66 protein-coding genes and 2 tRNA genes (2 of these 68 cut by a window edge) are annotated in these 53,730 nt (G+C 60.2%); 20 read left to right on the top strand and 48 right to left on the bottom strand.

What is annotated here, in order from left to right; translation table 11 throughout:
• The 3 genes from ASD52_RS14430 to ASD52_RS14420 all read right to left on the bottom strand — a co-directional run.
• On the bottom strand, window positions 1–162 hold the 5' portion of the coding sequence (locus tag ASD52_RS14430; protein WP_025425889.1) for a sugar ABC transporter ATP-binding protein. 1,335 nt of this gene lie to the left of the window's left edge; the window shows 162 of its 1,497 coding nt (coding positions 1–162); its start codon is at window positions 160–162; the stop codon falls past the left edge of the window.
• Window positions 163–415: 253 nt separating this feature from the next.
• The gene (rhaS, locus tag ASD52_RS14425; RefSeq protein WP_025425888.1) at window positions 416–1,405 is read right to left on the bottom strand and encodes a rhamnose ABC transporter substrate-binding protein; all 990 of its coding nucleotides are present in this window, start codon (window positions 1,403–1,405) and stop codon (window positions 416–418) included.
• A 126-nt stretch (window positions 1,406–1,531) separates the two neighbouring features.
• On the bottom strand, window positions 1,532–2,344 hold the full coding sequence (locus ASD52_RS14420) for a DeoR/GlpR family DNA-binding transcription regulator (RefSeq protein WP_025425887.1): 813 nt from the start codon (window positions 2,342–2,344) through the stop codon (window positions 1,532–1,534).
• A gap of 203 nt (window positions 2,345–2,547) precedes the next feature.
• Here ASD52_RS14420 and ASD52_RS14415 point away from each other — a divergent pair, with 203 nt between their 5' ends.
• The 6 genes from ASD52_RS14415 (at window position 2,548) to ASD52_RS14390 (ending at window position 7,819) form a co-directional block, all read left to right on the top strand.
• Window positions 2,548–4,647 carry a bifunctional rhamnulose-1-phosphate aldolase/short-chain dehydrogenase gene (locus ASD52_RS14415; protein ID WP_025425886.1) on the top strand — a complete coding sequence of 700 codons (2,100 nt, stop codon included), beginning with the start codon at window positions 2,548–2,550 and terminating at the stop codon, window positions 4,645–4,647.
• Between the two features lie 13 nt (window positions 4,648–4,660).
• Window positions 4,661–5,956, top strand: a complete 1,296-nt coding sequence (rhaI, locus tag ASD52_RS14410; RefSeq protein WP_025425885.1) for an L-rhamnose catabolism isomerase — start codon at window positions 4,661–4,663, stop codon at window positions 5,954–5,956.
• A gap of 287 nt (window positions 5,957–6,243) precedes the next feature.
• The gene (locus tag ASD52_RS14405; RefSeq protein ID WP_025425884.1) at window positions 6,244–6,498 is read left to right on the top strand and encodes a GlsB/YeaQ/YmgE family stress response membrane protein; all 255 of its coding nucleotides are present in this window, start codon (window positions 6,244–6,246) and stop codon (window positions 6,496–6,498) included.
• 77 nt (window positions 6,499–6,575) lie between these two features.
• A complete protein-coding gene (locus tag ASD52_RS14400) occupies window positions 6,576–6,764 on the top strand; it encodes a hypothetical protein (protein ID WP_025425883.1) in 189 nt (62 codons plus the stop codon).
• Window positions 6,765–6,868: 104 nt separating this feature from the next.
• Entirely contained in the window at window positions 6,869–7,330 is a 462-nt protein-coding gene (locus ASD52_RS14395) for a YbaK/EbsC family protein (protein ID WP_025425882.1), read from the top strand.
• Between the two features lie 102 nt (window positions 7,331–7,432).
• The gene (locus tag ASD52_RS14390) at window positions 7,433–7,819 is read left to right on the top strand and encodes a DUF930 domain-containing protein (RefSeq protein ID WP_025425881.1); all 387 of its coding nucleotides are present in this window, start codon (window positions 7,433–7,435) and stop codon (window positions 7,817–7,819) included.
• 911 nt (window positions 7,820–8,730) lie between these two features.
• Here the strand turns inward: ASD52_RS14390 and ASD52_RS14385 are convergent.
• The 10 genes from ASD52_RS14385 to ASD52_RS14340 all read right to left on the bottom strand — a co-directional run bounded on the left by ASD52_RS14385 (window position 8,731) and on the right by ASD52_RS14340 (window position 15,087).
• Window positions 8,731–8,806: transfer RNA gene (locus ASD52_RS14385), tRNA-Phe, on the bottom strand.
• Between the two features lie 181 nt (window positions 8,807–8,987).
• A complete protein-coding gene (gene yacG, locus ASD52_RS14380; protein ID WP_025425879.1) occupies window positions 8,988–9,197 on the bottom strand; it encodes a DNA gyrase inhibitor YacG in 210 nt (69 codons plus the stop codon).
• A 5-nt stretch (window positions 9,198–9,202) separates the two neighbouring features.
• On the bottom strand, window positions 9,203–9,823 hold the full coding sequence (locus tag ASD52_RS14375) for a Maf-like protein (RefSeq protein ID WP_025425878.1): 621 nt from the start codon (window positions 9,821–9,823) through the stop codon (window positions 9,203–9,205).
• A 50-nt stretch (window positions 9,824–9,873) separates the two neighbouring features.
• Window positions 9,874–10,092 (bottom strand): translation initiation factor IF-1, encoded by a 219-nt coding sequence (infA, locus tag ASD52_RS14370; RefSeq protein WP_004435948.1) that lies wholly within the window; start codon window positions 10,090–10,092, stop codon window positions 9,874–9,876.
• 395 nt (window positions 10,093–10,487) lie between these two features.
• On the bottom strand, window positions 10,488–10,955 hold the full coding sequence (locus ASD52_RS14365) for a low molecular weight phosphatase family protein (protein WP_025425877.1): 468 nt from the start codon (window positions 10,953–10,955) through the stop codon (window positions 10,488–10,490).
• Window positions 10,956–10,969: 14 nt separating this feature from the next.
• Window positions 10,970–11,446, bottom strand: coding sequence for a UPF0262 family protein (locus ASD52_RS14360; protein ID WP_025425876.1), 477 nt, complete (start codon window positions 11,444–11,446; stop codon window positions 10,970–10,972).
• Complete coding sequence (gene hisD / locus ASD52_RS14355) at window positions 11,443–12,747, bottom strand: histidinol dehydrogenase (protein WP_025425875.1); 1,305 nt, start codon at window positions 12,745–12,747, stop codon at window positions 11,443–11,445. The genes ASD52_RS14360 and hisD overlap by 4 nt, the downstream gene beginning before the upstream one ends.
• A 37-nt stretch (window positions 12,748–12,784) precedes the next feature.
• Window positions 12,785–13,225 carry a DUF2948 family protein gene (locus ASD52_RS14350; protein WP_025425874.1) on the bottom strand — a complete coding sequence of 147 codons (441 nt, stop codon included), beginning with the start codon at window positions 13,223–13,225 and terminating at the stop codon, window positions 12,785–12,787.
• Window positions 13,226–13,331: 106 nt separating this feature from the next.
• Entirely contained in the window at window positions 13,332–14,624 is a 1,293-nt protein-coding gene (gene murA, locus ASD52_RS14345; protein WP_025425873.1) for a UDP-N-acetylglucosamine 1-carboxyvinyltransferase, read from the bottom strand.
• A 160-nt stretch (window positions 14,625–14,784) separates the two neighbouring features.
• Window positions 14,785–15,087, bottom strand: a complete 303-nt coding sequence (locus ASD52_RS14340; RefSeq protein WP_225906202.1) for a hypothetical protein — start codon at window positions 15,085–15,087, stop codon at window positions 14,785–14,787.
• A 95-nt stretch (window positions 15,088–15,182) separates the two neighbouring features.
• On the opposite strand from ASD52_RS14340, the gene ASD52_RS14335 reads away from it, so the two are divergent.
• A tRNA-Thr gene (locus ASD52_RS14335) sits at window positions 15,183–15,257 on the top strand.
• Window positions 15,258–15,541: 284 nt separating this feature from the next.
• Window positions 15,542–16,519, top strand: a complete 978-nt coding sequence (locus ASD52_RS14330; protein ID WP_057224744.1) for a DUF2971 domain-containing protein — start codon at window positions 15,542–15,544, stop codon at window positions 16,517–16,519.
• Between the two features lie 177 nt (window positions 16,520–16,696).
• Here the strand turns inward: ASD52_RS14330 and ASD52_RS14325 are convergent, their stop codons facing one another.
• From ASD52_RS14325 to ASD52_RS14310, 5 genes are all read right to left on the bottom strand, one after another.
• Entirely contained in the window at window positions 16,697–17,482 is a 786-nt protein-coding gene (locus ASD52_RS14325) for a toll/interleukin-1 receptor domain-containing protein (protein ID WP_057224742.1), read from the bottom strand.
• A 557-nt stretch (window positions 17,483–18,039) separates the two neighbouring features.
• The gene (locus ASD52_RS14320; protein WP_057224740.1) at window positions 18,040–18,435 is read right to left on the bottom strand and encodes a hypothetical protein; all 396 of its coding nucleotides are present in this window, start codon (window positions 18,433–18,435) and stop codon (window positions 18,040–18,042) included.
• 41 nt (window positions 18,436–18,476) lie between these two features.
• Window positions 18,477–18,698, bottom strand: coding sequence for a hypothetical protein (locus tag ASD52_RS40000; protein ID WP_244497469.1), 222 nt, complete (start codon window positions 18,696–18,698; stop codon window positions 18,477–18,479).
• On the bottom strand, window positions 18,601–18,843 hold the full coding sequence (locus ASD52_RS39995) for a hypothetical protein (protein WP_057224738.1): 243 nt from the start codon (window positions 18,841–18,843) through the stop codon (window positions 18,601–18,603). Before ASD52_RS39995 ends, ASD52_RS40000 begins: the two co-directional genes overlap by 98 nt.
• Entirely contained in the window at window positions 18,840–19,814 is a 975-nt protein-coding gene (locus ASD52_RS14310) for a hypothetical protein (RefSeq protein WP_057224736.1), read from the bottom strand. The genes ASD52_RS39995 and ASD52_RS14310 overlap by 4 nt, the downstream gene beginning before the upstream one ends.
• Window positions 19,815–20,015: 201 nt before the next feature.
• On the opposite strand from ASD52_RS14310, the gene ASD52_RS14305 reads away from it, so the two are divergent.
• The gene (locus tag ASD52_RS14305; RefSeq protein ID WP_057224734.1) at window positions 20,016–20,285 is read left to right on the top strand and encodes a hypothetical protein; all 270 of its coding nucleotides are present in this window, start codon (window positions 20,016–20,018) and stop codon (window positions 20,283–20,285) included.
• 36 nt (window positions 20,286–20,321) lie between these two features.
• Here the strand turns inward: ASD52_RS14305 and ASD52_RS14300 are convergent, their stop codons facing one another.
• A complete protein-coding gene (locus ASD52_RS14300; RefSeq protein ID WP_057224732.1) occupies window positions 20,322–21,275 on the bottom strand; it encodes a TylF/MycF/NovP-related O-methyltransferase in 954 nt (317 codons plus the stop codon).
• 110 nt (window positions 21,276–21,385) lie between these two features.
• Between ASD52_RS14300 and ASD52_RS14295 the strand changes: the two genes are divergently transcribed.
• Window positions 21,386–22,036 carry a methyltransferase domain-containing protein gene (locus tag ASD52_RS14295; RefSeq protein ID WP_057224730.1) on the top strand — a complete coding sequence of 217 codons (651 nt, stop codon included), beginning with the start codon at window positions 21,386–21,388 and terminating at the stop codon, window positions 22,034–22,036.
• Between the two features lie 36 nt (window positions 22,037–22,072).
• Window positions 22,073–22,897 (top strand): FkbM family methyltransferase, encoded by an 825-nt coding sequence (locus ASD52_RS14290; RefSeq protein WP_057224727.1) that lies wholly within the window; start codon window positions 22,073–22,075, stop codon window positions 22,895–22,897.
• A gap of 60 nt (window positions 22,898–22,957) precedes the next feature.
• On the opposite strand, the gene ASD52_RS14285 is transcribed toward ASD52_RS14290, so the two are convergent.
• From ASD52_RS14285 to ASD52_RS14150, 28 genes are all read right to left on the bottom strand, one after another.
• Window positions 22,958–23,320 carry a hypothetical protein gene (locus tag ASD52_RS14285; RefSeq protein WP_057224725.1) on the bottom strand — a complete coding sequence of 121 codons (363 nt, stop codon included), beginning with the start codon at window positions 23,318–23,320 and terminating at the stop codon, window positions 22,958–22,960.
• Window positions 23,321–23,337: 17 nt separating this feature from the next.
• Window positions 23,338–25,536, bottom strand: coding sequence for a hypothetical protein (locus tag ASD52_RS39105; RefSeq protein WP_057224723.1), 2,199 nt, complete (start codon window positions 25,534–25,536; stop codon window positions 23,338–23,340).
• A 43-nt stretch (window positions 25,537–25,579) separates the two neighbouring features.
• Window positions 25,580–27,763: a hypothetical protein gene (locus ASD52_RS14275; protein ID WP_057224721.1), complete on the bottom strand. Its 2,184-nt coding sequence runs from the start codon at window positions 27,761–27,763 to the stop codon at window positions 25,580–25,582.
• A complete protein-coding gene (locus ASD52_RS14270) occupies window positions 27,760–28,158 on the bottom strand; it encodes a hypothetical protein (protein ID WP_057224719.1) in 399 nt (132 codons plus the stop codon). The genes ASD52_RS14275 and ASD52_RS14270 overlap by 4 nt, the downstream gene beginning before the upstream one ends.
• Window positions 28,151–28,732 carry a hypothetical protein gene (locus tag ASD52_RS14265; protein WP_057224717.1) on the bottom strand — a complete coding sequence of 194 codons (582 nt, stop codon included), beginning with the start codon at window positions 28,730–28,732 and terminating at the stop codon, window positions 28,151–28,153. Before ASD52_RS14265 ends, ASD52_RS14270 begins: the two co-directional genes overlap by 8 nt.
• A 2-nt stretch (window positions 28,733–28,734) precedes the next feature.
• Complete coding sequence (locus ASD52_RS14260) at window positions 28,735–29,412, bottom strand: hypothetical protein (protein ID WP_244497468.1); 678 nt, start codon at window positions 29,410–29,412, stop codon at window positions 28,735–28,737.
• A 44-nt stretch (window positions 29,413–29,456) separates the two neighbouring features.
• On the bottom strand, window positions 29,457–31,244 hold the full coding sequence (locus tag ASD52_RS14255; RefSeq protein WP_057224713.1) for a phage tail length tape measure family protein: 1,788 nt from the start codon (window positions 31,242–31,244) through the stop codon (window positions 29,457–29,459).
• 159 nt (window positions 31,245–31,403) lie between these two features.
• Window positions 31,404–31,775: a hypothetical protein gene (locus ASD52_RS14250; protein WP_057224710.1), complete on the bottom strand. Its 372-nt coding sequence runs from the start codon at window positions 31,773–31,775 to the stop codon at window positions 31,404–31,406.
• Entirely contained in the window at window positions 31,772–32,167 is a 396-nt protein-coding gene (locus ASD52_RS14245) for a phage tail tube protein (RefSeq protein ID WP_057224708.1), read from the bottom strand. The genes ASD52_RS14250 and ASD52_RS14245 overlap by 4 nt, the downstream gene beginning before the upstream one ends.
• Window positions 32,168–32,176: 9 nt before the next feature.
• Window positions 32,177–32,617, bottom strand: a complete 441-nt coding sequence (locus ASD52_RS14240) for a hypothetical protein (RefSeq protein WP_057224705.1) — start codon at window positions 32,615–32,617, stop codon at window positions 32,177–32,179.
• 2 nt (window positions 32,618–32,619) lie between these two features.
• On the bottom strand, window positions 32,620–32,952 hold the full coding sequence (locus ASD52_RS14235; RefSeq protein WP_057224703.1) for a hypothetical protein: 333 nt from the start codon (window positions 32,950–32,952) through the stop codon (window positions 32,620–32,622).
• Window positions 32,953–32,954: 2 nt separating this feature from the next.
• Window positions 32,955–33,440 (bottom strand): hypothetical protein, encoded by a 486-nt coding sequence (locus tag ASD52_RS14230; protein WP_057224701.1) that lies wholly within the window; start codon window positions 33,438–33,440, stop codon window positions 32,955–32,957.
• A 68-nt stretch (window positions 33,441–33,508) separates the two neighbouring features.
• Window positions 33,509–34,447, bottom strand: coding sequence for a Mu-like prophage major head subunit gpT family protein (locus tag ASD52_RS14225; protein WP_057224698.1), 939 nt, complete (start codon window positions 34,445–34,447; stop codon window positions 33,509–33,511).
• Window positions 34,448–34,515: 68 nt separating this feature from the next.
• Complete coding sequence (locus ASD52_RS14220; RefSeq protein WP_200954043.1) at window positions 34,516–35,064, bottom strand: hypothetical protein; 549 nt, start codon at window positions 35,062–35,064, stop codon at window positions 34,516–34,518.
• Window positions 35,065–35,124: 60 nt separating this feature from the next.
• Window positions 35,125–36,486, bottom strand: a complete 1,362-nt coding sequence (locus tag ASD52_RS14215; RefSeq protein WP_082571815.1) for a S49 family peptidase — start codon at window positions 36,484–36,486, stop codon at window positions 35,125–35,127.
• Window positions 36,483–38,081, bottom strand: a complete 1,599-nt coding sequence (locus ASD52_RS14210) for a phage portal protein (RefSeq protein ID WP_082571814.1) — start codon at window positions 38,079–38,081, stop codon at window positions 36,483–36,485. Before ASD52_RS14210 ends, ASD52_RS14215 begins: the two co-directional genes overlap by 4 nt.
• Entirely contained in the window at window positions 38,078–38,302 is a 225-nt protein-coding gene (locus ASD52_RS14205; protein WP_057224819.1) for a DUF6148 family protein, read from the bottom strand. Before ASD52_RS14205 ends, ASD52_RS14210 begins: the two co-directional genes overlap by 4 nt.
• Window positions 38,302–40,422 (bottom strand): terminase gpA endonuclease subunit, encoded by a 2,121-nt coding sequence (locus ASD52_RS14200; protein ID WP_057224692.1) that lies wholly within the window; start codon window positions 40,420–40,422, stop codon window positions 38,302–38,304. Before ASD52_RS14200 ends, ASD52_RS14205 begins: the two co-directional genes overlap by 1 nt.
• A complete protein-coding gene (locus ASD52_RS14195; protein WP_057224691.1) occupies window positions 40,415–41,071 on the bottom strand; it encodes a hypothetical protein in 657 nt (218 codons plus the stop codon). The genes ASD52_RS14200 and ASD52_RS14195 overlap by 8 nt, the downstream gene beginning before the upstream one ends.
• Before the next feature lie 163 nt (window positions 41,072–41,234).
• Complete coding sequence (locus tag ASD52_RS14190; protein ID WP_057224690.1) at window positions 41,235–42,011, bottom strand: hypothetical protein; 777 nt, start codon at window positions 42,009–42,011, stop codon at window positions 41,235–41,237.
• A gap of 212 nt (window positions 42,012–42,223) precedes the next feature.
• Complete coding sequence (locus ASD52_RS39990; protein ID WP_057224688.1) at window positions 42,224–42,889, bottom strand: transcription termination/antitermination protein NusG; 666 nt, start codon at window positions 42,887–42,889, stop codon at window positions 42,224–42,226.
• Window positions 42,873–44,219: a helix-turn-helix domain-containing protein gene (locus ASD52_RS39325; protein ID WP_200954042.1), complete on the bottom strand. Its 1,347-nt coding sequence runs from the start codon at window positions 44,217–44,219 to the stop codon at window positions 42,873–42,875. Before ASD52_RS39325 ends, ASD52_RS39990 begins: the two co-directional genes overlap by 17 nt.
• Before the next feature lie 40 nt (window positions 44,220–44,259).
• Entirely contained in the window at window positions 44,260–46,587 is a 2,328-nt protein-coding gene (locus ASD52_RS14175) for a DNA cytosine methyltransferase (RefSeq protein ID WP_057224687.1), read from the bottom strand.
• The gene (locus ASD52_RS14170) at window positions 46,574–46,888 is read right to left on the bottom strand and encodes a hypothetical protein (protein ID WP_057224686.1); all 315 of its coding nucleotides are present in this window, start codon (window positions 46,886–46,888) and stop codon (window positions 46,574–46,576) included. The genes ASD52_RS14175 and ASD52_RS14170 overlap by 14 nt, the downstream gene beginning before the upstream one ends.
• Complete coding sequence (locus ASD52_RS14165) at window positions 46,885–47,070, bottom strand: hypothetical protein (RefSeq protein ID WP_057224685.1); 186 nt, start codon at window positions 47,068–47,070, stop codon at window positions 46,885–46,887. The genes ASD52_RS14170 and ASD52_RS14165 overlap by 4 nt, the downstream gene beginning before the upstream one ends.
• Window positions 47,067–48,632 carry an MT-A70 family methyltransferase gene (locus ASD52_RS14160; protein WP_057224678.1) on the bottom strand — a complete coding sequence of 522 codons (1,566 nt, stop codon included), beginning with the start codon at window positions 48,630–48,632 and terminating at the stop codon, window positions 47,067–47,069. The genes ASD52_RS14165 and ASD52_RS14160 overlap by 4 nt, the downstream gene beginning before the upstream one ends.
• Window positions 48,629–49,117, bottom strand: a complete 489-nt coding sequence (locus tag ASD52_RS14155) for a hypothetical protein (RefSeq protein ID WP_057224676.1) — start codon at window positions 49,115–49,117, stop codon at window positions 48,629–48,631. The genes ASD52_RS14160 and ASD52_RS14155 overlap by 4 nt, the downstream gene beginning before the upstream one ends.
• A gap of 216 nt (window positions 49,118–49,333) precedes the next feature.
• Window positions 49,334–49,570, bottom strand: coding sequence for a hypothetical protein (locus tag ASD52_RS14150; RefSeq protein WP_057224674.1), 237 nt, complete (start codon window positions 49,568–49,570; stop codon window positions 49,334–49,336).
• Window positions 49,571–49,664: 94 nt separating this feature from the next.
• Here ASD52_RS14150 and ASD52_RS14145 point away from each other — a divergent pair, with 94 nt between their 5' ends.
• A complete protein-coding gene (locus tag ASD52_RS14145; protein ID WP_025424605.1) occupies window positions 49,665–50,465 on the top strand; it encodes a LexA family transcriptional regulator in 801 nt (266 codons plus the stop codon).
• Here the strand turns inward: ASD52_RS14145 and ASD52_RS14140 are convergent, their stop codons facing one another.
• Window positions 50,466–50,645, bottom strand: coding sequence for a hypothetical protein (locus ASD52_RS14140; RefSeq protein WP_025424606.1), 180 nt, complete (start codon window positions 50,643–50,645; stop codon window positions 50,466–50,468).
• Window positions 50,646–50,832: 187 nt separating this feature from the next.
• Here ASD52_RS14140 and ASD52_RS14135 point away from each other — a divergent pair, with 187 nt between their 5' ends.
• The 8 genes from ASD52_RS14135 to ASD52_RS14105 all read left to right on the top strand — a co-directional run.
• Window positions 50,833–51,045 (top strand): hypothetical protein, encoded by a 213-nt coding sequence (locus ASD52_RS14135; RefSeq protein WP_057224672.1) that lies wholly within the window; start codon window positions 50,833–50,835, stop codon window positions 51,043–51,045.
• Between the two features lie 78 nt (window positions 51,046–51,123).
• Window positions 51,124–51,297, top strand: coding sequence for a hypothetical protein (locus ASD52_RS39320; protein WP_200954041.1), 174 nt, complete (start codon window positions 51,124–51,126; stop codon window positions 51,295–51,297).
• On the top strand, window positions 51,297–51,572 hold the full coding sequence (locus ASD52_RS14130) for a hypothetical protein (protein WP_057224670.1): 276 nt from the start codon (window positions 51,297–51,299) through the stop codon (window positions 51,570–51,572). Before ASD52_RS39320 ends, ASD52_RS14130 begins: the two co-directional genes overlap by 1 nt.
• Entirely contained in the window at window positions 51,572–51,901 is a 330-nt protein-coding gene (locus tag ASD52_RS14125; RefSeq protein WP_057224668.1) for a hypothetical protein, read from the top strand. Before ASD52_RS14130 ends, ASD52_RS14125 begins: the two co-directional genes overlap by 1 nt.
• The gene (locus ASD52_RS39315) at window positions 51,898–52,434 is read left to right on the top strand and encodes a hypothetical protein (protein WP_063991840.1); all 537 of its coding nucleotides are present in this window, start codon (window positions 51,898–51,900) and stop codon (window positions 52,432–52,434) included. The genes ASD52_RS14125 and ASD52_RS39315 overlap by 4 nt, the downstream gene beginning before the upstream one ends.
• Window positions 52,427–52,924, top strand: coding sequence for a hypothetical protein (locus ASD52_RS14115; protein WP_057224666.1), 498 nt, complete (start codon window positions 52,427–52,429; stop codon window positions 52,922–52,924). The genes ASD52_RS39315 and ASD52_RS14115 overlap by 8 nt, the downstream gene beginning before the upstream one ends.
• Window positions 52,921–53,562, top strand: coding sequence for a hypothetical protein (locus tag ASD52_RS14110; RefSeq protein WP_057224664.1), 642 nt, complete (start codon window positions 52,921–52,923; stop codon window positions 53,560–53,562). The genes ASD52_RS14115 and ASD52_RS14110 overlap by 4 nt, the downstream gene beginning before the upstream one ends.
• Window positions 53,552–53,730, top strand: partial view of a hypothetical protein gene (locus ASD52_RS14105; protein WP_057224662.1) — the 5' end (the start) only. It continues 187 nt past the right edge of the window; only the first 179 of its 366 coding nucleotides appear in the window; the start codon lies at window positions 53,552–53,554; the stop codon falls past the right edge of the window. Before ASD52_RS14110 ends, ASD52_RS14105 begins: the two co-directional genes overlap by 11 nt.

Here is a 53,730-nt window from a genome sequence, read left to right as displayed (position 1 = left end):
ATAGATGCCCGTCAATATCTTGACGAGGGTCGACTTGCCCGCACCGTTCTCACCGACGAGTGCCGTCACGGAGCCCGGATAGAGCGACAGCGAAACGTCGGACAATGCCTTGACGCCGGGAAAGGACTTGGAGATGCCTTCAAGCGCAATGGCGGGCTTCATCCGCGATTTGATCGTATCCTGCAACACATTCCATCCGCCTGATTTGTGGGCCTGACATCCAAGGCGCCACGTCTGCAAAATTGCCCCTCACCCTAACCCTCTCCTCGCTCGCGGGGAGAGGGGACCCGTTGGCGTGTCGCCGCTTACGCCGACGCCCATTAGGAGCGGAGCATCGCCGCATGTTTCCCTTCTCCCCGTCAAACGGGGAGAAGGTGGCCGGCAGGCCGGGTGAGAGGTAACCGCCCCTCGCCGATCAGAAGATCTTTGCGAACTCTTCGACGTTCGAGGCGTCGTAGACGAACGGGTCGGCCATGGCGCCTTCGTTGTTGTCGTCGAGCTTCACAGCGCCCATGCGGCCCATCTTCAATTCCGCGCCGGGCTTGGCTTCGGCACCGTTGACGAGATCATAGGCGATCATCGTTGCGGAATAGCCGAGATCGATCGGGTTCCAGATCGCGAAGGACTTGGATGCGCCCGACTTCACGTGACCGGCCATCTCCGAGGGAAGGCCGAGGCCCGTGACATTGATCTGGCCGATCTTGCCGGCATCGGTGACGGCCTGTGCCGCAGCAACGATACCGACCGAGGTCGGCGCGATGATCGCCTTCAGGTTGGGATAGGACTGAATGAGCCCTTGCGTTTCGCGGTAAGACTTGTCGGCAAGGTCATCGCCGTAGACGGTCGCGACGACATTGATGCCCTTGTAGTTGCCCTGAACCTTCTTCATTTCCTCGATCCAGGTGTTCTGGTTCGTGGCTGTCGCCGAAGCCGAGAGCACGGCGACATCGCCGCCATCCGGCAGGTTGTCGGCGGCGAGCTTGATGATCATGTTGCCGATCAATGGATTTGACGACGGGTTGAGGTGCATCTGGCGGCCGTCCTTGGCGACCCCGGAATCCCAGGAGATCACCTTGATGCCACGATCCATCGCCTTCTTCAGCGCCGGAACGAGAGCATCGGTGTCGTTGGCGGAAACAGCGATGGCATCGACCTTCTGGGCGATCAGCGAGTTGATCACCTCGATCTGGCCTTCAGCGGTCGTCGTCGTTGGACCGGTGTAGATCACCTCGACGTCGCCCAGTTCCTTTGCGGCTTCCTGCGCGCCCTTGTTGGCAGCCTCGAAGAAGCCGATGCCGAGCGCCTTGACGACCAGGGCGATCTTCTTGTTTTCCGCATGTGCGGCATTGGCCATCAGCGCCAACGACACGGCGGCCGTGACCATCAATGATTTCAGGATCTTCATTTCCACTCCTCCCATGGACCGGAACGCGATCGGGATGACCGCATCGTCCGGTACTAACCTTCTCGAATTCGCAACCGGCCCGGTCTTTTCCGACCGGTGCCGATCCTTCCCCTCCCCTCGGCCGTCTCAAGCGGTCGAGGATGCATTCTCCGCGTCAGCGCCGGACCTGGCGTTGGCGATCACCAATCGCACGCCGGCATTTTCGAGCATCGCAGCATGCCTGTCCTCGATGCCCGAATCCGTGATCACAGTGGCGATCCGCTTCAATCCGCACAGGATGAGGCTGGAGCGCTTGTGAAATTTCGACGAGTCGACGAGCACGACGAGCTCGTCGGCCTGATCGATCAGTTTCTGCTCGGCCTGGATCAGCAGCGGATCCGCCTCCATCAGACCGAGCGGACCAAGCCCCTGGGCGCCCATGAACATGCGGCGCGCATAGAAATTGCGCGTCACGTCATTGTCGAACGGACTGAGGATGATGTTCTGCTCGCGGTAGATCGTGCCGCCCGACAGCATCACCGTGTTTTTCGAGTGCTTGAGCAGATGCTCGGCGATCGGAAACGAGTTGGTGAAGACCTGCATCCGGCGATTGGTGAGAAAGTGCACCATCTGGAAGGTCGTCGTGCCGCCATTGATGATGATCGGCTCGCCATCTTCGCACAGCGCCACCGCCTCCTTGGCGATCGCCTGCTTCTCCCGCGCATGCAGGCTTTCATTGACCTTGAAGGGTCGCCCGGCCAGCCCGACGAACTGCGGCGGATTGATCGCTTCCGCCCCGCCGCGCACGCGCCGCAACCGCTTCTGCACGTGGAGCGCCGCGATATCGCGCCGGATCGTCGCCTCGGAACTGTCGGTCAGATCGACCAGTTCCGGCACCGTGACCACGGGCTTTTCCTGAACCGCCGACAGAATGATCCGATGTCTTTCTTTCTCGTGCATTCGCTCCTCCGATAATTTGCATGCTTCCATCACGACCAAACATTGTCAATCACAATCAATCATATTTTTTCATTGTGCAGTGCGACATGCGCGAATTTGATCGTTTTTGATTGACAATGACTCTCGGGCCATGTGATCTGATGCCAACCACATCTCCACGCGGCCGCCAAGCCGCGTGGCAACGGACCGGGAGGATTTTCGAGATGCTCGACAAGCAACAGGGCGCGCGGCTTGCCAATCTATGGGATGAGACGAAGGCGGCCGGCATGAGCGAGGCCGAACGTCTTCTCTATCGTTCGAACCTGCTCGGCTCCGACAAGCGCATCACCAACTACGGCGGCGGCAATACCTCGGCCAAGGTGATGGAGAAGGACCCGCTCGGCGGCGGCACGGTCGAAGTCCTCTGGGTCAAGGGCTCTGGCGGCGACGTCGGCACGATCAAGATGGACGGCTTCGCCACGCTTTGCATGGACAAGCTGAATGCCCTGAAAGGCATCTATCGCGGCGTCGCCTTCGAAGACGAGATGGTCGGCTATCTTCCGCATTGCACGTTCAACCTCAACCCGCGCGCCGCCTCGATCGACACGCCGCTGCACGCCTATGTTCCGAAAAAGCACGTCGATCACATGCATCCCGATGCGATCATCGCGATAGCGGCCTCCAAAAACAGCAGGGAATTGACGGCAAAAATCTTCGGCAACGACATCGGCTGGCTGCCCTGGAAGCGCCCGGGCTACGAACTCGGCCTCTGGCTGGAAAAGTTCTGCCTGGAGAATCCGTCCGCCCGCGGCGTCGTGCTTGAAAGCCATGGCCTCTTCACCTGGGGCGACACGGCCAGAGAAGCTTACGAGACCACCGTCGAAATCATCAACAAGGCGATCGCCTGGTTCGAGACGGAAAACACCAGGCCGGCCTTCGGCGGCGTGGCCAAGCCGACGCTCGATGCGAGCGACCGGGTGGCGATTGCCAAACGGTTGATGCCGGTCATCCGCGGCCTGATCAGCGCCGACGAGCGCAAGGTCGGACATTTCGACGACAGCCAGGCGGTGCTCGACTTCGTGACCGCCAAGGATCTCAAGCCGCTGGCAGCGCTCGGCACCAGCTGCCCGGATCATTTCCTCAGAACCAAGATCTGCCCGCTTGTCGTCGATTTCGATCCTGCCGCTGCAGACATCGAAAAGACCCTTGCCGGGCTTGCCGACGCAATCGCTGCCTATCGCGCCGATTACGCCGCCTACTACGAGCGCTGCAAACATGCAGACAGCCCCGCCATGCGCGATCCGAACGCGGTCGTCTACTTGGTGCCCGGCGTCGGCATGATCACCTTTGCCAAGGACAAGGCGACGGCGCGCATCTCCGGCGAATTCTACGTCAACGCCATCAATGTCATGCGCGGCGCATCCGGCGTCTCGACCTATGTCGGCCTGCCGGAACAGGAAGCCTTCGACATCGAATACTGGCTGCTCGAGGAAGCCAAGCTTCAGCGCATGCCGAAGCCAAAAAGCCTTGCGGGACGCATCGCGCTGGTGACTGGCGGCGCCGGCGGCATCGGCAAGGCAACGGCACACCGGCTGATGCAGGAAGGTGCCTGCGTCGTCATCGCCGATATCGACGAAACGGCGCTTGCTAGCGCCGAAAGCGAGCTTGCGGCCCGCCACGGCAAGGATTTCGTGCGTTCGCTCAGCATGAACGTGACCAGCGAGGCGGCGGTAGAAGGTGGCTTCGGCGATACGCTTTTAGCCTTCGGCGGTCTCGACATCCTGGTGTCGAATGCCGGCCTTGCCTCCTCCGCCGCGGTCGAGGATACGACGCTGGCGCTCTGGAACAAGAACATGGACATCCTTGCGACGGGCTACTTCCTCGTCTCGCGCGAGGCCTTCCGGGTCTTCCGCAACCAGAAGGCCGGCGGCAACGTCGTCTTCGTTGCTTCCAAAAATGGTCTTGCCGCGTCGCCCGGCGCATCGGCCTACTGCACCGCAAAGGCAGCCGAGATCCACCTCGCCCGTTGCCTGGCGCTCGAGGGCGCGTCCGCCCAGATCCGCGTCAACGTCGTCAACCCGGACGCCGTGCTGCGCGGCTCGAAAATCTGGACCGGCGAGTGGAAAGAGCAGCGCGCCGCCGCCTACAAGATGGATGTCGACGACCTCGAGGCGCACTACCGCGAACGCTCGATGCTGAAGCTCAGCGTCTTCCCGGAGGATATCGCCGAGGCGATCTACTTCCTCGCCTCGGACATGTCGGCGAAATCGACCGGCAACATCGTCAATGTCGACGCGGGCAATGCCCAGTCGTTCACCCGCTGATCCGGAGATTTTGATGAGCACCACCATGATCGGCAAGACCATCCTTGACGCAGAGAACGAGCGCCGCGAGGCGGCACTTCGCCAGGACTATGAAAGCCTTGGCGAAAGGCTGGCGCGCCGCGGCATCGACGTCGACGCCATCAAGCGCAAGGTTGCGGCCTATGGCGTCGCAGTCCCCTCCTGGGGGGTCGGCACCGGCGGCACCCGCTTTGCCCGCTTCCCCGGCAAGGGCGAGCCGCGCAATATCTTCGACAAGCTGGAGGATTGCGCCGTCATCCAGCAGCTGACACGGGCAACGCCCAACGTCTCGCTGCACATCCCGTGGGACAAGGTCAGCGATCTCCAGGAACTGAAGCAGAAAGGTGCCGCCCTCGGCCTCGGCTTCGACGCGATGAACTCGAACACCTTCTCGGATGCGCCCGGACAGGCACATTCCTACAAGTTCGGATCGTTGTCGCACAGCGACGCGGCCACGCGCGCCCAAGCGGTCGAGCACAATCTCGAATGCATCGACATCGGCCGACAGCTCGGCTCGAAGGCACTGACGGTCTGGGTCGGAGACGGCTCCAACTTTCCCGGCCAGAGCAACTTCACCAGATCGTTCGAGCGTTATCTCGATGCGATGAAAGCGGTCTATGCCGCACTGCCCGAGGACTGGCGCGTCTTCACCGAACACAAGATGTTCGAGCCGGCCTTCTATTCGACCGTGGTGCAGGACTGGGGCACCAACTACCTGATCGCCCAGGAACTTGGACCCAAGGCCTTCTGCCTGGTCGACCTTGGCCACCACGCGCCGAACGTCAACATCGAGATGATCGTCGCCCGGCTGATCCAGTTCAGGAAACTCGGTGGTTTCCACTTCAACGATTCGAAATATGGCGACGACGACCTCGATACCGGCTCGATCGACCCCTATCGCCTGTTCCTCGTCTTCAATGAACTCGTCGATGCCGAGACGCGGGGTGCCAAAGGCTTCGATCCGGCCCATATGCTCGACCAGAGCCACAATGTCACCGATCCGATCGAAAGCCTGATGACGAGCGCGATGGAGGTCTGCCGCGCCTATGCACAGGCCCTCATCGTCGACCGCACAGCGCTCGACAGCTTCCAGCAGGACAATGATGCACTGATGGCGGCGGAAACGCTGAAGACCGCGTTTCGCACCGACGTCGAGCCGATCCTGGCGATGGCGCGCTTCGAAAGCGGCGGGGCGATTGCGCCGGTTGCGACCTATCGGGCGAGCGGCTATCGCGCCAAGGTGGCCGGCGAGCGGCCGGCCGTTGCCGGCGGTGGCGGCGGCATCGTCTGAGATCCACTCCCCCATCCCACAATCTAAATGCCGGGCAGCGATTGCTGCCCGGCATTTTCACGCACGATTGATATCGTCTCGCGGATCGGCTCCGATCTCGTAGGCGGATCATAAAGCGAGCGTGACCGCGGCCTTTTGTGCGCCCTGTTTGACGGACGGCGCCGGATTGTCCCGCACAAATGCTTCGCATTCCTGCAAAAAATCATCGCGCGATGAAATTGCCCCCTATCTGATTTGAAATCCTGGTCTATCTTTCCCTTCTAGGTCCAACGGAAAGGGAACCATTCATGGGTATCGAAAGCATTCTCGTATTCCTGATTGTCGGAGCGATCGCCGGCTGGCTTGCCGGCTTGATCGTCAAGGGGTTCGGCTTCGGCCTGATCGGCAACATGGTCGTGGGCATCATCGGCGCCTTCATCGCCGGCTTCCTCTTTCCCGCCATCGGTATCAGCCTTGGATCGGGCGTGCTTTCGGCGATCCTGCACGCGACGATCGGCGCAGTGATCCTGCTGGTGCTGATCCGCATCGTCAAACAGGCGTGACGAACCACCGCCACGCGACCATACCGCATGGCTCGCCGACCCGGCGGGCCGTGCCAGTCCAACGGAAGGAAATCACCATGAGCGAGCCGAACTCCGACAATATCGAAACGGCGCTGAAGGCGTTCATGGCCGACCATCCCGGCAAGCTCACACGCGAGCAGGCGATCGCGGCGATCCTCGAAAACTGGTTCACGACCCATGGCTACCTGCCGCCGCAGCAGGAAGGCAGACGCCCGGAAGACCTTGACGCCTCCAACGACGATTGAGGCATTCCTGCCGGCGGCAGCACCCTTGGCGCTCGACGCCTCTCCAAGCGTTCGTCCGCTCGACTTTTTTTCATGAAGCCATTTCCAGAGCCTGAAGACCCACCATGAGCCTTACATCCGTCAAACAGTTCTTCTCGCAGCACGCCCCCGACATCGACGTCATCGAACTCGAGCAGAGCACGGCAACAGTGGCACTTGCCGCCGAGGGCCATGGCGTCGAACCGGCACAGATCGCCAAGACATTGGCGCTCCGCGTCGGCGACGACGTGATCCTCATCGTCACGCGCGGTGACGCGCGGCTCGACAACAAGAAATACAAAGCCCGCTTCGGCACCAAGGCCCGCATGCTCGGCTTCGACGAGGTCGAGGCGGAGACCGGTCATCCAGTCGGCGGCGTCTGCCCGTTCGGCCTTGCCAAGCCCCACAGCATCTATTGCGACCTGTCGCTGAAAGCCTACGACATCGTCGTTCCTGCCGCTGGCGCCACCAATGCCGCCGTTCACATCAATCCGCAGCGTATCGTCGAATTGACCGGCGCCGAATGGATCGACGTTTCGGAAACGTAATCCGTGCCTTGGAATGGCCACAAAGCTTAACTGAAACCGCAGGCGCACTCCGGCAGTGATTTGCCGGGCGCGGCCCTTTCCAGAATCAGGAGTCCGTCGAGCATGAAGATAGTCGCGTACCCGCTCATCTTCGCCGCCACATTTTCCCCGGCGCTGGCGATGGATCAGTCCCTGGTGCGCCAGTTCGAAAAGCTTGACCCGCAGACCCGCCTGGAACAGCGCTGCGACACCGAGGCGATGGAGCGCATCAACGCCGACAAGACGACCTTCAAGCCCGACAAGGTGATCGCCTACACCTTCGCCGAACCGGTCATGAAGGAAGACAAGATGAAGGCGCCGGGCGCGGTTTTCCGCAGCAAGGGGGAATGGTACAAGCTAAAATTCAAGTGCCGCACCGACGCGGAGCACCTGGGCATCCTGTCCTTCGAATATAAGATCGGCGATCTCGTGCCGCGCGAGAACTGGGACGAGTTCTACCTCTATCCCTGACAGACCGGACCGCGGGTGCGCGCAAACGCCCGAGCTTTTCGCCGTCACCAGAAATGTCGCGCAAAAATGTGCAGCGCTTTCGCGATGACATGCGAAAGAACAAGAGCTTGAAGCGCGACAAGCGGATCCTGGAAATCGCGACGCGCTTTAGAGAACGGCCATCAGAAACAGCAGCGAGCCAAGCGACAGCGCTGCCATGATGCTCATCAGCATCTTCATCATGTGATCTGCCATTTCGTACACCCTTGCCTCTACTCCCTCAGGAATGAACGAATTCGTCTGCTTTTGGGGCGCGGCATGCCCGGTATATTCCAAGCTCGAAACGCCTGACTGACACGATCCCACCAGATCGGTGCACAATCTGCCAACAGTGTTTCAGGTTGCGCCGACATGGTTAACAATTGGTTAATCTCATTGTCTGCGGTGTTGGGTGGATAGGTGGCGCGGCGCCCTTCGGGCCCATGCGGAATACCAGCCGCATGGCGGGATGGCGGCGACAGAGCCAGGTGAAAAAATCGCCGCTTGGCTGAATAAGGTGGCGGCAGGGTATCGGAAGCAGCTTGCATCAGAGCGCAGTCACAGACCGCGCCCTAGCCCTTGTAAGGGCGTCAGCGCTAAGATTACGGCTTCTTCGGCTCCGGCTTTGCATCGGCAAGGGGAAGCAGCCACCCCTGCCCCGATATGCTCCTGCCAGTGTGACCGTGCCCTAGAGACCCGCCACATTCGGTTGGAGGAGGCGGCGAGGTTCGACGTGGCTACCATCTGCGACACGCACCATTGCTGACTTCAAAAAGGAAGTGAGCAGAAGGAAGAACGGAAACTTCCAGAACGCTGAAAAGACCTGCCTAGACGCGGCAAGCGACCGACTAAATCAAGAGGCTAAAAATCAAAGGAAACCATGCAATTATGAATGGTGCCCGGAGGCGGATTTGAACCACCGACACGCGGATTTTCAATCCGCTGCTCTACCAACTGAGCTATCCGGGCATCCTGCCGTTGCGGGCAGCGGCTCCTCTCGGAGCCCTCGGGGCGTTGTCTGTGCCCCGGAAGCGAGCGGGGTTATAACATCTTGTTCGGCGGTGTCCAGCACCAAATGAAAGTTTTTTGGCAGGAATTTCAAAGTTAGTGGAAAAAGCCAAAAAACCGTGGATATTCAGGCAGATCGCGGTCAGCGATCGTCGTCGTCCGCTTTCGCCTCGTCGTCTGCGACGGGAATGGCGTAGGAGCCCGAGAGCCAGCGGTTGAGGTCGACATTGCGGCAGCGGTCCGAGCAGAAGGGATAGTGCTCGCGGTGCGATGGGCGGCCGCATTCGGGGCAAGGACGCGGGGCGCGCAGAGGTGCTACGTTCGAGCCGCTTTTCTTGTCTTCGTCAGTCACTGCCTTCAGCCTTCCAGCCAGCGATTGTGAACGTCGTAGCCTTCACCGACCAGCAGGCCGACCGTCTCGTAGAGCGGCAGGCCGACGACGTTGCTGTAGGAGCCGACGAGCTTGACCACAAAGCTGCCGGCAATGCCCTGGATGCCATAGGCGCCTGCCTTGCCGCGCCATTGGCCGGAGGCAAGATAGCTCTCGATGTCAAAACCGGAAAGGCGCTTGAAGCGGACCTTGGTGTCGACCACCTTCTGGCGCAACGTCTTGTCGGGTGTGATCAGGCAAACACCGGTATAGACGCGGTGGCTGCGGCCCGACAAAAGATGCAGGGCGCTCGAGGCTTCGCTGACGAGTTCCGGCTTCGGCAGGATGCGCCGACCGACGCAGACGACGGTGTCGGCCGCCAGAATATAGCTGCCATCCCAACCGGCTTCACCCTTGATCGCAGCCAGCGCCGCCTTGGCCTTTTCAGCCGAGAGACGACGCGCCAGCGAGCGCGGATGCTCGGAGCGCTTCGGCGTTTCGTCGAGATCCATCGGCATCAGGCGCGCAGGCTCGATACCTGCCTGGGCCAAAAGCTCGACGCGACGCGGCGAACCGGACGCCAGTATCAGTTTTTGAGCCGTTGTCATCGGAACGCGCCGTCACCCCAGAAATATGATGAAGCCACCTGTCGGGCGGTTTACTTGAAGCGGTAGGTGATGCGACCCTTGGTCAGGTCATAGGGCGTCATTTCGACGAGCACCTTGTCGCCGGCCAGAACGCGGATACGGTTCTTGCGCATGCGGCCTGCGGTGTGGGCAATAATTTCATGTTCATTTTCGAGCTTCACGCGGAAGGTCGCATTGGGAAGCAATTCCGTGACCACGCCCGGGAATTCGAGGACTTCTTCTTTCGCCATGTAGGACTGTTCTTTCTGTGTTTGTTCGGGGATACGACACGCATCCCGAAAAATTCGCCGGAAACTACACAATCGACGAGGATTTGTGAACCGCTTTGCGCCGGCTTTTCAGCTTTTGTACTGCCTTATACCAACCTGCGCTGATATTGATCGATTGCGCCGGAGCGATTTTGGTTTCCGGCAAGGAGAAAACCGCAACCGGACCCGAGCAGTCCGGTGAGGATTGTCGACGCTGTCGGAGACCAAAAGCGCCCGGCCCTTCGGGTGGGCCGTCTGTCGGCCGCCGGCAGCGTCGCAATCCTCGACCGATGCCCAGGCATCGCTCTCAGATATGCTCCTTGCCGGAGGACCGCATACGGTCGCACGCAATAGGTCAATATCAGCGCAGGTTGGTATTAAGCTTTTTCGCCCGCGGGCGCTACTACCAGACGGCGATTAATCAGAGTGGCAAGGTGATCGCGAACGGCGCGATAGGCATCGACAATCTGTTCGCGCGTGCCGGTGGCAACCGTCGGGTCAGGTGTCGGCCAATAGACCACGTCGACGGCCATGGAGCGAGTCAATTCCAGCGCCATGTGATGGGCCTCGGGCGCCAGCGTGACGATGAGGTCGAAATAGTCGTCCTCGAGCTCGTCCAGGGTGCGCGGCTGATGCCGCCCGATCGACAGGCCGATCTCGTCGAGCACGACATCGACGAAGGGATCGCGCTCACCGTGGCGCACGCCGGCGGAGGTGACATAGGTTCCCGCCGGCAGGGCGGCCTTGGCGAGTGCCTCGGCCATCGGCGAGCGGATTGCGTTCATGCCGCACATGAAGAGAACGGAACGGGGCCTTGTCGGTTGAGGCGTCGCGGTTGCCGTCATCCCGGTCTCCGCCGTCATCCGCGCCAGTAGAGCACGCAGACGAGCGTGAACAGGCGGCGGGCGGTGTCGAAATCTAGCCGGATCTTGCCCGACAGGCGGTCCATCAGCGTCTGCGAGCCCTCGTTGTGGATGCCGCGGCGACCCATGTCGATCGCTTCGATCTGACTCGGCGTCGCCGAGCGGATCGCTTCGTAATAGCTCTCGCAGATCATGAAGTAGTCCTTCACGATCCGGCGAAACGGCGTCAGCGAGAGAATATGGGTGGCGACGTCAGATCCTTTCTCGGTGGAGATCGCAAAGACCAGCTTGGCGTCCATGAGAGAAAGGTTGAGCTTGTAGGGGCCGCCCGGGTGGCCGACCGGTTCGAACAGGTTTTCTTCGAGAAGGTCGAAGATCGCAACCGCGCGCTCATGCTCCACGTCGGGCGTCGAACGGCCGATCGTCTCGTCCAATACGACGTCGCAGAGGCGCTGGTTGCGGTCTGCCTTCATCCCGCATCCCCGAGATTGAGGCGAATGGCGACGGAGCGCGCATGAGCCTCAAGGCCTTCCGACCGCGCCAGCGCGATTGCTGCAGGGCCGAGGATGCGAAGCTGCTCCGCGTCGAGGCGCAGGATCGACGTGCGCTTCATGTAGTCGAGAACGCCGAGACCGGAGGAGAACCGCGCCGAGCGCGCCGTCGGCAGTACGTGGTTCGAGCCACCGACATAGTCACCGATGACTTCGGGCGTGTGGCGTCCGACAAAGATGGCGCCGGCATTGCGGATCTTGGCGACCATCGGCTCGGGATCGGCAAGCGCCAGCTCCAGATGCTCGGCGGCAATGCGGTTTGCAAGCGGTATGGCCTTTTCGAGGTCCGGCACCAGGATGATCGCGCCGAAATCGCGCCAGCTCGCCGATGCGGTCTCTGCGCGCGGCAGGGTTTTCAGCTGACGTTCGACCGCCGCTTCGACCGCCTCGCCGAAGGCCGCGTCATCCGTGATCAGGATCGACTGGGCGCCGACATCGTGCTCGGCCTGCGCCAGGAGGTCGGCGGCGATCCAGTCCGGATTGTTTTCGCGGTCGGCGATGACGAGCACCTCGGACGGGCCAGCAATCATGTCGATGCCGACGGTGCCGAAAACCTGGCGCTTGGCGGCGGCGACATAGGCATTGCCCGGGCCGACGACCTTTGCCACCGGCGCGACGGTCGCGGTGCCATAAGCAAGGGCGGCGATCGCCTGCGCGCCGCCAATACGGTAGATTTCCTCGACACCGGCCAGACGCGCAGCTGCCAGCACCGCCGGGTTGATCTTGCCGCCGTTTGCCGGCACGACCATGACGATGCGCTCGACGCCGGCGACCTTGGCCGGCAGCGCGTTCATCAGCACCGAGCTTGGGTAGCTCGCCGTGCCGCCAGGCACGTAAAGCCCGACGGCGTCGACCGCCGTCCAGCGCGAGCCGAGGCCGACGCCCATCGTATCCTCGTAGATATCGTCCTTCGGCCGCTGGCGGGCGTGGTGCGCCTCGATGCGGACGGCGGCAACCTTGAGCGCGCCCAGCACTTCCGGCTCAACGGCCTGGATCGCCGCATCGATTTCCTCGGCGCTGACGGCCATCGGGGTCGTTGCAAAGTCGATGCCGTCGAAGCGGGCGGAATATTCCGCCACCGCCTCGTCGCCGCGCAGGCGAACATCGTCGATGATCGCCTTGACCGCGGCGTTGACGTCCTCGGAAACTTCGCGCTTGGTGGTCAGGAATGCCGCGAACTGCTGTTCGAAGTTACCGTCGAGATAGTTCAGCCTGATTGCCAACGCAAAATGTCCTTGTGGTATGCCTGTGTCGCGGGTTTCAAACGCCTTCGGGATGCCGGGGCTTGAAAGCGGTTTCCCATGCTCCGCCGGTATCCGCAAGCTGCACCTCGATGCATTCCACATCAAGGGCGATCGAAGCTTCGCCGGCAAGCACCAGTTCGACGGCGCCTTCCGGCCCCTCGCCGGCGACCGTGAACGTCACCGCCAGCAGATCGAGCACGGCCTCGCCGTTGCGGCGGTCGAAGCCAAGCGAGCGCACGGCGCTCACCCGCTTGAACAGGAGCACGGCGCGCCGGCGCTCGAACGAACGCCGCTTGCCGTCGGCCATCTCCCAGACGAACCGGTTGACGATGAGCGAAAACTGCTTGCGGCGTGCGTCGTATTCCAGTCCGGAAACCTTGAACACGGCATCCTGGACGTGGGCGGAGACGACGGCCAGGTCCTCTTCATCGAGCGCCAGCAGCTTCAGACCATCCATGCGATCCATTCCTTTCGCTTTCGTCGCACATTTTGCGTGCCACAATTGAAATGGACATAGGACGTCGCGCCTGAAACCGCAACGGCATCAGGCGCGACGGCTAAAATCAGTCGCTGACACGCTCGACGTGAGCGCCGCAACGGGTGAGCTTTTCTTCCAGCCGCTCGAAACCGCGGTCGAGATGGTAGACGCGCGACACCATGGTTTCGCCTTCCGCCGCAAGACCGGCGATGACCAGCGACACCGAGGCGCGCAGGTCGGTCGCCATCACGGGGGCGCCCTTCAGCCGGCTGACGCCCTCGATCTTGGCCGTCTGGCCCGACAGCGAGATCTTGGCGCCGAGGCGCGCCAGTTCCTGCACGTGCATGAAACGGTTTTCGAAGATCGTCTCGGTGATGTGCGAAACGCCGTTCGACTTGGTCATCAGACCCATGAACTGCGCCTGCAGGTCGGTCGGGAATCCGGGGAACGGATCGGTGACGATATCGACCGGCTTGATGCCGGCGCCATTGCGCACGACGCGGATGCCGCTGTTGGTCGGCGTGATTTCAGCGCCGGCCCGGCGGATCGCCTCGAGTGCGGTGTCAAGCAGCGCCATATCCGTGTCTTCGAGGATGACGTCGCCGCCGGTCATGGCAACGGCCATGGCGTAGGTGCCGGTCTCGATACGGTCGGGCAGCACGCGGTGACGCGCGCCGGACAGCGAGCGCACGCCCTCGATGGTGATCGTCGCCGTGCCCTGGCCGGTGATCTTGGCGCCCATGGCGTTCAGGCAATTGGCTAGGTCGACGACTTCGGGCTCGCGCGCGGCGTTGCCGAGCACGGTGGTGCCGTTGGCGAGCGTCGCCGCCATCATCAGCACGTGGGTGGCACCGACGGAAACCTTCGGGAAGGTGTAGCGGGCACCGATCAGGCCACCTGCCGGCGCCGTCGCGTTAACGTAGCCGCTGTCGATCTCGATGTTGGCGCTCAGCGCCTGAAGACCCTCGATGAACAGATCGACCGGGCGCGTGCCGATGGCGCAACCGCCCGGCAGCGACACGCGGGCCTTGCCTTCGCGTGCGAGCAGCGGGCCAATGACCCAGAAGCTTGCGCGCATCTTCGACACCAGCTCATAAGGCGCGGTGGTGTCGACGATGTTGCGGCAGGTGAAATGGATCGTGCGGGCGTAGCTTTCGCCCTGGCGCTCGCGCCGGCCGTTGACCGAGATATCGACGCCATGGTTGCCGAGGATGCGGATCAGCTGCTCGACGTCGGCCAGATGCGGAACGTTTTCCAGCGTCAGCGTGTCATCGGTCAAAAGCGATGCGATCATCAGCGGCAGGGCCGCATTCTTCGCGCCGGAGATCGGGATGACCCCGTGAAGTTCATTCCCGCCTACAATCCTGATGCGATCCATGAGGCCTCTCGAACGGGCTTGGCCCGCCTTTCCAAAAAAATGAAGTGTGTCTGAAGGCGCCTCTTTAGTGGAGACGCCGCGAAATTAGAAGTGCCTTGAACGCAAGGCAGACGCCTGCATGCGTGGGGGAATGCCGAACGGCAGCCCCTCCCTCGTCGTACTAATCTTCGGATTCGTCCGTTTTTGCGGCAGGCAGACCAATCGCTTCGTCGGGGGCGCCGGAACGGCGCGCGCGCATCTGCTGTTTACGGCGCTGGAGATTGTCGCGCAGGGTCTTGGCAAGGCGCGCCTTTCTCAGATCCGACTCGGTCGTATCTTTCTTCTTGCGCGTCGGCGCAGTCGCCTGCTGCTCCTGCGGCGAAACCTCGCCCTTGGCGCTTTTCTTGTCGTCTGTTTGCATGGGCGATGCTTTAGCGCAAAAGCAGGGGCTTCGGAAGCCGAAACCGATTTTCTCACGGAACAACAGCGAAAACTTCGAAATGCGGCTTGCGCTCCCCGTCCAGCTATGGCAATAGGCGCCTCGCTTGATGCGGCTTGTCAACGAACCGGCCGCGAGATGCTGCTATAGCTCAGGGGTAGAGCACTCCCTTGGTAAGGGAGAGGCCGAGAGTTCAAATCTCTCTAGCAGCACCAGTTTTCCCGAACAAATTCAAACAATTACACTGACGGCACCGAGGGCATAAGGCCCACGAAACGACTTGAATGCACGGAACAAAGCCTGAACCGCACGGCTCAATCGTGCAAAATCCGTACAGCGTGTTCCGGTTTGTTCACCTCGCGCTTACCTTTTGCTGAACCAGTCGCCACCAAATATGGCGTCCTACTTCGGTGATCAGGCTGTGGATTGAAGTCGCGGGCAACTATGCATGATCCGAGCAAAGTGATCTCTCAATGCGAAGGCTTGGGAGAGAACAGATATGAGTGAGCACTTTTACCGGATGCGTACCATCTTCGCGGTGCACGAAACCGAGAAAGCGATGGAAGTGCTGTCCGGCGGCAAAAGGCTCGTTCATTATACCCCTGCGGCAAATGCCGTGAATATTCTGCGCAGCGGTCAAATATGGCTCAGGAACGTCCGGTTAATGAATGACCTCTTGGAGGTGCATCACGGGTTCAATTTGTTGCAAGCAGTAACAAATCCATCCGCAGGCACCCCCATAGAGCAGAGCATTGTAAACCTTACAATTGCCGTCAACACCATCTTTCCGGGGTTAGCCGAAGAGGCAACACAAATCTTCAGCTCCCATAACCATAACCTGCGGCACCAATCGTTCGTCGCATGCCTGTCTGTTCATGACCCAGTCGAAGACAGGTATGGTCGCCTATCTATGTGGCGCTCGTATTCAGCCAACCAGGTGGGTGTCGCAATCGTGATAAATCCGCAGCCACTGCAGCAATTTGTGACCAACTTCGGCGTCGTGACAAGCCCGGTTTATTATCTGCGCGAGCAGCAGGTCCAGGCAATGGTTACTCAGCTTGCCAACAATATCCGGAGCGCGGCTGACTACATCAGAACTGTTCCGCGAGACGAGGTGAAAGGCTGGTACTTTCATTTGTTGAGGACAATTGCCACGTGCAGCAAGCATCCGGGTTTTCAGGAGGAACAAGAATGGCGCATCCTGCACACTAGATTCATGGACGATCGAGCGCCACTCCTGGAGGAAGTGGAAACGATCGGCGGAATTCCTCAAGTCGTCATGAAGTTACCGCTACGGGATCACCCAGATAAGAACGTATTTGGCATCTCTCTTCCCAATCTTATTGAAAAGGTGATCGTTGGCCCTTGTCAGTTCCCTTGGGTGATTTGCGACGCTTTGCTTCTTGAGATGAACCGCGCCGGTATACCGGATGCCATCAACAAGATTGTAGTGTCAGAGATCCCTTTGCGCACCTAAGCCGATGGCGCCCCATGCCGGAGCAAAGTAAGCGGCTAGAATCAGCCGCTTACAGTTGTGTGAGACAAGCCTCCGTCTTGTAGATTTATTACACTCTTTGACTTCTATGTCTCACGTGCCGAGCAACACTGCTCCCCGCCAAATCCGCAACAATGCCGCTCGACGCGGGATAGCACCCTATTTGCCAATTATTGGCATCAATTCCCAATCATGCTCTGACTTTTGATGAAGCACGCCTTTCAAATCGGGGTGTTTACCATTCTTCCCATCGATCTTCACTCTAAACGGAAATTTGGGCGCGAGAGATGAAGACTCTCCAATAAGCGCGCCATTAAACCGGGCTCCATTGCCTACTACGATCCCAGGGGTAAAGCCCTGTTCAAATATCGAGGCGTTAGTTGGCATCACGGTCACATCGTGCTCACTGGTGCTTTCATCGAATAGGAAGAGGAACCGCGTCCGAGGCTCGGTAAAGTGGAGCGCTTCAATGGTGACTTGCCTCTCGGATGCAGAAAGAGTTTCAACAGTTGCCTGCAAATTCGAGAAGTTCGCAAATTGGCGCGTGAACGCATCATTACCTTTGGCCAGATCGAGAACTTGGCGAAGCGTCACCTCGAGCCCTTGGTTGAACAAGTCCAAGTAGACCGTTTGCATCAGAATTGGAGGTATTAAAGCGGCATCCATTTTGATCGGAACCAGCCTCATCTTCCCCTGCGACGCCTTCATCAGGCCGTTCTGCCACTCCATGCCAACCATTTTACTCCCAAGACTGTTGGCGGACACGAAGAATAGAAATAGGTCGGCCGCCCCGAGGCCTTGATTCATCTTGTCGATGATGCCTTCGCCAGGTTGTATGCTCCAGCTGTCGTAGAAGATATTGTCTCTTCCAAACGCCTTGGCCAACTCGACCGCAAACTGTTCAACGACTGGCTTATCTTTGTAGTTATGAGATAGAAAGATCACCTTTTGCCCTCCATGACGATCGCAACACTAGCTGGAGACAAGAGCAAATTGCAACCTGGATGGCACTCGGAGGCGGGCCACCTCCAAGTAGCCGAAATCAATGACTTGCCGAAAAGCTGGACACTCACCTGTCCAGCTTTTTCATTATGCTTTCTGAAAAAGTGTCCAGCCGCCTTTGAGGCAATATTGACTCTGGCGGCACATGAACATAGCTAGAACGCGGACGCTGGCGGACGCCATTTACGACATGCGGCTTTGTTGAAACCTCGATCGAGGAGGAAAGCGCATGTCTGGGGATAAAACCCTGCGGGACTTCAAAGAGCCCTTCATGGAGATTGAGTGCCGGAACTGCTCCCGGAAGGGTCGGTACAAGGTCGCTCGACTGATCGAGAAATGGGGTCCGGATCTATTGATCAGGTCCTATATCGCCAGCCTGGGCATGACTTGCCCGAAGTATGTGCGCAATGACCGCCACGGCCGCTGCGGGATCGGCTGCCCGCAACTGACCTATATGTTCTCCCCTGCGCCTTTCACGGAAGAGTACGCGCAGAAGCAGATCAGCGGCGAAGCTGGTTCCCCTCGCGCTGGCTTGCCTCAATCCTCTGAAGGATCTCACGAGTAACGCGCATGTCGGCGGCAAGGCCATTGAGCGCGCTCTCGACTGCTCGCATTGAAGTTGCCGCTTCTACCGCCTGTTTTTCCATGGCGGCGATGCGCAACTCGTGATTGTCGAGCTGTCGGATAGAGACCTCAGCGGCCGTGATGCGCCGGTCAAGGCGGTCCAAGGCTTGCGAATGAATATCCTGGCTAGAACTTAGGCGCTCCCATGACGCTCCCCATGTCATGATCGCGCCCACGAAGCCAAGCAGGATCACCACAGTGTTGAGGTTCCACTCCCATTTCCATGCTGGTGCTCTGACGCTTGTCATTTCATCACCTTGTAGCTGCCCCATTACCGCCCCTCGTGTCTGCCCATGCAATGCAATGCTGATGGTTATCGCGCCTCGCCGTGACGGACGCATTCCGCATTCGACCAGACGCCGCCGGCGCAAAGCCCGACGACAGTCCGGTCTATCTTCCGCTGATCTGCCGGCGTCGCCCCTCGCGCGCCGACCAGGTCAGTTCCAACGACCTGCCGCAGACCGTCGACACTTGCTGGCGGCAAAGTCCCACACGCCGCCCCCATCGAGGCATAGGTCATAGTCAGAGCGAGCATCACCCGCCGAAGTAGCCGACGCATTGTTTCGCCTTTCAATCGAGGCCTTGAAAGATTGGGCACCGTTCTCACGAATTTCGAGAACCACCCAGGTGATGGCGGCGAGCAGCAGCACGCCGCCGAGGACCTTCGGCCAGGGGATCATGCCGCGCCGTCCGTGAGCGCGGTTCGGATGTCTCGAACCGCGGCGATGATCTGATGCCGAAGCACCAGGCCGACGCCGATCGCCACGATGCCGACAACCCCGATCGCCAGCACTGTCGTCCACTCCGCGCCGGCGAGCGCGGAAACCGTGGTGCCAGCCGCAGAGGCGCCCCCGAAGAGCCAGCCCCAGAGGCTGGTTTTCTTCTTCACCTCTTTCTCGACGGATGCCGGAACCGTCGGCTTGTCCTCTGTGACAGGCGCCGATTTCACTTCCGGCTTTGCCGCCTCGCCCGGCACGAGAGCGACAAGCGCCTTGTGCAATGCGGATCGAGTCTTCGGGCCGACGTCTCCATCGACATCGAGGCGATGATCAGCCTGAAACTGCAGCACGTTGTCAGCACGGTAACCGAGGACCACGAGCGAGAGCCGGCCGAGCCGGTCAATGCGATCGGCGAACCCGTTCTTTCCGCCGTTGATCCTTTTCGTGATGGTCTCGATATCGCCCTGGTCGGCCCACTTGTTGAGATCGCGCGTATCCCAGTAGAAGATCGGCACCAGCCCCTCCCAAGGGTCGGTGTTGACCGCATCGGGATCCTCGACAAAGTCCGGGCAATCAAGGCCAGCCTTTCGGCACCAGTTCCGAAACTGCCGGTAGTTGTTCTTGCCGGTCAGCTGCATCGCCGTTCGGCCACGATACTTGAAGCCGTCGCCATCACGCTCCGGAGTGTTGCCGAGGTCGACGCGGATATCATAGCGCTCCTGCGCCGGCGTTGGTCCCCAGATCTCGCGATCAAACCTGAAATCGCCGCCTTCGTGCATCAGCTGCGCCAAGTATTGCGCCAGGCGGTGGGGCTTATCTAAGCCGAACAGGTCGCCATACCGATCAAGTGCGACCATGACCGAGTTTAGGTTGCTGCTGTTGACCGGCCCTTTTGCGGCCATGCGGATCTGTTGCGCGGTGATAGCGCCCATTGCTCTTTTCCTCTTTACTAAAAGGCATGGCCGATCATCACCGCAACGGCATGAAACCGATGGAGCGGGAGGATGATGGGCTATGATTGGGAATGGCGCGCTGGCGCCGGATAAAGGTCGTTAAATACGGAACCGAGGCGGCCGGTTGAGGCGGTTCGTCCGCCATGCTATCGCAGCACTGTGCAACCGAGACACCTCAAGATGAACGACAAGATCGCCCAGCTTTCCAAGCACAAAGCATTCGTGTCAGACATCGCACGTAGCAAGCCTTGCGACTTATTGATTGCCACTGAAGACGCAACTTGTGTCGATGTCACCACCGGCAAACCGGACAAAATCTCTAAGAGAGATCGTTTCAGCGTCTATGAAAACGGCGATGGTCTTTTCCTGCTCGGCTATCTCGTCGGAGCGCGCCGCGTCAGGATCGAGCGCGCCGACTTTCACAGCTTCATTCGAGAGAGCGAATATTAGCCGTCGGATCGGTACTGACGGTTTAATTAGCGGTCGCTAGCTTTTAAAAACCAAACCCTGCTCCGACCAAGGGAACCGGATGACGCGTGTCCCCTTCTCTTCAAAGATCCTGTCGAACTCCCAGGTGGGCGCAACTAAGTGCCCATAGTTGTCGAGCAAAAGAGGCGCGCCGCGGGATAGCCTCTCCCACACAAAGTTAATGCCTCCCTCGACTACCCCGAGATCGATGTGAGCAAAGCAGATATTCCCTTTGACCCTCGCAACAGATTCCGGAGCGTCTACCAATCCAACAACAAGCTCGGTGTTTTCATACTGTCTCTTCAGCCGGACTTCGACCTCTTCCGTGCACATTGTGGCTGTTGGGTCAGGCATATGGGTCTCGAACAGATCCATAGCGAAGAGCTTACGGTTCTCATTAAGAAGGCTTAGCATTCGGGCCATGTACCATGTGCTGCCACCCTGCCATGAACCCATTTCCACGACATCACCCTCGAATTTGAGGCCATATCGAAGAAGCTCCATCAGGAACTTGATCTTCGGCATCCCCATCATCGATACCGGCACTTCCTTTGTGTCGAAGAAAAGCTTCTGATAGATCTCTTCCTGAGCAAAAACGTCGACCTCAACAGTCGATTTGTAGTCGATGCTAAGAGGTACGTAGCAGCTTGCCTGCGGGTATAACTTGGCGATCTTACTCTGATATCCGTAAGCGCGATCATATTCGCAAACGAGCACCAGGTTCACGTCGGGGTTGATCTCAGCAGTCTCACCGACCACCTTAGCCCCTTTGTAAGTTATCCCCTGTAACCACTCGCGAGGGTCGTACACAACTGATACGTGGTCTGGGTGCCAATTTATAAGGTGTTTCGCGTATTCACCAAAGCCCACCAACGCTGCCCTAGCGCCCGGAGCCGTCAGCCTAGATCGCATCTGCGATAGTGCGGCGTGATCTACGATATTGGATGGAGTGGCTTCAATTGCATAAGTCATGCGATCCTCTTAAGAAAACCTGAAGTGACGCCGCTCCCTAACTGACGCCATGCCAGCTAGCGCCGAAATATAAATATCGGGCGCGCCTTCAACTTAACGAAGAGAACACGATGCTCAAGCCCAAACAGAAAGATCTTCAGTCCCTTATATTTGGTATCCTCGCCGGCGGCACTGGTGTGGCGATCTGTGGCACACCGTGGGAAACACTCCTCCCCGCGGTAGAGAGCGACACCACCGCAGCTAAGACGTTGGATAACCTTATCGATTGGTACAGCATCTCAGGGCGCCAGGTAGCCAACGCAGAGCCTGATGAACGAGGGCGCCTGGGTTTTGACGACGCGTCTCAGGACGTGATTGTAATTAGAAGGCTGACAGATAAGCCAGAGGACGTGGGAAGGCTCCTCTCCGAAATAACTCGATCTCTGAAAACCGACGGACACTTGATAGGAGAACTGCCGTCGCTACCGTCTTCCGAGACCGACCTTCCTTTCGCTGTAACCCCCTATGGCTTCACCGGTCTCCTGCACGGATCTGGTCTGCGGCTACTGAAGATACACCCTGGCCCGAATGCAATGAGCAATTACATCCGAAATTTGCCGGGCATTGTCTCGGCAGACGAATCCGAAGGGGACGACGTTATCGATCGAGCGATGATCGAATACGGGCTTGAACAAGGCGGATTTAAATCAGCCAACGTGATGCGGCTGATGTTTTCCACCACCTTCGTTTTTGATTGCGCCAAGCTTGATCTTCTCAACTAGCCCTCTATTGTCGGCGCGCCAATCGGGAGCATCAATATGTACGAGCGATATTCGCTTCTTCAGACCGCATCAAATTTCGACCTGACGACCGTTGAGGGACGTCGGGGGTCTCACGCGGTTCTTACGGACCTGTTTTATGACCTTCAGAGCTTCATTCGCCCGAAAACGTTCCTTGAGTTTGGGGCTTTCGATGCAGGCTTCTCGAAGCAGATCAGGACCCTGCATCCCCACGCGAAGGTTATCGCTTTCGAAGCGAACCCATACAACTACAAGCATTTCACCGAAAACTTCGACTTCCGCGCCGCCGGCATAGAGTACAATCATCTTGCAATTTCAGATCAAGACGGAGGGTCAATATCCTTCCAGATCCAGAAGTCTCGCGACGGAACTCCGGTAACTCCGGTGAAAGGTGACGACAGCCTGCTGAAGAGGAACGTTAGTGATCCTCATGAGGTTTATCGGAATGTCGACTACGAGACTGTAACGGTCGATACCGTCACGCTGGACGGCTACCTCAACGATGCCCAGTTCGGCCTCGACGATTTCTCCGCATGGATCGATGTCGAAGGCGCTCTGAAAACTGTTCTGGCCGGCGCGAAGAAAACTTTGGCCCGTACTCACAGCATCCTCATTGAGATTGAAGAAAAGCCGCACTGGGGCGGCCAGTGGACCGGACAGGACGTAGAGGAGTTTCTTGGCTCTCTCGGCTTCCGCCCTGTAGCGCGCGACTTCGAATTTGAACACCAGTACAACGTCATTTTCGTGAAGGAAGCCGTTATGCGTCACTTCGGCTTCAACCAGATGATGGTCAAATATTTCGAACGTATCGGCAAGGCAAAGACAGAATTCAAGTCCGCCTGATTGGTCTATTCGGCCACACGGTCACTTATTGTGCCGTGTGGCTATCGCCCGGTCATCTTCCTATTCAGCCGTCAAGCTCTTGATCATTTCGTCGGATTTAGCCAGGCGCTTGGCCAGAGACGCAGCCATATCACTGCATTGGCTGTGAGCCTCAGTCGCCGCCGTAAGCTGCGACTTGAGCGCCGACACTTCCGCTTCAAGAGCCACAACCCGCATCAGAGCGGATCGGGTTGTTTCATTCATGATCTGCGAAGTTTCGAACCCCTCAAGGTCAACATCTTCGGCCGGCACAGCCTCTTCTTTCAAGACCTCGCCATTGAGGATAATCTTGCGGAGATAAAGCGCGTGCACGCCTTGAAGAGAACCATCATTCCCGTAGCGGATGAGGATTTCGTAGGGCGTTTTGGTATCTTGAATTGCCATTTAATTGATCCTCTATCTTATGAGACAACGGCGCCATCGGGCCACCGCCAGCTCGCACCGTCTGATATCGCCTGCCTCTTACTGCTCGTCCCGTTCGAGACATAAATCACGCATTGCGCGTAGATCGCAGCCGAGGGAAGTGTCGACACTGTGAACGTCGGGATGCGTAACGGGCTCAGTGCTGAAATTGGCGCCGCACCCTTCGCCTGCAGGTTCAACGGGACGTTTGCGTCGGTCCCAGCGGCGTTGATCAAAGGGCCGAAGCCGGTCGTCGCTGCGACAAACTGCAGGAAGTTTGCGATCGCCCCTCCCCCTTGCAGGTTTAGTGCGGTCAGCCCGTTGATCAGGAAGTTTGCGCCTGATGCGGAAGTCTCAAACCTAGCGGGAATTTCCGACGTGCCGTTCCAAATCTTAGGCTTCCCGCCCGGCCAGTTTTTGAACTGGTTTCCGTAGTGCTGGAAGTTCGTAACCGACGGATCAACGAGAATGCCGCCGTCGAAAGTAGATGACCCGGAGGGTGGATACACGAACGTGTTGTTCCTGATGATGACGTTGTCACAACCTGCGAGCAGTCTAATCAAATAGGCAGCCTTCGAGTCTGGAATCAACTCGAAGACATTGTTTTCGATGATGATGTGCTTTCCGTATTCGATCTGAATAGTGTTCAGGCCAAGTGTCGTCCCGCCACCAGTTACCGACAATGCGGCGTCTACATAGATCTGCCCTCCCGCGATTTCCAAGTTGGAAACGGAATCGAAGTGCGCGAACGCCCCGGACCCCTGCCAATTGCAAGCAATGAACTTGAAGAATGGTGGGTGCCATGATGCCTTGGAGTTAGGAACGGCAAGCTTGAACCATGGCCCGATATTAGTTCGGCCAAGGCAGTTCGTAGCGATAATGCCTTCAAGAGACCCGCTATCGCCGGGGTTCCCAAGCACCTCCATGAAGATGCCCATATTGTTGGCATCAATTGAGCAGCTGTTGAATTCGTAGACATAAGACTTGTCGTCGTTGTCGTGGCTCAGAAAGTGAAAGCCGACTTGTGTTGCGGCATCACGTTCGGCAGGGGTGTTTCCCGAATTAGATCCAGTTGTGCAGACGACGTTCCACATCTTTGTGTTAGTCGCACCAGTCGCCCGAATGTATTCCTCAAAGCAACTATCGGCACTAAATGAAGAAAAGCGAATGTCGCGCAGTTCGAATATCCCGCTGTTGCGGTCGAAAATTGCGTCAATGCCTCTCTTCGGTCGATTCACCGATGAGTTGATGTTGATGTTTTCAAGTGAAAGCGACGCAAAATAGGTCTGGGAAACAAGTCCGTGCTCAATCACGGACGCCCCGGCGGTGTTTGCGATTAAACGAGTCTGGAGGTTTCCAGCGCCTTCATAGCGGATAGCGCGCGCACCGGAGCCGATCGGCGCCGAAAGGCTGTAATCCGCCCTCTTCAGCTGCACGCGACCGCCATTGTCCGCGACCTCATTGACGATTGACTGGATTGCTGAACCTGTCTGAGTTGGAGTCAGGTTGATGTGTGGCGGCTGAACGGCGCTGGCCGCAGCGCCCACAAGCGAGACAGCTTCAGCAGCAGCAGCCTCAGCGGCCGCCTGCGCCGCCTCTGCAGCAGCAACAATCGCCGCACTAGCCAGATCGCTAACCAACCGGAACGTTGAGCCCGAAACGACGCCCACCACGATCATGCCCGACGGCAAACCGGCAACGACGGGATCGTTGCCACTATTCGTCTTAATGGTGAGCGCCGAACTGCCGTTGAAGCTGACGGTCACTGGAGAAGACGTGTTCGTCTCAAAGATGTTCAACAGGATCAGCGCCGACGCGCTAACTGGAATGCTTGTCGTTGCCTGAATGGCATTCGCGGTGCCTGCGCCCGCGTCCGCTGCGGTGATGAACGAATACGGCAGATCACCGACACGTACCCACGAGCCGGCACCGGACGCACCGACCTTGCGATATACACCATTGTTCGCGACAATCGCATCGCCCATCACCCACGCCTGCTGGTTTGCCGGATAGGTCAATGTGGCGTCGGCCGCCGCCTTGCTGGCAAACAAGATGCCGCCGCCCGCCTGAAACGACAGGAACATCCGTTCCACCTCGGTGCCCCAAACTTGAGCATCCTGGTTGTTCACGGAACGCGAACTTCCCGAGGCTTCGTGCGGTGCAAAGATATCGTTGGCCGTTTTCGTGAAAACAGACATTCAAACTCTCCGATAGGGATTGTGTCCTGGAGCTGCAAGGCGTTTAAGGAACCCATACAGCGAGTGTGTAAGTGCGCGGGGCGCCATCTACGCCGCCACTTGTCCTGGTAACCAACCGCCATTGGACGGTGTGCTCTGGGCCAAACGCATTCGAGTAGCTGTTGTTGAACGTGAGGTCCTGTCCCGGCATGGCATTCTGTTCGCTGATGGTCACCCAGCCCCCGTAGCCACTACCGGTGTCGACGCGACGATCGAGCCTGATCGACGCACACCACAATTCGGCGGCTTCAACGATCACATTGAGCGTGCCAACGCCGGTTGATCCGCCGCTTGTGCCACCGGAAAGAACGGTCGGTTGTCCGCAAGGCGTGTTATCGACACTGACGGTCACGTGTAGCGCCGGCGAGAAATAGCTTCCGTCGTCGCCGTTGAAGATGCGGACGCGCGCGTCGACCTCGGCGCCCAACACGTCTGTGGCGGCATAGGCGTAGTTGAACACCTCGACCATGCCCTGCCAGGGACCGGGCAATCCACCGGAATAGACGCGGTAGTTCGCCTCGATTGTGGTGGTCGGCACAGCGGGCAGAATATAGGCGATGCGCAGTTCCTTCGCCCCACCAACCGGATAGGTGATCTGGATGGCGGCCGTCGGCGCAGCTGGCGCTGGCAACGAGCTTTCATATTCCATCTCCGGTATCGCCTCCGGAGCAACGGCCTCGTCAGTCGCCGGGTTCCACGCCGGCAGCGATGGCCAGACGGCAAAGGGTACCTCTATCGTGCCCCGACCGTCATCGACGCGCGGCGGCTGAAATCTAACCTTTTCGACATCACCGAGATCCGGCAACTCGACCTCGCCGTAGTAGACCCCCCACGCAGCCAATCCCGCCATGTTCGTTGTCGCCACACCTGTGTCACCGCGCGCAAGGGCAAAGCGCCGCCGCGCAATGCGCTGCGCCTGGCTGGCCGATGGACAGAAGGGAAGCTCAACATCATAAAATTTGGGGCCATATCGCGTGACCTCTTCGTCGATGCGTGCCCACAAGATGCCGGTCATATCGATGTCGGCCATCTCATAGTTGCGCTCGGGCGAGTAATAGGAGACGCGACAGATGTTCGGCCGCTCGACAGCCTCGGGACCAGACATCCAGTCCAGATCAATAATATCGCACGGTCCCAGAGACAGTTCACTCGCAGGATTATCGTCGATCAGCTCGAACCAGATTTTACCGGCCGCCGTCATGCGGATCTCGGCGCCGATAGAAACTAGAATATCCTCCATCGTTTCCCGGCGAGCACCCTCCCACGCCCACATGCCGCCGCACCTTGATCGCTTTTCGGTCCCGGTTTTCGTCGCAACGTTGACGTCAGCCTTCACCGCCTGTGTGGTGATCAACGGCCAATCGAAGCGGTCGGCAGTAAATGCAGGGTCGCGGCGCAAGACGTGAACCGCATTGAGGATACCGTTTTCGTTCCAGACCCATGTTGAAACGTTGTCCGGGTCTCCACCCTCGATTCGAGGATCGTAGGTGATCGACGCGCGAGCGATCCATTCCGTATCTGGCACGCCGCCTTGATAGAGGGTCAGATACTTCGGCTCGGTCAGCCCCGGGTTGAAATAGCTGATAAGAGACTGCGCAATGCCACGTGCACGGTGCGCCGAAGTCCAGAGCGTAGGAAACGCCGTAACGAGCGCCGGCCAAGCTGTTTCCGCGCCCGTCCCCTTCTTGTCCTCCCACTTCATCCAAGAGCCGCCGGGCCTAGTCCATGGCGGGGAAGACACTTTCCCGTCGGGATCGACAGTGACCTCCCGCCCACCGACGAAATAAGCTTCGATCGCATCTATCGGCCCCTGCAACCGGCAGACCATGCGCCAGCGCGTTGAGCCATCAGTATTGCCGAAGGCCTTGAGCCCGCCCACGCGGACCCGCCCAAGCCCCTCGATGACGGAGCTTTCACCCGATTCAAAGGCACCTTTTGCGTCTGCGGCTTTCACCGTACCCGTCGGTCTTTGGCGTCCGACTAGCGAAAGCCCGATCAGTGCGCCACCAACAATGACGTTGGCGGCTATCGTCGCGATCGTGCCTGCCGCCGTGGCTGCAATCGCTGTACTCGAAAGCAGGAAACCGTGAATGGCGGTCGCGATCAGGGATATAGGGTCTGCATGTGCGTCGGCCCCCATCGCGACGAACGATGCGCCGCTGGCAAACAGCAGTTTCAAGGATTTCATAGAATGGCCCAAGCCTTAACGATCTGCCGAGGCGTCAGATAGATGACGCCCATTTCTGCCCGCCAGGCGAAGTAGCCGCCGGCGATGAATATGCCGCCCACCTGACCGAAGCGGGCCGTCTGAATGATCCCCACATCACCCGGCTGCGGCGCTCCGCATTCGCGCAGGCCGAACTCCATCAGAGCGTCTGACCACAGTTGCTCCAGAGAGCCGGCGCAATCAATGAGACGGTGCGCCTGATCCTTGCTCGACCACTGCGGCAGTGGCACCTCGCGACCGTGCACGCGAGCGACCCATGAAGCCGCCCAACGCGAGCAATCCGATACGCCCCATAGGCAGGCAGTGTCTTGCGCTTCGTCCAGGAAACCGCGCAGCTGGTCTGCAATATCAGGCACGGATCACCTCCTGAACCTTCACCCCGACGAAATCGAGGCCCTTGTCTCCCGCAAAGCGCGCACGCTGGTCGGCCGGGTTCCACTTGCCGCCGAAGGGAAAGTTCTGCGAGTGCCAGAGGCTCTCGATCGTGAAAGACACAGTGCGGGCGCCAATGCCGCTCCAGCGGATTTTCGGCGAGGAGAGATATCCCGGAAACATCTTCTTCAGCCCCGAGGACCAGACCTCTTGCGTCTCTTGGTCGAAAGCACACCAATAGATGTCGGCGAGCCCTCCCTCCATCTCGCGGCCCTGATCCTTCACCGATCGCAGGAACTCAATGTTCACGCCGGACAGAACGATGTCCACTTTCGCAGCCTGGCCGAACCGGGGATCTTCTACCGCGTTGATCGAAACCAGCTGACCGCCAGCCGGATCGGATACCCCGCGCCATTCGACCCCGCCGACGGTCTTGCGTCCGACGCCGTTGTGCAGGCGCCATCGGCCCGACGACAAATCGAGATCCGCAAACCAAGCCCGCGCGATATGCGGCCGGCGCAGAAACGCCAGGTCCTCTTCCGAAAACAAGCTTGCCATGATCAATCCGTGAAATAGTCGCGCACGTCGTAGTCGAAGACCTCGACTAGCGTCACTGTCGCCTCATCAGCATAGCCCACGCCACGTGTCGCGCTGGCCGCATCCTCACTTTCAAGCCGCATCGCCATGACTGGATAGAGCGTGGCAAAGTCGTCGACCGTCAGCGCCTTGCGCAACGGTGGCCAAATTCGATACTCGCCATCGCCCAACTCCTCCGTGACGGTGTAGAGACCGAAGTGCAGCGGGAAGAACCCGAGATAGTCGCCCATGCCGAGCCGGTGACCCCACGCCTCATCCTGCAGTCGAATGATCGAGCTATCAAACTCGGCCGGCGCGGCGAGCTTCACGTTAGGTGCCGTCAGCTGCCAGTTCTGCCCATTGGACCACGGTTCGCCATTTCCCCACGGCATCCCGAAGCGCTCTTGGCTCGGCGAGGCAGAAAGCCCCGCTTCAAGCAACGTCATCATGTCGGGGTCGCCGAAGTTGACGCGGGTCGCGTTGGCCCCTGCATGCAATGCCGTCGCCCATCCACGATAGCGCCGGAACTTCGCGTCCTTCGAGACAGGAAATGTGAACTGCCAACGCCAGGCGCCAAAGGGCGAGGCAACGGTTTGGGTAAAGTTTCCGGCCGAGATGTTCGAAGCCCCACCTACCGCACGAGGGCCGGAGAGAGGCGCCATGGCGCGGGGCGCCAAGCCAACTGGCATAGAGATCAATCGTGCCATTACGCCCTCGTGCCGCGCGTCGATGCTGTGTGCTGATACCCGGAAACCCGCTTGCTCTCCGTCCGATCGCGCTCCGCAAGCCCGCGCTCGATTCGAGCGACCGCCGCCTGGTCAGCGCCGCGCGCGTCGATGTGGTAAGTCGGGGAATAGGCCGTCGGCTGTGAGTTCGACATTGCGCCGCCCGCTTCACCAACACGACCGCCGCGACTTCCAATTCGGATCAGTTCCGGACCATTCTCGCCGACGAGGTAGTCACGCCAGGGGTCAACGCCCCCACCAACAGCGCGGCCACCCCCGAATAGGCCTGAGAGGAAGCCGCCTCCGCCGCCAAAGAAGCTACCAAGCGGACCAGATCCAAAGAACATGGCTTCTGCACTGGCCTGAATGAGCTTGTTGATGAAACTATCGAGAGCCTTATTGCCGGTTTCGATTTCCGGAATGAGGTCCGAAAAGCTGTCCTTGAGAGCATCGCGCATGAAGTCGCCAGCTTCCTTTGCGCCCTTGAGGGCCTCCTTCTCGGACTCAATCTGCGTGACGAGATTGGCGATCTGCTGCCCTTGAGCGCTGGTAGCGTCCACGTCTGCGCGACGGAGAGACTGCATAATACGCTGCTCGGTCTTGCTCTTGCCGAGCGCCTTCTGCTCGTCTTCAAGCGACTGGATCACGCGCTGGATATTCTCGGCCTGACGCTCTTCGTCGCTCTTTCCGCCGCCGCCACCCCCGCTACGACTGCCAAGCCGCTCGAACGGAAAGCCTGACAGTTCCGGAGTCCCCCGCCCTTCCGGGGTCGGAACACGCCCGCCCGGAAGAAACTGCGAGCCACCGCCTTGAATGGCCCCGTCGGCGCTGCGATCGACACTTCCGTAAGCGCCACGGCTCGGATAAAGACCGGTGACAGCCAACCGATCGAGATTGAACTTAGCGGCTGCATTGCTCGCCGAGGTGATCTGCTGCGCCAAGCCGGCAAAGCGGACCATGAGGGCGTCAACCGCAGGAATACCGGTTTGCTGGAACAGCGCGAACAACGCTGACTGCACCGCCTCAGCATCCTCGGCCGTCGCGCCGCCCTCCGCGATTTTCTGCTGGAGACCACCGAACGCCTCCTGCAGGGCCGTAACACCTTCGGTCTCGACACCAGCCGCCTGCAGCAGCGAGACAAGATCCGCGAATTCGACATTGAGATCGCCAATTTGCCCGCGCAGGCCATCCCACTGCCGGCTTGCGGCAGCGGTGCTGGCTTCACCGATCTGTGCTATTTCCTCTGCACGCTCCAGCGCATCAGCGTATTCTTTCAGCGCGGGCACCGCTTCGCCCCAACGATCGGCCACCTGACCGATCAAGTCACGCTGACGCTCCAGCGTGCCTTCGGCGTCCGCGCCGCCGCCGGCGAGATCGGAGAAGTAGGCGAAGGCAGCACCACCGAGCGCAATTGTGCCAATCGTCAAAAGATTGACCGGAGAGAGCAACGACAGAAACGCACTGCCTAGAGCCTGAACCGCGCCGGCTGCTCCCAGCGGCCCGAGAACCTGTCCGATCTGGGACCCCTGCTGCAAAGCGATCAGAAATGGTGACTGCCCACCGGCGAGCTGCACGCCGATGTCGCTGAACTGCGCAGCAAGATTGCCAACGCTACCCTTGGCGATCTCGACGCTCTTAGCGGCCTCACGAGCCGCAGCGCCGGTTTTCTTCGCCCATCCATCCGCGTTCTGGTTCGCAGCATCGAACGCCATCCGGGTTCGATCTTGTGCGACGATGTTGAACATCAGATCTGACATCTGGCCGGACATCGGTGAGACCTCGAAACAGCGCCGGCTACTCCGGCTTGTTGATCTCGAAATAGGCGATCCAGCCGACAAACTCGTCGACCGGCATCGCTTCGATTTCAGAGAGGGTTTTGTTCAGTCGTGCGGCGAGCGAATACATCAGCATCAGCTCCGCATCGCCGCTCAGGCGTTTTTTGCCTCACCGACCTGGTCGTCAGCGGAGACCGCTTGGCCCTTCACAAATCCGAGGATCTGCGCACCGATGCGGGCAACAACTTCGCTGTCGACCTCGTGTGTAAGAGCATGTTCGTCCATGTCATCGAACAGCCTCTTTCCCTGGCGATCGACTGCCTGAAACAACACCGCCCGAACGATGGCGATGTTACCGTCGACCGTGGCGCCGCTTTCGTCACGCCAGATCCGTCGTCTCTGCGCCACCGTCAGCTTGCGGTGAAAGACACGCAGCGGCTTGCCACCCTGCCCCCACTCCGGCACGTCGATGTGGCTCGACGCCGTCGCGCAAAAGTGCGTTTTCGCCTGGTCGATGATGCTCATGGCGTCACCGTGGCGGTATCCAGCGGGCCGTTGCCTTGGAAATTGAAGCTGATCTTCACGGCGCCTTTCATGTCGGTCTCAATCGGGATCGAGGTGACGCTTGCCGTCCCGGTGAGGTACTTTTTCGCCGAGGCATCCCCATCGGTGTAGAGACCGAGGGTAACGGAGTCGCCGATACCGAGCGCCACCTGGCCGTTGGTGTCGGCGGGATCGTAGAGGCACTCTACCGAACCGGACCAACCGGGAATGCCGGTCAGATGGGTCTGCCAGGTTGCACCCATCGTCGTTGTGTCAGCCGCTTCGATGTTCTGGTTGACCGAGAATTTCTGCACGGAGACAACGGCGGTCGCGCCGATCTTCACCTTGCCGTTTTTGCCGTGATGGACTGCCATTGGAGCCTCCTAGCGGATGGTTTCAGGATTGGAGTTGAGTGTGATTGCGGCGATCTCGTAGACGATGGACATCACCTGCAGCACCTTCTCGCCTTCGACATTCGCGCCGAAATCGGTGGATCGGTACTCGCTGGCCGACGCAATGCCGCCCAGCGTCGGATCATTGGCAAACGCCTGTTCGACATGAATGGCGAAGCTATCCAAATCGTCCTGACGGCCAGCCTCGTCGCCCTTGGTGACCACATCGACCTTGAGGCGAATCCGACGCAGCTGCGTACCGTCGGTGTCGAGATCTTCGGACTGCTCAGTTGGCGTGTAGACGAAAGCGGCCGTCTGCTCATTGCGACCAAGCGGACGAGCGCGGGAGGCGTGGACGCGATTGCCTACCAATGCACTACCCTTGACCATGTCAACAACGACGAGGCGGAGCTGCGAGCGAATATGCGCCATGGTCAAACCTCCATGAGGCGGACGATGGTCATTCCCGTGCCGTCCGGTTGAAACTCGACGACGCGAAAAGACTTCGATCCGAGGATATCGCTTGAAACGGTGACACCATCCTCGTGTTCGGCATCACCAGGCACATCACGCGTTCGCATGGTGACCTGTACCCGGCCACCTTCCTGCGTGAATTCGAGTTCGCCGGCGGAAATCGCGACGAATGTGTCATCGAAGATGCAGCCGACAGGCGGCTTTGTGCCGCTCGCTGACGTCCAGATGACCGTTGCACCGAACTCGTCTAAATCGAGGAACAGCAGGCGATCTGCGTCTGTCTCGATACCCACAATCAGTCCTCGATCGCAGCATCAAAGGCCGTCTTGGCTGCCACGCAGGCAGCAAATTCAGCGGCCACATTCTGCTCAGTCGACAGATCGGTGCCATCCGCGATGCCATGTTTGATGCAGGCTTCATTCAGCGCCTTTTCGGCATACTCCAAAGCCTTTTCCAATGCATCGAGATCGTCATCGCCGCCGCTCTGATCGGCGGACTTGCCAGCATCACCTTTCGCGGGCTTGCTGTTGGCGGGCTTCCTCGCCTTGCCTGTGACGGCTTCAAGCACGTCGGAAAGGCTGCGCGGCAGTTCTTCAAGCTTTTCCTTGAGGCCGATTTCCTCGCCGCGCTTGAACTCGACAGGACCGGCGACGATGACTTCGCCCTTTTCGCTATCGGCGATTTCGAGGGCATGGCGCCGGGCATCGATCTGCGCTGCGGATAGTTTGAGCGCCTGGCCGGCGGCAAAGCGCACGACATCGCCCACGACAACAAATTTCATGGCGGTATTCCCTGACTGGAATGGAAAGGTGGCCCGCCATTAAGACGGGCCGCGCAGATGAAATCCGGTTACGACGTGGTGAAGGTGACCAGGCAGCCAAGCTGCCAGTAACCGTAGCCGACGTTGCCGGTCCAATCGATGCCGAACAGCTGTTCCTTGTTCAGCTGCTCAAACTCGCTGCCTTCGCCAAGGGCGACGACATCCGGGATATCCTCTTCCTGCAAGATGAAGGGTTTTGCCGCCTCGTCGGTGCGGAACACGGCAAACTTCGTCGTCCAGTTGAGACGCGGGTTCGGAACGACGGTGATCGAGAACTTGCCCTTCAGCGCCGGGATCGTCTGGCTCTTGCCGCCTTCGCCGAGCAAGGCGGTAACCGCCTCCAGGGCAACCGCCATGAAGGTGACGGGGACCTGCACCTGAAACTCGGTCGCGCTCTGGTTCGTCGGCTCGCCCCGATCATCCTTGATCGAGTACATCTGCTGGATGGCGGCCATGACCGCTTTGGTGAACTCGGCCACCGTCGGCGTGGCGGCTACCGCCGCGATCGAGTTGATCTTGTTCGTCTGCGTGCCGCTGCTGCCTTCGGAATGGTCGGTGTCGAAGAAGTACTGGCCATCATAGCAAACGGTGGATTCGCCAGCGACGATCAGCGCCGAAAGCAGCTTCGCAGGATGGTCATTGGCGCGGTCGGCAAGCTGATTGACGCGAATGGTGATGACGCCGAGCTTGTCACGGCGCATATCCTTCGACTTGATCAGGATCGAGCCTTCGTAATCCTTGTTGGTGATCGTGAAGCTCAGTTCTGCCAGCTCGGCAGGTGTACGGCCGCCGATGAACTCGCGCAGTGCCGGCGCCGAACCGAGCCATGCATAGTTCTCGACCGCCTGGTCGGAGGTGACGCGCATGGCGATGTCGTTGATCCAATTCGCCGGCCCGGTATCGAGCCGTGCGAGGATCATACCGCGCACGCCCCGGGTCGTGATTTTCTGGTGCTGTTGAGGAAGCATGAAAGTGTCCTTTCGAAACCGGGGGCGTACCCCGTCGATGAAAAGCGGTCAGATTGTGGAAGGGTGGATTAGGCCTGCAGAGCAGCCTTGCAGAGGGCAGCGTCGAACTCGACGACCGCAACGCCGGTCGAAACCCATCGGGATACGTAGCCGATCAGCGTATTGCTGGTCGCCGTCAGGGTGAACGTGTCGTCATCGCTGGCATAGACGGCCGGTCGATCGTTGGCGGTAATCGCAAGGCCGGAGATCGGCAGCACGATATTGCCGCGCTTGCGTACGTTGACATTGATGGCGCCGGCAGCTCCCGCCGAATTGTCTGCGATTGCTTCCGCGAAACCGAGGAATGGATCAGCGGCAACGAGCGGGCGGGCATAGCCGGAGCCATTCTCGCCAACGGCGGCGCCCTGGTAGATGATATCACCGGCGACGGCAGGGTACTCTTCCTTGTCGCCCATCTGATAGTCGCGGGTTTTGTTTACGGCGAGCGTCGCCATCGCGAGCCCGACACCATCGGAGGGAGAGAAGGCTGCCAGATGGGTTGCGGCCTCCGGCGAGAGCAGTGCGATGCAGCCGACGGCAAGAAGCGCGAAGCCGACCGCGAAATACACGGTTTTCATTGTGATAGTCCTTCGTTCTGGAAACGCCCGAATCGGGCCTGAGGGGTGAAGAGGTCGCCCTTAGGCGGCCTTGCGCTTCATCGTGGCGATGTAGGATTCCGCCGTCGGGAATTCTTCCTGCAGCTTCGCCGTTGCATCCCACTCGGCTTTCCAGCCTTCCGGCGTCTTGGGGAACGACTGCGAATTGCCGCCAGTTCCGCCAGACGGCAGGCTTTCGACGCCTGCCGCTGCCTGGTCGAGCTGCTGCAGACCCTGCAGGCGTTCCTTGTTCTTGCCCTTCTCGGCAGCAAGCAGCTGCAGAGCAGCTTCCGCCGGCGTGGTCTTGCCATCGGCCTTCAGGGCCCTGATCAGCTCGTCGTGACCCGTCAAGCCGGCGGCCTGTTCATCAATCCCGAGCAGCCTGTTTCGCTCGCCCCGCGCAGCATCGGCGGCGCCTTCCGCGCGAAGGGCGGAAGCGAGATCCGGATGCTCCGCCTTCAGAGTTTCAAGTGTAAGCATGGTGGATTCCTTTTCGGTTCCGGCTTTCGCGGCGGCGGGGGCCGCGAGGCTTGAATTTTCCTGACGGCCCGCCAGTTCCGTCAGAACTTCTTCGAGAGATGCGATTTGATCGACCAGGCCACGGCGAAGCGCTTCACCGGCCGTGAAAACGAGGCCTTGCCCGTAGTTTTCGAGGATGGCTTCGCGGGTTACACCACGGCTCTCGACGAGACCCTGAATGAACAACTCGGCGCCGTCGTCGGCGATAGCCTGCAGTTCGGCAAGCCCTTCCTCACTGTCGCGAGCGAGCCGCTTGTTCGGGCTCTGCTCGGCGATCACCTCGACGACGTTGGCGCCGAGCCGCGTCAGAATACCTTCCATCTCGACATAACGGATCAAGGCACCGACCGACCCGACGAGGCCTGTCTTGCTGGCAAACACCTTGTCGGTGCTAGCCGCGATCCAATAGCCGGCGCTGCAGCAGAAATTGGCGTGCGCATAGACTGGCATCTTTTCCCGCAACCGGGCGATTTCGGCGGGGACCGCATCGACGTTGTCGACCATGCCCCCGGGCGTGTCCATATCGAGAATTGCAGCCTCGATGCCGGGCGTCGACGCTGCCAGCCGAAGATCGCGCACGATCTCGTCATAGGACCAGTATTGCCAGCTGAAACGGGAGACGAGCGGACCAATCACGGGAATGATTGCCACGTTGCCGACCCGCGTCGCAAAGGTGCCGTTACCGAGCGGTGTGCCGCGGCGATTGACTGTCGAGACGGCAGCAGCCGCGCCGCCCGCTTGCGGCGGCTGACGGATAGCGCGAACGGTCTGCAACGAGGCGGCAACCGCATCGCCGCGCACAGCCCAAGGCGAAAGACCGGAGGGACCGCTGGCGCCGAGCTGCTGGATAAAACCCTGTATCATTGCGAGTGTAGTCGGGTTCATTCTTCCTTCTCCTCGTCATTGGTGGCCGGAGGGTTCAGTTCAGAGACGGCAGCCGTGGGCGAGGCAATCAACCCGTTCTGCTCGGCAAGATCCTGTTCGTAGGCGAGCTGCTCGTGCTTGCTTTCGACGTCGCCGCCTGTGCGCTCCATGACGATCTGCTGGCGGGTCTTCGTCCGGTTGCCGATATCGATCGTGTCGGCTTCCGCGTCTTTTTTCGGATCGAGCGACACTTTCGTCGGGCCGTACCAGTCGGACCGCAGCCAGGCAGCCCTAATGGCGGCATCATCAAAGAAGCCCTTCGCCTGCAGGCGGCCGGTTAGGATCGCCTCTTCGATCACCCACTCGTAGAACGGCTGACAAAGGCTCTTCACCAACCATGCGCGTTCGCGGCGGAACGTTTGCCAGGCGATTTCGAGCGCTGCACGGCTGGCGGAGTAGCTCGCCATGAAATGCTTCATCAGCAGCTCGACAGGCATTTCGAGCGCAACGCCAATCTGGCGCAACAACGCCATGGTGAAGGCGTCGAAGTTCGGATTGGGCCGGTTGGGGTCCGCAATCGTAACGTCTTCGCCGTCGGCGAGACCCACGATAGCGCCGGCGCCGAGCTTGATTTCGTCCTTATCGGAACCACTGTTGCCCTCAGGCATCGGCAGAGGGCCGGAAGTTCCGTCCGGTGCGCCCTTCACAAACACGGTGAAGAAGGCCGAGATCACCGCCGCCTGCACTTCGGCATCGGTGTATTCCCCGAACTGCTTCAGGATCTCGATAACCGGAGCCAGATAGGGAATACCGCGCGCCTGGTCGGGCCGAAGACGCTTGAACAGGTGCAGGACAATCGGCCGACCGTCCTTGTAAAAGGCCGGCACCCGACGCCAGTTCATTGCCTTGCGAAAGAGATCGCCGGGATGGCGATCGCTCACGTGATAGGCACGGACTACGCCATTGGTGTCGGTCTCGACGCCGGCAACAAGCGTATCACTGTCCATGCCGAAGTTCGGATTGGAAACGCGGTCAGCCTCGACGATCTGCAACTTTGTGCCGTAGGTGTCGCCCGGATCCTTACGGTAACGACGGATAGCAAACACGTCACCCGACTCGTCGGTGGAGCCAAACACGAGCGCCTGCAACTCCTCGAAGCTCTGGACCCCGGTAAAATCCGCTGTCCATGCCGCAAGCTCGAACTCGGCCTTGGCGGCCCGGTTCCATTCGCGGGCCTGATCGACTGTCAGGCCGAGAACGTCCCGGTTGACCTGCGGATAGACCCGCAGGCCCTCGCCGATGATGTTGGTGATCCGCGTAGCGATCGCACCTGTTGCAATAGGCACATTGCGGCGCAGATCGCGCGACCGTGCGCGAAGCGTCGTCAAATCCGGAACGGTATCCTGATTTGCGCTGCCGCCGTCGACGTCCCAATTCGCTGTTTGCCGACGGCCCTTCTTGCCGCCCTTGAAGCCACCTGTCGCGAGCGAAAGGGTCGTGCGAGCCTGATGACGGCGAACCGCACGAACCGGATCGAAGACGGCAATCGCCCGATCGAGCAAAGTCATACGCGCGGAGACACCGGAGCGACTGGCCGGAAAGCGTGGCGCCTTCATTCCGCAACTCCATACCGGATACGTCCACGGCCTGAGGCCGACGCCGCGAGTTTCTGCACCATGTCATTCCAGTATTTGATGCTGGACTGTATATCGGCGGCGTCCGCCAACGTCAGCGAGCGTCCCGCGATCGAGTAGGACTGCTTTTTCGCGACCGCCATGCTGGCGTTCAGCCACAAATCAAGCTGCGCCTGCGCCTGGTCGAGGGTAATTCCAGCCATCATCGAATACCTTGAGAGAGGACGCGACGGCGGCGAACCGGCGCGGGGTGGATCAGTTCGGATGTCTTTGCTTCGCCCTGCGGTCGCACCGCGAAGCTGTTCTCGTGAACGGGTTTTGCCCAATGCGGCATTTTCAGAGGGTTGCCCCAATCGATGCTTTCACCCTTGAGGATGATCACCAGAGCCTTGCCGTAGACGGCCAAGTCGAAAGCTTCGTTGGCGATGTTGCTCTTGCGCGGCGCCCATCCGCTGTCTGTTCGAACTTCGGATGACAGTTCGGCGAAAACCTGAGAAGGCAGGTGCTCGCTGAGATGGAACTTGCCGGGACCAGCCTCTTTCCGCGTCAGCCCGACAACGACTTCGTCCTTGACCTTGTCGGTGTTGATGAACACCAGCTTCACATCGCTGATCTTCTTGCCCTTCTGCTGCAGCACTTTCTCCGGCTCTGTGTGGCGGGCGCGATCCTCGATGCGCGCGCTACCCTTCGCCAGATAGACGCGCTGCCCGAGGCCCTGCCGGTTAGAGCGGCGCAGAAACCGGTAAGCGTTCGGCGTGACACCAGGTCGCCCACCGGAGTCGATGATCATCGCGACCGGCATCAGCGAAAACTCCGATCCGGCGACCGGATAAGGCTGGTGCAGCAGCGGCGGCAGAGCATCCCAATCCTCGAAGTAGCGCGCCGGGTCGATCGCTCGACGCGTATTGCCTTTCTCGTCGCGCTCACCGCCCGGCGCCGTCGCCGGCGGCTGTGCGATGTCGAAGCGGTCGATCAGCCAGCGCTCAAGCCCCTCGCCCCAGGCATCGACCTGCACAACGAAGCGGTTGATCTGAATGTCGACTTCCACTGTGATGAAGCGCGTTTCTGCCGGCGCGATCTTGAGCGGATACCGCTCGGCCAGCGCCGTCAGAGTGTCTTCCGAGAGAGACTCGCCGATCGTCCTGACAAGCGGCAAATACGCCTTGCCATGGTCGAGCGTGATCGTGGCTTTCAGCGAAGTGTCGTCGCCGGTAGCATCGAACTTTGCCTTCGCTTCGAGGTATGTGGAAACGAGCTGTTCCCAGTTTTGCATCGCCGCAACCGGACCTTCGCAACGATAGGAGACGATCTCTGCGTCTCGAATGTTGCGATCCCCGATCTCGCAGACGTCTTTGCCGTCGCTCGTCTCATGCAACCAAACGCCGGTCCGATTGCATTCGAATTTGTGCGCTTGCGGGATACAGCACCCGTTCGGACAGACCATTTCGACGGTCTGCGCACTCTCGGCGGGGGTTGCTTTCGTTTCCCATTGCAGTCGATCAAACTCCGGTCGAAACGGCTCGTTGCATGAAGGGCAGTACCAGTAGAAAGCGCCTCGCGTGCCAAGATTGTAGTCCGCAAAGATGCCGGAACATGGCGGCGCCTCGTGCGGTGTTTCCGGCTTCCAATCGTCCTGTTGGATGATCCGGCCCGGCGAACCCTCCTCGACCACCATGCCGAGCGATCCGGCCTGCTGTGTCCGTTTCTTTGCAAGCGTCAGTGGATCACCTTCGCCATCGATGTCATCCGGCATGCGGTCGCGGTCTGTCAGAATGACGAACGTGTATTCGTTCTGACTGAAGTAGCCGATAACCGGCCACCCGATCACGAGGTTCATGTTCCCTTGGAACTTCTTCTCGTGAATGTTGTCCGCACCCCGGCTCGTTAGCTGCTTTGCGGCAAGATCTCGGTTTGCCCTAAGCATCGGTGCCAGCTTCTTCTCCGAGAAAGCCTTCGCACTGTCTTTCGTTTGGCAGACAACCAATGTGTCGGCTGGCGAGCAATCGATACGATGACCGATGCCATTGAGAACGAGGCTCTCCGACTTTGATGTTCGAGCCGGGCCAGCGAAAACCACGGCTCTGTACTTCCGCGAGGTGACCATGCTTGACGGCTCGGTCATGTAGGGTGCGAAATCGTTCTTCCAGAGACCCTGATATTCCTTCGTCGAAAGACGCCGACTGCTTTCAGCCCAGGTCGGAACATCGATACGCAAGGCGGGCCGCAGGCTGCCGAGGCGCTCGATGATGAGGTCGCCGGGGTCTGCAAACTTCGGAGGCGGCGATGGCGGCAGGAACCGCAACCAGGCAGGAGGACTATGCATCGAACAAATCCCGAGCCTGTCGAATTTCCTGAACTGGTCGCTTTGACCAGAAGTCTTCTACGCGCCGGCGAAGTTCGGCGAGCATGTCGTCACAGACCTCGACGAGTGCATCCGTCACCTTCGCTGGGATCGCTTCGCGCCGCTCGATCCGGTCCGGTGCGCTTTCCATCGTGTCCCGAACGAGACCGAGAAGGGTATCGAATGCTTCCGCAACATCCGCGCGGCGCAGCAGCTCGTTGCGCTCGCGCTGAAAGCGCTCCTGCTCGATCTGGACCGACAGGATTTCCTTGCGCGTCTTCGGGTCGAGCGCCATTTCGCTATCACCCGCTGACCCACCGACCAGGGCGAGGCGCATTGCCGCCTGCGCCTTCTTCACCTGGTCAGACCGCAGATCCTCTTGCGCCTTCCAAGCCTGCCGCCATGCCCAGCAATGCGACAGCACCAGCTGATAGGGGCGCCCCTGGCCGCCCATTTCCTTGACCGGCATACCTTTGCCGATCCACTCGGTGATCGTCGGAAGCGATACAGCAAGCGCTTCAGCAAGCTCTTCGCGCGTCATGCTGCAATCGAGCACACCTTCGGGCAGCGGATATCGAGCGACCAGGTCGCGCAGCTGATCGTCGTTCAGAACGGTGGTTTCATCGGCCATCTAGGAACCACAACAACAACAATGGAAAAAGCAGCCCGTCGGCCGCGCCAAATACTCAAACAGATCGGGGTTCGAACTACCTCGCGGGTCTTCGGATCGCTGGGAGGACCCGCGACCTGCCCGGTCGGGGTTCGATGCAGTTCGTCGCCGTCCGGATCGCCGGTCAGCGAGGCATTGACCATCCCGAAGCGGGAGCGGCCATGTCATTGCGGATGCGGTAGGCCCGCTGATCTTCAATGCCCGCAAGCAACCGTCGTTCGAAGTGCATGGGAAAGAGCATCTGTGCTCTCTCCTGGCTGATATCGTGGAACTGATATCGAGCCCGATACGTGACCGACGACAGGAAGATGAACACAGGCTCGATCGCGTTCTTTCCCTTCCGTCGCCAGATCCCGCGACGCAGTGAACTACCGGCCTGAGGTACGAAGTAGCGATGTCGGGACGGGCCAGCCCGCTTGCGAGACCGTGCTGTCTCCCACTGATGCGCATCAGGCGAAGCGAACAGCTGTGACAGGATGCTGGTGATCACACTGCCCGAGACATTGCCGTATGCATCGAGCTTCAAGCCGGACGCTGGCACCGCATACTCATTCGAGGCCATGATGCCACGCTGGATGAGCCATCGTTCGAAGGCCTTGCGTGGTCTAGTGCCACCTTCAACCTGCGGTATGAGGTAGTGGCTGCCGGCGCGATTGCTTTCCTTGAAGTAGATGCCTGCGACCAGGTCGCGCCGTGTGCTCGCCTTCAAGACCCGCAGACTGTTCAGGGTGTAGCGTGTCGGCCTATCGAAGATGATCGGCAAGATCATGCGATGGTAGTCACGCAGATCCTCGACGGTATCGTTCAAAGCCTGCGCCGTCGCGAACGGGATCTGGCGCTTGTAGATGTCCTCTAGGCCGCGCGTCCATTCCGCGATGTTGCTCTGGAATTGAAAGTCCATATCTCTTGATATGAAAAAGGCGACCTCTCGGCCGCCTGTCGTCTGGTCAAAGCTTGCGCACCGGCCCTGAATCGGTGCCTCGAATGTGAGGCGCTCAGGGCGGGGTCCGACCGGTAAGCAGCCCGGAGGTTCTACCTCCTACGCCAACGGTCAAAGCCGGTGACTTGATGGGCTCACGCAGGGATCTCGGATCGTCCGCAGGCATGTTGTAGTCATAACTTCTCGATCTGCGCAATATCCAATTCGATCGGCGTTGCCCGCCCGAAGATGCTGGCTTCGACCGTGATGCGATAGGGTTGCTTCTCGTCGACCGAGGTCACGACACCGGGAAACGAAGCGAAAGGACCGTCCGAGATCCGAACGTTCTCGCCCTTCGAAAACGTCACCGTGATGTCGCGGTGATCATACTGGCCGGCCTCTGCTTTCTCCTTGAAAGCATCCACTTCTTGGACAGGGACTCGATAAGGTTTCTCCGGCTTTCCTACCACCCAAAGCACGTGGTCGACATGTCTCAAACCGGCCATTGCAGCGGCGCTGTAGACGCAGTGAACTAGCACGTATCCCGGCATCGCTGGCAGCTCCGGAATGTCCCTCATACGGCCACGCTTGAGCACGCGCTTGCCTTTTCGCATCGGCAAAAGAGCATCGACACCTGCGTCCTGCAGCTCTTTTTCCACAAGCTTCTCGCGCCCGGTGACCGTCTGGATGACGAACCACGATGCATTACCCGGCTGATTCGCTGCCGCCATGGTCAGCATGTTCGCCCGAATCGAGCGCATGCCGTCCTTCGCCCATGCCTTCGCCATCCTCACCGGATCAATGCGCGGATCGTTCATGATGACCGGAACACCCTGATAAACCTTACGCTGCATGATCATTGCTCCGCTCCTCTGCGATGGCCGCACGTGCGGCAACTTCAAATTCGTCGAGACCTTCCGGCCCGCCTTTTGGGAAATAGACGACGCGCATCGAGCCGGGATCGGGCACGAAGGGCCAGTTCATGGCCGCGTGGTGATCGCGCCAGCGCTCGTACACGGCCGAGCCGACAGGCACCGCCTCACACAGCTCGGAGAACACTGCGCAGGCTGCACCGGCCTTCTCGGAGCCACGCTCGGCCGCCAGGGCGTTCAAGCGGTTCGTTTCGGGATATCCAGCCTCCAGGACGCGACGGCGATACTCGGCATCCTCGTAGCCATCCGGGAACACGAGATCCTGCCCGTCGAAGCTTATGCCCTTGCGAGCGAGGTAGGATTGCGCTCGCGCCTCACTTGAGCGCCTTATGGTTTCGAACATGCTACGCGCAGCCTGACGGGTATCTGCAGGCATGCCAACGTCCACAGGTCCGGACAAAAGCGGCAGCATCCTAAGCCCTGCCCAAACTGGCCCGAACGGCGCAACGGAAACTGTCTCCACCTTTGTCGCCGCTTTGACGGCCTTCGGAGCAATTGCGTCGACGAGGTCAAACCGCTTATCGCGAAGATAGACGCCGAGTGGTGGTGCAGCGACATCGCCCTTTCGCTTTCCGCTCGTGATCTTCGGGCAAGCCGCGAGGAAGGCATCACGCCTATCTTCTGCGCGGTGGCGCTCCTCCGGCGTCAGAGCAACGAAGTGGCGAAAGCCCCAGTCGCCACCAGAGGAAAGCACGTTCGGCCATGGGTTTCCGTTCCTGCCGATCTCAAGTGTGCGATAGCGCTTCCGCAGCTCCACAGGGGAATCTTCCCCATTCTGATCCTCGCGCACGCCCTCTCTCTGATTCTGATAATCAGTATTTGCTGAATCTAAGTTATTACTATGTGCCGATTTTACCGGCGACGGCGAAACCGGCGACGGCGAAACCGGCGACGGCATTTCAGTCTGCGGTAGAAATGCAACACTTTCGCCAGAAGCCATATTTTCCGGCATGTTGCGGGGTTCGTCGAAGATCACCAGAACTGAAGATCCGAACTTCCCATCGTCCCGCTGCTGCTCGCGCTCGGCATAGCCAAACTCGACCAGCTCGGCGATCATCTTGCGCGCTTTATCGCGCCCGCAGCTGCCTTTCTTGATGATGTCGCCAATGACGACAGTCCAGTTGTCGGGCTTTGAAAGCAGGTAGCCGAGCAGCCACCTAGCCTCCATGGTTAGCCGCGCGTCTTCAAACACATGGTTCGGTATTGCCGCATACCGCGCATTTCGCACGCCACGGCGAATGGTCGCCTCCTGGCTCATTCCGCCGCCTCCAGATTTATGAATGTAATGATGAAAAGGGTCATGCCGCCGCCTTCTGCACGGCGAGGTGCCCGCAATTGGCCGCGACCAGGGCGCAGGCGACGGGCGGCGACACGGAGTTGCCAACGCAGGAGACCTGCACCGACTTGGAGAACTCGCGCCATACCGGCCCGGAGCCGTCCGCCTGGTAGTCGTGGGCGCCGTCGATGATGTAATCCGGCGGGAAGCCCTGAGCATTGTAGAGTTCCCGCGGCGTCAGCATGCGCATACCGATGTCGACGATGACGAAGGTGACGCCGGAGATCTCGACCGTGACAAACTCGCGATCGTCCCAGAAGCCGTGCGCCCGCATGAAGTTAGCGACCTCGCGAGCCCGCTCAGCCTGCTCTGGAGTGAAGGGTGGCACAGTGACGGTCGCCTCCACATGGCCGTGGCGGTCTTTCGTCGTGATCGTTCGCGTCGGCTCCGTTTCGGGCTGCCCATCGCCTGTGCCGTAGTAGGCCTGCATGTACGGCGTCACCATCGCCGCATGATTTCCGCCCGCTGTCACGGTCTTGATAGGCTTGTGGCAATCACCTTCTCCGCCCGCCGTGTTCGACGTGTACAGATGCGAGAGATACGGCGTGACGAGCTGCGACTTCCCGTCGCCACCAGGCATTACCGTGGCATTCGGTCGATCAACGCCGTGGCCCGTGGAGTTTCCGAACTGCCGCGCCACGAAAGCGGACACGACGCCCTGTTGGCTTCCGCTCTGCGTTGCGGTCGACATCGGCGCGTCCGCCGGTCGCCCGGGGTTTACGCCGCCGGTGCGACGGCTGTCGTTGTTGTGCTGCGCCATGAAGGCGATGGCAACGCAACCGTCGGCCTTGGCCGTGCTGGTCGCTGTCGGCTCATCCACGCCACGCGGGCGGCTCTGCCCTGCCCTGCCGCCGCAGCCGATCAGCGTCGGCACGATGACGGCGTTCTGATCCTTGCTGCTGGCGGTGATCGTGTGGTGCGGATCTTCGACCGAGCGAACGGAGCCGCCCTGCTGCGCCGCAGTGAGGACAGGCGCAACCAGCGTCAGCCCAGCGCCGCCGGCCGTGATCGTATGCGTCGGCTCGTCAGCGCCGTTGAACGGCTTGCCAGCATTGCGCATCGTCATCAGGTGCGGAGAGATGACGCCAAGAGGCGCAGCGCCGCCCGGCCGCTTGATGAAGCTGTTGGCAGTCACCGTCGATAGCGGCTCGCGCGCGTCCTGCCCCGTTGCGCCAGTGTTGAAGCGGATGACCGATGGCGCAATAAGGGCATGGCGGTTTTCCGTCGGGATCGTCGCAAGCGGATCGTCCAGCTCCGATGTGCGCTCTGAACGCCCGTCCGTGTGGCTGCAATAGGAGGCGACGTAGGGTGACACGACAGCCTTCTCGCCGCGATGCGCGCCCGTGATCGTGTTGAATGGTTGGTCCGCCGATTCAAGTCGGCCGCCATGCGTCAGGTTGACGAGGAATGGCCGCTCCGCATCGAGCACATAGCGCTTCATGCCACGCGCCACGCGCGCCATCGTTGCGTCCGCCAGTGGTCGCACGGCGCGAAGCTGATGTTTCGCCCAGATCTGAGGCGAGGTATCGAAGATCGACGGGCAGGCGAGCGACCAGTCGATGCATTCCGCCGCGGTGCGCCATGGCAGTTTCTTGCCATCGACAACATCGGGGTCAGCCGGCTTGCCGTGCGTCGGCTCCGGCCAGACAATCGGTTTACCGTCGAACCGGATGATCACGAACAGCCGCTTGCGGATGGTCGGTGCACCATAGTCGCAGGCACGCAGCTCGCGAAACTCGATCTTCCCGCCGAGGCGACGGAGCTTCTTGCACCACTTTTCGAAGAGTTGACCCCGGCGATCCGGATCAGGCATCAGGCCGCGATCAGTCTCGATCAGCGGGCCATAATCTTTGAACTCCTCGACGTTCTCCATGATGATCACGTCGACCTTGCCGCCGCTCTTCTGGATGCGCTCGACCCAGCCAGGTATGATCCAGCACAGGTCGCGGATGTTGCGCTCCACCGGCTTGCCGCCCTTGGCCTTGGAGAAGTGCTTGCAGTCGGGCGAGAACCACGCGAGCCCGATATGCTTGCCGCGCAGATGGTCGAGCGGGTCGATCTGGTAGACGTTCTCCGAGATATGATTGGTCTCGGGATGGTTAGCAGCGTGCAGCGCCAGCGCATCGGCATTGTGGTTGATGGCGATATCAGGCGAGCGGCCAAGCGCCATTTCGATGCCGGTCGAGGCACCGCCGCCGCCCGCGAAACTGTCGACGATCATGGGAACGTCGGTCCAGCCGGCAGAAATCGCAGCCGCGCTGGTCTCGCCAAATAGGTCAGTCCGGAACATGCGCAGCCTCCAAGGTTGCCGCCACGCCAGCAACGGCGAGCAGTTCGATGCGAGCGGTCTCGCGTGAGTGGGTGATTTCAGGCCGCAGCGACCCGTCGGGCCGCCGTACGGCGCAGCAGGCCGCGACCTCGACGGCGAGGTAGTTCAATGCCGTGCGCATGCCCGCCCGCAAAAGCGCCGGGCGGATCATCACCTGGTCGCGATAGAGGACGGATTGCGGCACAGTCAGCAGCCACCGGGCGCGTTCGGCGTCGTCGGTCGCGTTGTAGAGTTCCTCGACGATCGGAGAGAGCGCGGTCATTGCGACCACCGCGCATCGAGCCGATGGATCATGGCTACGACATCGTCGGCCGACTTGCCGCGTGTGAATCTCGGATCATAGGCGAAGCTGGCATTGGCAACCGCCTCGCGTACCGCCTTGGGCAAGGCGTCGAAATCGCGCATAACCTCGACTGGAGAGCGACGGTCGAGGATGTTGATCACTCGCGCCCCTCCCCGGCCTCGTATCCCCAAGCGGTCCAGCCGGGACGCGGATTGCGGCAGAACATTTCCAGCCGATGCATATCCGGATAAAGCCGCTCGATGGTCTCGGCGTAGAAATCGGGCTTGGCGCTGTGGTCGCCCTTGCGCTCAATGTGAACAGTCTGCGGCTGCGTGCCCGGCAATGGCGCCGCCGGGTTGCCCCGCCTGCCGATCAGCAGCAGCTCGTGGCGGTCGCGGCCCCAATAGCCCGTTCCAGCGACTTCCTTGTCCCAGATCCAATGATGAACGTAGGCAAAACCCCATGCCTCCATGACGCGCAGCGCGTCGGGCAGCATCGGGTTCGTCGCCCAGAGGAAGAGGACTGCGTCATCCTTCGCCGGCGCGCCGATCTCGCCAAACAGGCGGCAAATCGCATCAGTATCCATCGTCGGATAGTGGTTTTCGGCGCTCTTCTCGCGCCCGGTCACTTCCGAATGCACGCCGAACTTCCACGGCGGATCGGCATAGATGACCGGGAATTTCTGACCTACCCGCCCCGCCGTTTCGGCTCCGGTCTGCGCCACATGCGCCATATGGGCAAGCCGCACCTGGTGCCGCTTCTCGGCGTCAACCCGGCGGATTTCTTTGGACTGCGCGATGATGTCCTTCTTCTCACGCCGGAGAATGTCCTGCTGCGCCTCGTGCTCCAGACGGGTCAGCGCCTCGCCGGTATGCACCGAGATCTTGCCGTCGCGGATCGCCGCCGAAAGCTCCTTGATGCCATGGGTATCGATGCGACGCGCAGCGATGACGGCCCGCTCCGACACGGAAAGCATCCGCGCCGCATCGCGGGTCGGCAAATTTGCTGACCCTGTCGTGTGCTGGTTTACGCCACGCTTCCAGATGACGATCTTCGCCGCCACCATTGCGCGCTGGCTCTCGCTCAGGTGCCGACGGCGCAGGTTGAGCGAGAGCACGAACCCGAGCGGGTCGTCACCCTCGTATTCCTTCGTCCAGGCGTCGATGCCGATGAGATGGCAGGCCGCTTCGCGGTTGCGCCCGTCGATGATCGAGCCGTCAAGCAGCCACACCGGCTGTTGCTGGCCGTGCTCGGCGATATCGTCCGCCAGCTCACGCAGCTCGTCGTCGGGTATCATCGGGAACAGCGCCGCCAGCGGATGATGCGGTAGCCGCGTCAGTGCCGGCGGTCTGGCCGGAGCCGCGAAATGCTTGCAGGGAGGCGACGTCCACATGACGTCGATGCCGCCGCCATCGATGCCGATCGGTGCGATATCGGACGCCTGCGTATGGTTGGCCGCGTGAAGCTCAAGCGCCCCGCCCCAATGATTGACGAGGTCCACGCCGATTGCCGGACGCTCGTGACCGGCAAGCTCATAAGCTCTATCGGTCGGATACCAGAGCCACGCGTCGGACGCATCCCGCTTGAGTAGCTGACGGCCATTCAGGCTGCGGCAGGCGCGCTGATCCCCAAGGTTCTGAGAACGAAAGCTTCCCGCCGACAAAGCTTGCTCAATGACTGCCTGACCGTTCGGCCCGATGTTCTTTGGAAGGCTACCCGTCATGGCGCATCCTCCAGGCGGGCAAGCACGTCGGTCGCGGCGCGGATCAGTTCGCGCAACTCGGTGCCAAGCTGACGACGCTCAAGCGCATCGATCCGGCCATCCTCGAATGCCTTCAAAAGCGCCTTGGAGACGTCCATCGCTTCGGACAGCACCAGATGCGCATCCCGCTCGGACAGAGCCGAACCTTTCGAGGCTGCAGTGGCCAAAGGCTCCAACCTGAACCCGAGGTGGCGGGCCATCTCCGACGTGATGATCGGAGATCCGGCACGCATGTCCGCCTCAAGCGCGATGTCGATGGGGATCATCGTTTCGATGTATTCGTCACGCCCGTCATCCCGCCGGTCACCGCGCGAGGCGTATTTGACCAGCGTCGAGACGCCGACGCGCGTCAGGAGCGCGAAGGAAGTCACGCCGCCGCCGAGGCGGTAGCAGGCATCGACAATGCCCTTGAGGGAGACAATGGTTTCGTCGGAAATCAGGCGCACAAAAACACCCCGCAGAAAGCAAGGAAAAGAAAATCGGAAAGGATTCCATGAACCGCGCGGCGGCCGCGCGTAGGGTCAGCCCATCAGATCACGGGGGACCACATGGATAGGCAGATGGAAAAACAGAGACAGGGACGCGCCGCAGGGCGACGCGTCCCTGCCAGGAGGCAAGGCCAGGGAGAGGGAGGAGGCTCAGGCCTTGCTTTGGGAACATCGTCATTCGGCCGCCTCAATCGAGGCGCCGAGAAAATCACCTATGTCGAGATCCACGGCATCACGCTTCGCGACAGCGATAAGCGCGGGCCAATGGCCCTGAGGTATCCTGCCCCGGTCCTGCCAGCCCTGCACGGTCGAAACAGGAAAGAGCTTCTCGTCGGTCGACAGTGCTTTCGCCGTTTTAGTGAGGCCGCCGAACTTCGAGATAACGATATCAGCCGGATTGGATGCAGACACGGTTCATTCCTCAAGTTGGACAAGCAAGTCATACGCAGAGTGCGTAAACATGTCAACGTGGAATGCGTAAACGTGTTTCGCGTAAAGGTGTGATATGAGCGACACCAGCGAAAACATCTCAAATCAGTGGCGGAAGCTTCGCGAGCGCGCCGGTATGTCCATGGACGAGCTAGCTCGGGAAATGGGTTACAGCCGCGCATCCAGCATCCAGAGATACGAGAACCCGGACGAATATAGGAAGCCTTCGATCAGCACCGAGTTAGCCGGAAAGCTGTTGAAAGCCCTCAAAGGCCGCGGGAACCCGCCGATAGAGCCAAAGGACGTCTGGGCACTCACGCGCCTCCCTAGCTCTTTCGTGTCAAGTTTCGACCCCGACAGCGAGGAAGTCGACGGCGCCGAAGGCGACCTTAGTTACAGCCGCGAGCACTGGCACCCGAGCGTTGATGGCGCGGTCCCAGAGGTCGACGTAAAACTCGGTGCTGGCTTCGGTTCGGTCGGCGAGGTGATCAATCTTCCAGTCGGCCGCGAGACCGTCGCCGGACATCGCGTCGTCGCTGAATGGCTTATCCCTGAGAGCTACCTGCGCAATGAAGCCAAGGTATCGCCCGGCTTCACGCTCATCATGGAGATCGTCGGAGACTCCATGATGCCGACGTATCTTCCAGGGGATCGCGTTATCGTCGACCTGGCGCAGAATTCGATGCTGACTGATACGGTCTACGCAATCAGTGACGGACAAACCGAACCTCAAATCAAGAGGTTGCAGCGGGTCCCATTTAGCGATCCGCCGCAGGTGCGCATTATCTCTGACAATCCCGCTCTAGAGACGTTCACGGTTGAGTTGGAGCGTCTGACGATTATCGGCCGGGTCTGCGGCCACATCGCCCGTAGATAGTTATCGGGAAACCCGAGTCACTGAAAACTCAAAGCGCCGACTGACCTCCAGCGCGCCATCGAGCACCCACCTATCGTCGCCCTCGCCGGTCACCTGATCAGCGGGGGCTTCTCTCGTTTCGCGCCCAATTTCTGGTGAGCGAACCACAACACGCTGAACGTCTTCGGTGTCGTTGATCATACCGTTGCCTCCGCTACGCAAGAACATACCGCGAACAAAAACACGGAACCCGTCAACGTGTCGAGTCGATTCTTAACGGGCGTTATCAATTCCTTGATTTACGCACTTTTCGTAAACCCACTTGCAATTTACGCATCATGCGTATAACGATGTCCCTCGTACGCAGTTTGCAGATGAGGAGACACCAATGCAAAACCCGCTCGGAAATACCCCGGAACAGATCACCCATTCCATGGCCGACGCCATGCGCCTGCTCGGCGAGAGCTGCACGGAATTCGCGCTGAAGCTCAAAGGTTTCACCCAGCAGCAGATCATCAAATACGGCGACGCCGCCCGCGAACTCGCCTTCGAGCAGTCCGCCCGACACATCCGCGTGCGCATCGCCAGCCGCGCCGCTTGAGGCCGAACGCTTTCGGCGTCGGCCTTTGGGCCGACATCGAAGGTGTTCCCTTCCCGTCCCCAATCGGAGCCTCTGGTCATGAATGAGCATTACACCGGCTATCACAAGGCACGGCTCCAGGCCTGCCCGAGCCGCTTTTTCCTCGCCTGCGTCATCCTCATCTTGTGCATGGCGATGATCGGTTCCGCCGCGCTGGCCGGCGGCACTGCCTTCAAGAAAGAATGGCAGTTTGCGTCGGAGGCTCGCGTCTGATGACCGCAACCGTCCTTCGTTTCCCCACCCCTGCAGCGCCCACGCCGCGCGCCCTGCCGTCGTCGAGCGCGTCTTTCGTGCTGCGCCAAATGATGAGCGTCAAGCTGACGAAGCCAGAGCAACTCGCCCTCGTCGACTGCCTGGTGCACCCGCACCGAACGCACCTCGAAATCGCAGAGCGCCACGGCATCGACCGAGCGCACCTGCAGGATCTCTATTTCGACCTTTTCACCATTCCCGAGCGCGCGAGAGCCGCGCAGGACAGGAGCAAGTAATGGGCCACAAATACCCTCACTCTGGCACGATCCCGGCCGAGCCGATCGTGCACCGCCTCTGGGAACGGGGCGAGACCGCCCGCGAGCTGGCGGTCCGCTTCGGCGTGCCCCTGCCGAGCATGATGCGCTACCTGCGCCTTCGCATGCACAAGTGGGAAGAAAGCCAGCGCCGCGCGCCTGCACCTGACACCCGCAAGATCATCCACACCGTCCGCAGCTTCGAGCGCAGTGCCTACCACGTCATGCACGTATCACTGCCCCGGATCTCGATGCACGTGCAGGCGATCGAGGAGAATCGGAAGAGCGCTGATTGGAGGGTGGCGGCATGAGCATCACCCTCTGGAAACCCGAACCCGACGTCATTCTGCACCAGGCGCTCGGTAAGTGCGCCGAGGAGTGCGCCGAGCTTTCGCAGGTGCTGGCTCGCTGCCTGATCCAAGGCTTCCATGAAGCCGAGCCGGTCACGCACAAGCTCAACCGGACCCACCTCTTTGAGGAGGTGGCCGATATCATGGCCGCACTGCGGTGGCTTTTCGATGTGCTCGACGAACCATTCAAAGGAGAATCCGAGCGCGAGCGCCGCAAATTCGATGGCTTCAAGCATTGGCAGGCGATGCTTAAGGCCGACGAAAGCGCTCCGCAACAGGGTGGTCAGGATGCCTACAAATGCCCGATCTGCGCGGAGCCGTTCAAGGATGACGACCTGTGCGCGACGGATATCACCGAGGGCACATGTCACGCCGCATGCCTGGAAGGTTCCCCAGTCGTCGACCTTGAGACCGGAGAGCCAACGGACGGCCCGATTTCGACGTTCCGAGACGTAGATACCGACGACATTGCGGAGGGCCGCGCCAATGGCTGAAAAGTTCATTGAGTGGATCGGCGGCCCCATGCCGGTCAAAGACGGGACGCCCCTCGTCACCCGCCATCGCCACGGCAAGGGCGACAAGCACAGCCTCGCCGGTGAAGGCTACGCCACCAGGTGGAGCCACACAGGCGAAGTCGACGACATCGTTGCCTATCGGCTCGACAAGCAGATGCCGACGGTAGCAACCAGCGTCACCGCCCGCGAAGAACCTGTGCTGCTGGCGCTCGCCGAGTACGACGAAGACTACGGCATCTACCTCAAGACGATCGCCATCGACGCAGGCATTGACTTTGCCGCGGCGCGGCGCGCAGTCCGCGCTCTCGCTCGCAAGGGCCTTGCCAAACTGCTGCGCGGCTTGATGTCGGAGGATGACGGACTGTTGCGCGGCTCCGGCTACCAGCTGACGCGTGAAGGTCGCGCTTTGGCTGCGAAGATCCGGGCCGACGACGCCGCTCCCGCCGCTGCATTGGAGGGCTCGAAATGAGAAAGCCCAAGCAAACTCATAGCTTCGCAAACCTCGGGGCTGCGCCGATAAAGCAGGGCCGCCCACCTCATGCAGACGACGCCGCCGTTGATAGCTTTTTCTACGAGATGAAGGAGAAGCTTGCGAAGAAACGCGATGAAGGTCGCGGCGGATGGGAGAACAAGGCCGAATGCTCGGAAGTGTTCCTTTCGCAGCTCCTGCGCGAACACGTCGAGAAGGGCGACCCGATCGACGTCGCGAACTTCTGCATGATGCTCTCCCAGCGCGGCGAACGCATCAGCCCAGCGCCGCAGACGAATGTGGTGGCGTGCCCCTGCACCACGTTCGAGCAGAGCGAGAATTGCCCCGTTGGTTATCCCTCCATGATTTGCAGCGCCTGTGACGGCAGGGGCATTGCTCCCGTCGATAAGGTTGTCGCCCTCGCGGCTGAGATGATGAAGGTCGCCGAGCAGGTCGATGAACTGGAAGATCCGTTCGCCGCGTGGGAGACCATCGACCTCGTCCATAGCCAGAACGACCAGTTTCGGAAGGCGTTGAAGTGGATCGTTGATCACCCGGCAGAGAGCAATGCCGTCGTTTGGGACGTTGCTAGCAACGTGCTGGACGCCAACGCGGAGGCCAGCGGCGATGGACGCTAAGCAGCTCCACATCTTGCAGCACTCCCTTGGTCTCGACGAGTACGGGCGAGGCACCTTCTACCGAAACCATTTTGTGACCGGCGGAGGCAGCAAGGATCACGCCGATTGCATGGCGCTGGTGAAAGCCGGCTTCATGACGGTGCGGTCCGGGAATGCCCTGAGCGGCGG

The sequence above is a fragment of the Ensifer sp. Root142 genome, assembly GCF_001426785.1.
In the GTDB taxonomy this organism is placed as follows: domain Bacteria; phylum Pseudomonadota; class Alphaproteobacteria; order Rhizobiales; family Rhizobiaceae; genus Ensifer; species Ensifer canadensis.
Note: the sequence above shows the minus strand (reverse complement) of the source record. Positions and strands in the feature narration are given on the sequence as shown.

What these genes read in the sequence shown, in the direction of transcription:
- rhaS (WP_025425888.1), bottom strand. Translation starts at nt 1,405, where the DNA reads ATGAAGATCCTGAAATCATTGATGGTCACGGCCGCCGTGTCGTTGGCG.
- ASD52_RS14420 (WP_025425887.1), bottom strand. Translation starts at nt 2,344, where the DNA reads ATGCACGAGAAAGAAAGACATCGGATCATTCTGTCGGCGGTTCAGGAA.
- ASD52_RS14415 (WP_025425886.1), top strand. Translation starts at nt 2,548, where the DNA reads ATGCTCGACAAGCAACAGGGCGCGCGGCTTGCCAATCTATGGGATGAG.
- rhaI (WP_025425885.1), top strand. Translation starts at nt 4,661, where the DNA reads ATGAGCACCACCATGATCGGCAAGACCATCCTTGACGCAGAGAACGAG.
- ASD52_RS14405 (WP_025425884.1), top strand. Translation starts at nt 6,244, where the DNA reads ATGGGTATCGAAAGCATTCTCGTATTCCTGATTGTCGGAGCGATCGCC.
- ASD52_RS14400 (WP_025425883.1), top strand. Translation starts at nt 6,576, where the DNA reads ATGAGCGAGCCGAACTCCGACAATATCGAAACGGCGCTGAAGGCGTTC.
- ASD52_RS14395 (WP_025425882.1), top strand. Translation starts at nt 6,869, where the DNA reads ATGAGCCTTACATCCGTCAAACAGTTCTTCTCGCAGCACGCCCCCGAC.
- ASD52_RS14390 (WP_025425881.1), top strand. Translation starts at nt 7,433, where the DNA reads ATGAAGATAGTCGCGTACCCGCTCATCTTCGCCGCCACATTTTCCCCG.
- ASD52_RS14375 (WP_025425878.1), bottom strand. Translation starts at nt 9,823, where the DNA reads ATGACAACGGCTCAAAAACTGATACTGGCGTCCGGTTCGCCGCGTCGC.
- infA (WP_004435948.1), bottom strand. Translation starts at nt 10,092, where the DNA reads ATGGCGAAAGAAGAAGTCCTCGAATTCCCGGGCGTGGTCACGGAATTG.
- ASD52_RS14365 (WP_025425877.1), bottom strand. Translation starts at nt 10,955, where the DNA reads ATGACGGCAACCGCGACGCCTCAACCGACAAGGCCCCGTTCCGTTCTC.
- ASD52_RS14360 (WP_025425876.1), bottom strand. Translation starts at nt 11,446, where the DNA reads ATGAAGGCAGACCGCAACCAGCGCCTCTGCGACGTCGTATTGGACGAG.
- ASD52_RS14350 (WP_025425874.1), bottom strand. Translation starts at nt 13,225, where the DNA reads ATGGATGGTCTGAAGCTGCTGGCGCTCGATGAAGAGGACCTGGCCGTC.
- murA (WP_025425873.1), bottom strand. Translation starts at nt 14,624, where the DNA reads ATGGATCGCATCAGGATTGTAGGCGGGAATGAACTTCACGGGGTCATC.
- ASD52_RS14330 (WP_057224744.1), top strand. Translation starts at nt 15,542, where the DNA reads ATGAGTGAGCACTTTTACCGGATGCGTACCATCTTCGCGGTGCACGAA.
- ASD52_RS14320 (WP_057224740.1), bottom strand. Translation starts at nt 18,435, where the DNA reads ATGGGGCAGCTACAAGGTGATGAAATGACAAGCGTCAGAGCACCAGCA.
- ASD52_RS40000 (WP_244497469.1), bottom strand. Translation starts at nt 18,698, where the DNA reads ATGCTCGCTCTGACTATGACCTATGCCTCGATGGGGGCGGCGTGTGGG.
- ASD52_RS39995 (WP_057224738.1), bottom strand. Translation starts at nt 18,843, where the DNA reads ATGATCCCCTGGCCGAAGGTCCTCGGCGGCGTGCTGCTGCTCGCCGCC.
- ASD52_RS14310 (WP_057224736.1), bottom strand. Translation starts at nt 19,814, where the DNA reads ATGGGCGCTATCACCGCGCAACAGATCCGCATGGCCGCAAAAGGGCCG.
- ASD52_RS14305 (WP_057224734.1), top strand. Translation starts at nt 20,016, where the DNA reads ATGAACGACAAGATCGCCCAGCTTTCCAAGCACAAAGCATTCGTGTCA.
- ASD52_RS14300 (WP_057224732.1), bottom strand. Translation starts at nt 21,275, where the DNA reads ATGACTTATGCAATTGAAGCCACTCCATCCAATATCGTAGATCACGCC.
- ASD52_RS14295 (WP_057224730.1), top strand. Translation starts at nt 21,386, where the DNA reads ATGCTCAAGCCCAAACAGAAAGATCTTCAGTCCCTTATATTTGGTATC.
- ASD52_RS14290 (WP_057224727.1), top strand. Translation starts at nt 22,073, where the DNA reads ATGTACGAGCGATATTCGCTTCTTCAGACCGCATCAAATTTCGACCTG.
- ASD52_RS14285 (WP_057224725.1), bottom strand. Translation starts at nt 23,320, where the DNA reads ATGGCAATTCAAGATACCAAAACGCCCTACGAAATCCTCATCCGCTAC.
- ASD52_RS39105 (WP_057224723.1), bottom strand. Translation starts at nt 25,536, where the DNA reads ATGTCTGTTTTCACGAAAACGGCCAACGATATCTTTGCACCGCACGAA.
- ASD52_RS14275 (WP_057224721.1), bottom strand. Translation starts at nt 27,763, where the DNA reads ATGAAATCCTTGAAACTGCTGTTTGCCAGCGGCGCATCGTTCGTCGCG.
- ASD52_RS14265 (WP_057224717.1), bottom strand. Translation starts at nt 28,732, where the DNA reads ATGGCAAGCTTGTTTTCGGAAGAGGACCTGGCGTTTCTGCGCCGGCCG.
- ASD52_RS14260 (WP_244497468.1), bottom strand. Translation starts at nt 29,412, where the DNA reads ATGGCGCCTCTCTCCGGCCCTCGTGCGGTAGGTGGGGCTTCGAACATC.
- ASD52_RS14255 (WP_057224713.1), bottom strand. Translation starts at nt 31,244, where the DNA reads ATGTCCGGCCAGATGTCAGATCTGATGTTCAACATCGTCGCACAAGAT.
- ASD52_RS14250 (WP_057224710.1), bottom strand. Translation starts at nt 31,775, where the DNA reads ATGAGCATCATCGACCAGGCGAAAACGCACTTTTGCGCGACGGCGTCG.
- ASD52_RS14245 (WP_057224708.1), bottom strand. Translation starts at nt 32,167, where the DNA reads ATGGCAGTCCATCACGGCAAAAACGGCAAGGTGAAGATCGGCGCGACC.
- ASD52_RS14240 (WP_057224705.1), bottom strand. Translation starts at nt 32,617, where the DNA reads ATGGCGCATATTCGCTCGCAGCTCCGCCTCGTCGTTGTTGACATGGTC.
- ASD52_RS14230 (WP_057224701.1), bottom strand. Translation starts at nt 33,440, where the DNA reads ATGAAATTTGTTGTCGTGGGCGATGTCGTGCGCTTTGCCGCCGGCCAG.
- ASD52_RS14225 (WP_057224698.1), bottom strand. Translation starts at nt 34,447, where the DNA reads ATGCTTCCTCAACAGCACCAGAAAATCACGACCCGGGGCGTGCGCGGT.
- ASD52_RS14220 (WP_200954043.1), bottom strand. Translation starts at nt 35,064, where the DNA reads ATGAAAACCGTGTATTTCGCGGTCGGCTTCGCGCTTCTTGCCGTCGGC.
- ASD52_RS14215 (WP_082571815.1), bottom strand. Translation starts at nt 36,486, where the DNA reads ATGAACCCGACTACACTCGCAATGATACAGGGTTTTATCCAGCAGCTC.
- ASD52_RS14210 (WP_082571814.1), bottom strand. Translation starts at nt 38,081, where the DNA reads ATGAAGGCGCCACGCTTTCCGGCCAGTCGCTCCGGTGTCTCCGCGCGT.
- ASD52_RS14205 (WP_057224819.1), bottom strand. Translation starts at nt 38,302, where the DNA reads ATGGCTGGAATTACCCTCGACCAGGCGCAGGCGCAGCTTGATTTGTGG.
- ASD52_RS14200 (WP_057224692.1), bottom strand. Translation starts at nt 40,422, where the DNA reads ATGCATAGTCCTCCTGCCTGGTTGCGGTTCCTGCCGCCATCGCCGCCT.
- ASD52_RS14195 (WP_057224691.1), bottom strand. Translation starts at nt 41,071, where the DNA reads ATGGCCGATGAAACCACCGTTCTGAACGACGATCAGCTGCGCGACCTG.
- ASD52_RS14190 (WP_057224690.1), bottom strand. Translation starts at nt 42,011, where the DNA reads ATGGACTTTCAATTCCAGAGCAACATCGCGGAATGGACGCGCGGCCTA.
- ASD52_RS39990 (WP_057224688.1), bottom strand. Translation starts at nt 42,889, where the DNA reads ATGATCATGCAGCGTAAGGTTTATCAGGGTGTTCCGGTCATCATGAAC.
- ASD52_RS39325 (WP_200954042.1), bottom strand. Translation starts at nt 44,219, where the DNA reads ATGAGCCAGGAGGCGACCATTCGCCGTGGCGTGCGAAATGCGCGGTAT.
- ASD52_RS14175 (WP_057224687.1), bottom strand. Translation starts at nt 46,587, where the DNA reads ATGTTCCGGACTGACCTATTTGGCGAGACCAGCGCGGCTGCGATTTCT.
- ASD52_RS14170 (WP_057224686.1), bottom strand. Translation starts at nt 46,888, where the DNA reads ATGACCGCGCTCTCTCCGATCGTCGAGGAACTCTACAACGCGACCGAC.
- ASD52_RS14160 (WP_057224678.1), bottom strand. Translation starts at nt 48,632, where the DNA reads ATGACGGGTAGCCTTCCAAAGAACATCGGGCCGAACGGTCAGGCAGTC.
- ASD52_RS14145 (WP_025424605.1), top strand. Translation starts at nt 49,665, where the DNA reads ATGAGCGACACCAGCGAAAACATCTCAAATCAGTGGCGGAAGCTTCGC.
- ASD52_RS14140 (WP_025424606.1), bottom strand. Translation starts at nt 50,645, where the DNA reads ATGATCAACGACACCGAAGACGTTCAGCGTGTTGTGGTTCGCTCACCA.
- ASD52_RS14135 (WP_057224672.1), top strand. Translation starts at nt 50,833, where the DNA reads ATGCAAAACCCGCTCGGAAATACCCCGGAACAGATCACCCATTCCATG.
- ASD52_RS39320 (WP_200954041.1), top strand. Translation starts at nt 51,124, where the DNA reads ATGAATGAGCATTACACCGGCTATCACAAGGCACGGCTCCAGGCCTGC.
- ASD52_RS14130 (WP_057224670.1), top strand. Translation starts at nt 51,297, where the DNA reads ATGACCGCAACCGTCCTTCGTTTCCCCACCCCTGCAGCGCCCACGCCG.
- ASD52_RS14125 (WP_057224668.1), top strand. Translation starts at nt 51,572, where the DNA reads ATGGGCCACAAATACCCTCACTCTGGCACGATCCCGGCCGAGCCGATC.
- ASD52_RS39315 (WP_063991840.1), top strand. Translation starts at nt 51,898, where the DNA reads ATGAGCATCACCCTCTGGAAACCCGAACCCGACGTCATTCTGCACCAG.
- ASD52_RS14115 (WP_057224666.1), top strand. Translation starts at nt 52,427, where the DNA reads ATGGCTGAAAAGTTCATTGAGTGGATCGGCGGCCCCATGCCGGTCAAA.
- ASD52_RS14110 (WP_057224664.1), top strand. Translation starts at nt 52,921, where the DNA reads ATGAGAAAGCCCAAGCAAACTCATAGCTTCGCAAACCTCGGGGCTGCG.